The organism is Sphingopyxis lindanitolerans, assembly GCF_002993885.1.
Classification (GTDB): Bacteria; Pseudomonadota; Alphaproteobacteria; order Sphingomonadales; family Sphingomonadaceae; genus Sphingopyxis; species Sphingopyxis lindanitolerans.
The window spans coordinates 3990934-4048217 of the sequence record NZ_CM009578.1 but is presented as its reverse complement, the minus strand read 5'-3'; the positions used below and the strand labels follow the sequence as shown (position 1 = coordinate 4048217).

Sequence of the window (57284 nt, the reverse complement as noted above, 5' to 3'; positions counted from 1 at the left end):
GCCATGGCGGAGGGGACGGCCAGACCGATCGTCGCCGTCGCCGCAATCGCGGCCATCGCCCATCCGGCGGGTTTCCACTGTTTCATCATCATCATTCCTATCTCGTCAGAATATGCCACTATTCTGCTCAATGAGCTTCTTGGCATCCCCATCCAGCTTGTAAACGATTTCCTGCTTGATGTTGATGTTCAGGTTGATCTCGATCGGCTTGTCGGGGGTCGCGATCTGGACGCAGCCGCCAAGCATTGCCGCTCCGGCCATCACCGCCATGCACCGACCGCCGATACCCGGTCTCCTTGCTTCCTTCTTCCTGTTCTTCATCGCACGGGCTCGCTTTCTGGGGGCTGAACGGTTGCGGAGGTGCCTGATGTCGCCGCTTCCTGCTCTTCTATCAGTTTCGACAAATTCTGCTCGACCCAGACCGTCGGGTCGTAAAAGCCCTTGGCCGACGTCACCAATTGCCGAAAGGGTCCGGTGACCTTCACGTTGAACACCAGCGGGATCTTGGCGATCTGGCTGGTCAGGAAATTGCGCGTCGCGCCTTCGCCCTGCCCCACGCCGCCAAAACGGATATCGGTCACCATTTCGCCGTCGAGGTCGCCGTTCAGCAGGATCGCCAGATCGTCATATTTCAGCGACCGCAGCGCGCCAAAGGCAAAATTGGCGATCGTGCCGAGATTGTGGTTCGACAATTCGCCGACATAGGCGATCGTGCCGCCGCCCGATCGGGCATCGATGCGCCCGCCGACGATGCGGCCGCCTAGCCCGTCGAACTCGACCGGCAGCGTCCCGTCGAACTTGCCGGTGGCATTGATATTGTCGAAGCCGAACTGCTGAAGAAAGGCGGCGGCGTCGATCCCGACGACATCGAAGCTGAGCCGGCGCGGCTGGTCGGCAGCGAAGTCGAGCGTCGCCGGGTGCAGCCGCAATTCGCCGCCCGCAAAGGGCCAGCGCCCGCCCTCGATGCGAACGCGGTTGCCGCCGATCAGCCGATATTCGATCTCGCCATCGGTAACGGGAATGCCGGGATTTATCTCTTTTATCGACGCTTTCTGTCCCGGCGCAGAATGAAGGCCGATCAGATCGTCGAAGCTCAGCGTCGCGGTCAGCCCCGTGACCGGGCCGAAAGCGGCCGCAAGGTCGGTGTTCGCGGTCGCAAAGGTTCCGCGGCTGGTGACCCCGTCGGCTGTCCACTCGATCCGCCCGTCGCCGACGACCGATCCCTGGACATTGGCGACGACGCCGAGCGCCAGCGGGGTCAGCATGGCGGGCTGGAATTGATCGTCGAAGCGGATTTCCTTGACGGTCAGGTCGGCGCTGCCCGTGCCGTCGCCGAGCCGGTGGCGGATCACCGTGTCGAGAATATGGACGCCCTGCTCGCGCTCGCTGAACCCCGCGTTTGCTTCGATCACGCCGTTCGCGAAGCGCAGGCTAGCCTCCTTGCTGACCAGCGGCGCAAAGCGGGCGGGCGCGGCGGCATCGGTCAGCAGCACACCACCGTCGAGCGATAGCGCGCCGCCCGCATAGCGCCACCGGCCCGCAATCTCGCTGAGGTTGAGCGGCACCGCGCCGATCTTGCCGCTGGCGCCGATCAGATCGCCCGCCAGGCCGTCTGCCGCGGGCCGGCCCGTGATCCGACCGGCGGCGAAGCGGGTGACACTGTCGCCTTCGCCGAGCCGGACGTCGGCAAGCGCCACCGCCCAGCGCAGCGACGCCAGGTCGATCTCGGCGCCGCGCGCGTCGAAAGCGAAGGGCGACGATCCGCTGGCGCCGCGCAGCGCGAGCGAGGGAATGCGGATCGTTCCGCGCAAGCCGCCCGCCCCGGCGCTCAGCAGCGGCGCCCCGGGGCGGCTGCACAGGTCGATGCCGGTCCGGCCAAGCCGGAAGCCCGATACAGCAATGCGCTCGGCGCCGATGCGCGTGCAGCCGCCATCGAGCGCCAGGGCTCCGGTCGCCGACAGCGCGCCGCTCAGCGGCACGGTCAGCCGCTCGACCCGCCCGCCCGCCAGCGGTCCCGACAGTTCGGCGCGGGTCGAAAAGCGCAGCAGGCCACCGTTGCCCGAAAAGCGGACGGGGGTGAGCGCGAGCCGCGACCCTTCCGCGCCATAGGGCTCGAAGCGCGCGAGGCCGCTGATCGCTCCATCGGCCCGGCGGTCAAGCGACAGCGAGCCCGCGGGCAGATCGCCGCCGCCGAACGTCCAGCTTCCCAGCATTGTTACCGCTGGCGTCGGCGTTCCAAAGATATAGGTGATGCGGCTATCCGGGCTGCCTGTGAAACGCGCGCCGCTGGCGCTCGCCATTTCGGGTGCGATCAGTTCGATTCGTGCATTCTGCCCCTCGCCCGCCAGCGCGAAGCGCGTGCTGCCACCGGCGTCGGCGAGCATATGGGCGAGCGCCGCGGCGGCGCGCTTCGCCGACGGACCGAGCGGTGTGCCGTCGAGGGCTTTTGCGCCCTCGACGATCGATCGCCGCAACGCCTCACTGCCGCTCGCGCGGGCGAAGGCGAGACGGCCTGTGAGTGCCGGTGCCTGGCGTCCGACCGTGCCCTTGGCATCGAGGTTGACGCTTTGCGCGGCAAAGCCGTTCCCGCGCAGCCGCGCCATGTCGGCGTCGATTTCGATCGCCGTTCGGTCGGCCGTGCCGGAAAAACCGGCTTTGACGCCCAGCCGATCGGCGATCACCGATCCCGCCGCCAGCCGGGAGAGGGCGGCATCGGCGCTGCCCTTCCAGCTTCGCAGATTCTCCGACAGCGACAGGTCGAGCGCGATCTGCGGCGACACCGCCGTGACGTCGCCGTCGGCGCAAGCCAGCGTCTTCGCGCGCAAGGGCCCCGACAGGCTGGGGCGCACGTCGCGCACGCGCACGGCGCCATAGAAGGTCGCGCCGTCGATGGCGCATCCCGCCGCGGCGAGGTCGGGCGCGACGAGCGCGAGTTGCCCGGTGAAATCGCGGCGAAGATTGCCGCGCCCATTGAGCGCCGCGCCGACATCGCCCCACGGCGTTTCGATGCGTGCGCGCGCGTCGGTCAACTGCGCGAACAGGTCGGGCAAGGCGAAGGGTGTCGTGTCGGTCGGATCGCGAAACTTGTCGAGCGAGCCCAGCGAAATCTGGCCATCGACGAAACGGCCATAGAGCCGCACGCCGTCGGCACGGACGCCCGCGACATAAGGCCCCGAAAAACCATAGCCGAGCGAAACTTCGACCGTCTTTGCGGTCAGGTCGGGGCGCGCGGGGTCACCGATGACGAGGTTCGACAATCGTTCGTTTCGGAATCCGATCGCGTCGATCGTATAGCGGGCGGGGATACCGCGGTCGTCGAACTGTTCGCGGATGACCCGGTCGGCGATCGGCTCGCGCGCCAGCCACAGCACGCCCGCGAGCGCGACCACCGCGCCCGCGGTCAGCCAGCGCTTCTTGAACAGGATCGTCCGCCTGCGCAGCCTGAGCGGCGGGTTCTCGTCCGCGTCAGTCATGCGCAAGCCGCAGCGATCGGTGGGAAAAGAATAGGCCCGATGACGTCATGACGCTGATATTCGATCCTCATGCGCCCCGGCGGGCTGGCCCCGTTTCGACAAATAACGCCGAAATGGCGCATTTGGCTGCAGGAATAGGGACGGTGTCATCAGCGACAAACCTTATGGCCGTTGAGTGCGCCCCACAAGCTGGTTATGCCCGCATCGATGGGGGACACACCGGCGCCAGATCATGCGGGACATCGCGCGCGGCTGCGAGCGCGACTGCTCGGCGAGTCCGAGGGGATGGCGGACTATGAACTGGTCGAATATCTGCTCGCGCTCGCGATCCCGCGCCGCGACACCAAACCGCTTGCCAAGGCGCTGCTCCGCGAATTCGGCTCGCTCGCGCAATTGATCAGCGCCGACCCCGATGCGCTGCGCCGCGTCGACGGCATGGGCGACACCGCGGTCGCAGCCCTGAAAATCGTCCAGGCGACCAGCCTGCGCATGCTGAAGGGCGCGCTTCACGAAAAGCCCCTCCTGTCGAGTTGGGACGCGCTGCTCGACTGGCTGCGCGCCGACATGGCGCCGACCGGCATCGAGCGCGTGCGCGTCCTCTATCTCAATTCGCGCAACATGCTGATCCGCGACGAAGTGGCGAGCGAAGGATCGATCGACCAATCGGCGATCTATGTCCGCGAGGTGGTCAAGCGCGCGCTCGAACTCGGCGCCGCGGCGATCATCCTCGTCCATAATCATCCGAGCGGAAGCGCCGAACCGAGTCGGCAGGACATCGCGATCACCCGCGACATCGCCGAGGCGGCGGGAAGGCTCGGCATCGTCCTGCACGACCATATCATCGTCGGCGGATCGGACTATCGCAGCCTGCGCGCAATGGGCCTCATCTGATCCGGCTTTACTTACCGGGGCGGGTGCGACATCATCGGCAGATGCAGAATCAGCACCGCCATCTTCGATTCCGTTTCCACGGGGGTCAGCTTCTCGCGGGCATCTAGCCCCGGGTTCCGGTGCGTCGCGCCCCGAGACCCGGGGCGAAATTCCGATCTTATCGGGTGTAGCAGCGCGCCGCGCTTCCACCCCTCCCCCCTTCCCCCTGTGCGGAAAGCTTACACCATGACGACCCCACGCAAGCCGCGCCGGCGGCCATCCATTCATATGATCGATTCGGAAGCCGACGCCCTGGCGGATCTGGCCGTCAGCGTCGAAAAGCGCATGCCGCAGGTCAGCGCGCTGCTGACCGATGAAATCTCGCGCGCGACGGTCCACAGCGCGAAGGACATGCCGCGCGACGTCGTGACCATGTCGAGCCAGGTCGAATTCATCGACGAAGCCAATGGCGAAGCCCGGACGATCCAGCTCGTCTATCCGCACGAAGCGGACATTGCGGCGGGGCGGGTTTCGATCCTGACCCCCGTCGGCGCCGGGCTGATCGGATTGCGGCAGGGGCAATCGATCCGCTGGCCCGACCGCGACGGCCATGAACGCGCCTTGTCGGTCGTCGGCGTCATCCAGCCGGCGGCGGCGACGAACTGATGCGAACCGAACGGAAACGGCCGCCGGATCGCTCCGGCGGCCGCTTCGTTCGCTGGACCCGCGGTATCAGGAACCGCGCGTCAAAAAGCCGGTAAGCTCTTCCTTGCTCACCGCGCCCGACTTGTCGGCATCGGCGGCCGTCCAGGCCTGTCCGATCCAGGTCTTCACCTGTTCCGATTCGGGATCGACCGACGGTTCGGTCGCCGTGCGCAGCTTCTTCATCCAAGCGGAAAATTCGGCCTGATTGAGATCGTTGCTCTTGTCCGCATCATAGGATGCAAACTCGCTGTTCACGATCTGCGCGACCTGCGCCGACGTCGCGGGGGTGCCCGAAGCTTCGGGCTGTGCCGTGGCTTCCCCGGCGGGTGGCGCGCTTTCGGGCATCGGTGTCGGGGCCGTCGTGGACGGATCCGACTGCTCGGTCGGCGGGGGCGCCGTCGGATCGGCGGGCGGGGTTTCCTGCGCGAAGGCGGGCATGCTTACGGCGGCGACGCCGATGATAAGCAGATGCTTCAACATGATGGTCTCCTGTTACTGCGGCGACGAATCGGGTTCGGGCGCGGGTTCGTCCTGCTTGTCCGAATCCGGATCCTGCGTCGGCGTGGTGGTGCTGTCGGGGGCGGGCTGCGCCTTCTCGGTATCCGCTTTCTGGTCGGGCTCCGGAGCCGGATCGCTCGTCGCGGGTTCCGACTGGGTCGGCGCCGGCTGATCGCTGGCGGGTTCCGTTGTCTGCGCGAGTGCGGGGAAGCTGACGGCCGCGGCACCGATTAAAAGCACGTATTTAAGCATCTAACTACTCCTGTTGCGGCGAGGGCGTTCCGACCTGCCGACTTGTGGAAGGGGCATGAGGGCAACCCGTCCGATTTGCCGAAAGTTGCGAAAGGCTGGCGATTGGCGAAACCGCCCGTCCCTGCTAGGGGGCGCCCCATCGCGTTTCCGAACGGATTCTGCGGTGCCGCCCGAAAATTGAAAAGGAAATCCGATGGTTCCCCGTTATGCCCGACCGGAAATGACCGCGATCTGGTCGCCGGAGAATCGGTTCCGCATCTGGTTCGAGATCGAGGCGCATGCCACCGACGCGCTCGCCGAGCTTGGAACGGTGCCGTCATCCGCCGCGAAAGCGCTGTGGGACTGGTGGGCCACCAGCCCCGTGATCGATGTCGCCGCGATCGACGCGATCGAGGCGGTGACCAAGCATGACGTCATCGCTTTTCTGACCTGGGTTGCGGAAAATGTCGGCGACGAAGCGCGTTTCATGCACCAGGGCATGACCAGTTCGGACGTGCTCGACACCTGCCTTGCGGTTCAGCTCAGCCAGGCGGCCGACATATTGCTCGCCGACCTCGACGCGCTGCTCGCCGCGATCAAGCGCCGTGCGCTTGAGCATAAGCACACCCCGACGATCGGCCGCAGTCACGGCATTCACGCCGAACCCGTCACCTTCGGATTGAAGCTGGCCGAGGCCTATGCCGAATTTTCGCGCTGCAAGCTCCGCCTCCAGGCCGCGCGCGCCGAGATCGCGACCTGCGCCATTTCGGGCGCGGTCGGCACCTTCGCCAATATCGACCCGCGCGTCGAAGCGCATGTCGCCGCAAAGCTCGGCCTCGCGATCGAACCCGTGTCGACGCAGGTCATCCCGCGCGATCGCCACGCGATGTTCTTCGCCGTTCTCGGCGTCGTCGCCTCGTCGATCGAACGGCTTTCGGTCGAAGTCCGTCACCTCCAGCGCACCGAAGTGCTCGAGGCCGAGGAATATTTCTCGCCGGGCCAGAAAGGCTCGTCGGCGATGCCGCACAAGCGCAACCCGGTGCTGACCGAAAATCTGACCGGCCTGGCGCGCATGGTGCGCAGCGCGGTGACTCCGGCGCTCGAGAATGTGGCGCTCTGGCACGAGCGCGACATCAGCCATTCGTCGGTCGAACGCTTCATCGGCCCCGACGCGACGATCACGCTCGACTTCGCGCTCGCGCGGCTGACCGGCGTCGTCGACAAGCTGCTCGTCTATCCCGAACGGATGCAGAAGAATCTCGATCGTATGGGCGGCCTCGTCCATTCGCAGCGCGTGCTGCTCGCGCTGACCCAGGCGGGCGCCAGCCGCGAGGACAGCTATGCGCTCGTTCAGCGCAACGCGATGAAGGTCTGGGAAAGCGACGGACAGCTGTCGCTGCTCGATCTGCTCAAGGGCGACGCCGACATCATGGCCAAGCTGTCGCTCGACGAACTGACCGCGCTGTTCGACCTTGGCTATCATATGAAGCATGTCGACACGATCTTCGACCGGGTGTTCGGCTGACGCCGTTCATCGGGGCGAAGGGCTGGAAACCCGCAACATTCTGGCATAGGGTCGTCTGGAGGCCAACCGAGGAGCAAGCCAAGTGGGAATCCTGCGGACGATCATCTGGGTCTTGCTGACCACCGTGCTGGTAATTTTCGCGATGGCGAACTGGCGCGTCGTGACCGTGACCATCTGGCCCGGCTGGGAAGCCGAAACCAAATTACCGCTCGTCATCCTCGCTTCCTTCCTGATCGGCGCGGTGCCGATGTGGGTGGCGCTGCGCACGACGCGCTGGTCGCTGAAGCGGCGGCTCGACAGCAACGAGCGGCAGCTTTCCGATCTGCGCGCGCTCGCCAACCGCCCCGTCGAACCTGCCCCCGCCGCGACACCGGTGAGCGCCGTTTCTTCCGCCCCCGCCGACCTTTTTCCGACGGACAAACCATGACATCGCCCATCTACCTCGCCATCGACACGCCCCACCTCGACGCCGCGCTGACGCTGGCGCAGAAGGTGCGGCACCATGTCGGCGGATTGAAGCTTGGCCTCGAATTCTTCTGCGCCAACGGCCATCATGGCGTCCATGAAATGGCGAAGTTCGGCCTGCCGATCTTCCTCGACCTCAAACTGCACGACATTCCCAACACCGTCGCCAAAGCGATCCAGGCGCTGCGCCCGCTCGAACCCGCGATCCTGACCATCCACGCCGCGGGCGGCCGCGCGATGATGGAGGAAGCAAAGGCGGCGGCGGGAACGGCCACCAAGGTCATCGGCGTCACCGTGCTGACCAGCCTCGACGCCCCCGATTTGGACGATATCGGCGTCGGCGGCGGTCCGCACGAGCAGGTCGTCCGGCTCGCCGCGCTCGCGCGCCAATCGGGGCTCGACGGCATCGTCTGCTCGGGCCACGAAGTGAAAGCGGCGCGCAAGGCCTGGCCCGGCGGTTTCTTCGTCGTCCCCGGCGTCCGCCCGGCGAACGGCAAGGCGGGCGACCAGAAACGCGTCGTCACCCCGGCGCAGGCGATGACCGACGGCGCCTCGATCCTGGTCGTCGGCCGCCCGATCAGCCAGTCGACCGACCCCGATCTCGCCGCGCGCGAGATCGAGGCGACGCTTTAGAAACCTGTCGCAATTCCCGTTCGTGTCGAGCGAAGTCGAGACACCCATCGAAACAGCGCAAGGTTGAGGGGCATCTCGACTTCGCTCGATGCGAACGGAGCAATGAAATTCGGAAACTATGCCCCCATTCGTCAAAATCTGCGGCCTCTCGACCCCCGAAACGCTCGACGCCGCGATCCGCCTCGGCGCGACGCATATCGGCCTCGTCCATTATGCGCCGAGCCCGCGCCACGTCGACCTCAAGACCGCGACCGACCTCCGTCAGCGCGCAGAGGGGAAGGTCAAGGTCGCGCTGCTGCTCGTGAACGCTTCGCAGCAACTCACCGGCGAAGCCCTGAGCCAGGTTCGTCCCGACATCGTCCAGTTCCACGGCAACGAAACCCCCGAATGGCTCGCGGCGGTCAAGCGGCTCGTCCCCGCGGAGGTGTGGAAGGCCGTCGGGCTCGCCGACGCCGGCACGCTCGATCGCGTCCGCAAATATGACGGCGCCGCCGACCGCATCCTGTTCGACGCGCCCGCCGCGGCGCTTCCCGGCGGCACCGGCACGCGTTTCGACTGGTCGCTGCTCAAGAATCACCGCCACAGCATCGACTGGGGTGTCGCGGGCGGGCTGACTCCCGCTAATGTCGCGCAGGCGATCGCCGAAACCGGCGCGCCGCTCGTCGATGTCTCGTCGGGTGTCGAAAGCGCGCCGGGCGTCAAGGATGTGGACAAGATCGCCGCTTTCCTTAAAGCGACGGGCCGATGACACACGCACCCAACAGCCTTCGCACCGGCCCCGACGAACGCGGCCACTTTGGCCAGTTCGGCGGCCGCTATGTCGCCGAAACGCTGATGCCGCTGATCCTCGATCTCGAGCGTCACTATCGCGCCGCGCAGGCCGACCCGGCGTTCAAGGCCGAGTTCGACTATCTGCTCAAACATTATGTCGGGCGCCCCAGCCCGCTGTGGCTCGCCGAGCGGCTGACCGCGAATCTTGGTGGCGCGAAAATCTACCTCAAGCGCGAGGATCTCAACCACACCGGCGCGCACAAGATCAACAATTGCATCGGCCAGATTCTGCTCGCCAAGCGGATGGGCAAGCAAAAGATCATCGCCGAAACCGGCGCCGGGCAACATGGTGTCGCGACCGCGACCGTCGCCGCGCTGTTCGGTCTGCCCTGCACCATCTTCATGGGCGCGGTCGATGTCGCGCGGCAACAGCCCAATGTGTTCCGCATGAAATTGCTCGGCGCCGAAGTCGTCGCGGTGGAGTCGGGCGCGAAAACCCTCAAGGACGCGATGAACGAAGCGCTGCGCCACTGGGTCGCCAACGTCCACGACACCTTCTACATCATCGGCACCGTCGCCGGCCCGCACCCCTATCCCGAGCTCGTCCGCGACTTCCAGTCGGTGATCGGCGACGAAGCGCGCGCGCAGATATTGGAGGCCGAAGGGCGCCTTCCCGACATGCTGATCGCCCCCGTGGGCGGCGGGTCGAACGCCATCGGCCTGTTCCACCCCTTCCTCGACGATGAAGGTGTCGAGATCGTCGGCGTCGAGGCCGCGGGCGAAGGCCTCGATGGCAAACACGCCGCCAGCCTCGCGGGCGGGCGCCCCGGCATCCTTCACGGCAACAAGACCTATCTGCTCCAGGACGAGGATGGCCAGATCACCGAGGCGCACAGCATTTCGGCCGGCCTCGACTATCCGGGCATCGGGCCGGAGCATAGCTGGCTCCACGACATCGGCCGCGTTCGCTACGAGCCGGTCACCGATGACGAAGCGCTGGCGAGTTTTCAGAAGCTCACCAAGCTCGAAGGCATCATCCCGGCTCTCGAAAGCGCCCACGCGATCGCCGCCGCCGAACGCATCGCGCCGACGCTCGGCAAGGACAAGGTGATCATCGTCAACTGTTCGGGCCGCGGCGACAAGGACATCTTCACGGTGGCGGATGCGCTGGGGGTGGAGCTTTAAAAGCATGAAGCTTTGGAATGCCCAGCCGTGTTCCCTCGCGAAGGCGGGGGTCCATCACCTGCCCTGGCAACATCCAGCGAGCGGCGCCGCGCCTTCCCAACATGGGAGATGGACCCCCGCCTTCGCGGGGGAACACGGCAGCTATGATATCGGCAATCTCATAATGTCGGCTCCGCTCCTCACGCCGCGATTCGAGAGAAAAGTCCTATGACCCGCTTCGCCACCACCTTCGCCAAACCGCGCCCCGCGCTCGTCACTTTCATCACCGCGGGCGACGGCGACACCGGCGCGATCCTCGATGCACTCGTCGCGGGGGGAGCCGATGTGATCGAACTCGGCATGCCCTTCACCGATCCGATGGCGGACGGTCCCGCGATCCAGGCCGCGAACCTGCGCGCGCTCGCCAAGGGGACGACGACCGCCACGATCTTCGCGATCGCCGCTGCCTTCCGCCAGCGGCACCCCAACGTTCCGCTCGTCCTGATGGGCTATGCCAATCCGATGACGATCCGCGGCGCCGACTGGTTCGCCGCCGAATGCGCCAAGGCGGGCGTCGATGGCGTGATTTGTGTCGATATTCCGTCGGAAGAGGATGCCGAACTCGGCCCGAGCCTCCGCGCTGCGGGCGTCGACCTCATCCGCCTCGCCACCCCGACCACCGATGCGGCGCGCCTGCCCGACGTGCTGAACGGCGCGGGCGGTTTCCTTTATTATGTCTCGGTCGCCGGAATCACCGGGCTTCAGCAGGCCGCGCAGGCGAGCATCGAGGATGCGGTGGCGCGCCTGAAAGCCGCCACCGACCTGCCCGTCGCGGTCGGCTTCGGTATCCGCACGCCCGAGCAGGCGGCGCAAATCGCTAAGGTCGCCGATGGCGTCGTCGTCGGGTCGGCCTTCATCGACATCATCGCCGAGCATGGCGACGCCGCCGCGCCTTATGTCGAGGCTTTCACCCGCACCCTCGCCGATGCTATCCACGGCGCAAAGGAGATCGCCGCATGAGCTGGCTCGACCGCGTCCGCAACGCCCTGCCCTTCACCGCCAAGCGCGATACCGCCGACAATCTCTGGCACAAATGCCGCCAGTGCCAGCAGATGGTGTTCGTCAAGGAATGGGAAGATAATCTCAACGTCTGCCCGCGCTGCGACCATCACGACCGCATCGGCGCCAAGGAACGTTTCGCGCAGTTGTTCGATGGCGGCCTGCACGACCTCATCGCCTCGCCGCCCGCGCCCGAAGACCCGCTGAAGTTCCGTGATACCAAGAAATATGTCGACCGTATCAAGGCGGCGCGCGCACAGACCGGCGACCGCGACGCCTATCAGAATGCGTTCGGCCGCATCTCGGGCCAGGGCGCCGTCATCGGCGTTCAGGATTTCGCCTTCATGGGTGGATCGATGGGCGTCGCGGTGGGCGAGGCCTTCGTCACCGGCGTCGAACAGGCGATCCAGCGCGGCGTCCCTTACATTGCGATCACCGCGGCGGGCGGCGCACGGATGCAGGAAGGCACGCTGTCGCTGATGCAGATGCCGCGTGCCACGGTGGCGCTTGCGCGCCTGCGCCGCGCCGGTCTTCCCTACGTGGTGCTGCTCACCGACCCGACGACCGGCGGCGTTACCGCCAGCTATGCGATGCTCGGCGATGTCCAGATCAGCGAGCCCAAGGCGCTCATCGGTTTCGCCGGCCAGCGCGTGATCGAGAATACGATCCGCGAGAAATTGCCCGAAGGGTTCCAGCGCGCCGAATATCTGCTCGACCATGGGATGATCGACATGGTCGTCCACCGCAAGCAGTTGCCCGAAACCCTCGGTCGCCTGATTGGCTATCTGGCGCCCGAAAAGGCGGCCTGATCCTTCCCGACACGTCATTGCGAGGAGCGAAGCGACGCGGCAATCCCCAGCCCTCGGCATAGTGCCATGCCGAAGGCTGGAGATTGCTTCGCTCCGCTCGCAACGACGAATATCTGTTAAGCGGTATCCGACCATGCCCGACCACGCCCACAGCTCCGATCCCGCCGTTCAGGCGCAGCTCGATCGTCTTGCGATGCTGTCGCCAGGGCGCGATATCCTTGGGCTCGACCGCATCACCGAACTCTGCGCGCGGCTCGGCAATCCACAGGACAAGCTGCCGCCGGTGCTCCATGTCGCGGGCACCAACGGCAAGGGTTCGACCTGCGCGTTCCTGCGCGCCGCGATCGAGGCGGCGGGGCTGACGGCGCACGTCTATTCGAGCCCGCATCTCGTCCGCTTCAACGAGCGCATCCGGCTCTCGGGTTCGCTGATCGACGACGCGCTGCTCGCCGCGTTGCTCGGCGAGGTGCTCGACGTCGCCGAGGGGCTTGAGGCGAGCTTTTTCGAAGTCACGACCGCCGCCGCCTTCCTCGCCTTCGCGCGAACCCCCGCCGACGCCTGCATCGTCGAGGTTGGGCTTGGCGGGCGGCTCGACGCGACGAATATCATTGCGCACCCGGCGGTCTGCGGCATCGCCTCGCTCGGCATCGACCATGAGGCCTTTCTGCTCGCGCCAGAGGACAATGTGCCGACGGCCCCGCTCGACCGCATCGCCTTTGAAAAGGCGGGCATTGCGAAGGCGGGCGCACCGCTGGTGACGCAGGCCTATCCGTCCTCGGTGCGTGCCGAAGTCGCGAAGCAGGCGGCAAAGGCAGGTGCGATGGTGATCGATCGGGGCGACGCATGGGATGCAACGACCGACGACAGCGACGTCCATTACCGCGATGCACGCGGCACGCTCCGCCTGCCGCTTCCCGCGATGACGGGTTCGCACCAGGCGGACAATGCCGCGCTCGCCGTCGCGATGCTTCGTCATCAGGCGATGCTCGCCATTCCCGAAAGCGCCTTGGCCGAGGCGATGACGCGCGCGCACTGGCCGGCGCGACTGCCGCGCCTCGACGCGGGGCCGCTGGCCGCGATGCTGCCGCCGGGCGCGGCGCTCTGGCTCGACGGCGGCCATAATCCCGATGCGGGTGCGGCGCTGGCGAAGGCGCTCGCCGGTCGCCCGTCGCTGCACGTCATCTGCGGCCTGCTCGCGAACAAGGATGCGACCGGCTTCCTGCGCCCGTTCGCCGACAAGATCGCCTCGTTTCAGGCGGTGCCGATTCCGGGACACGAGCATCATGATCCGCTCGACCTCTGCCGCCGGGTCCAAAGCGAACTGGCGATCGCCGACGTGCAGCCTTGCGATAATGTCGTGGCTGCCCTGTCCTTCGTCCGCGGCCATCGCGGCCCCGCCGATGGGCTGATCTGCGGCTCGCTCTATCTGGCGGGCGAGGTGTTGCGGGCCAATGGGCAATCGCCCGACTGACGATCAGCCGGGCGTCGCTTTTTCGTCTACCCCTTCGACCTTGCCCGCCGAACCGACCGACAGATCGACCAGTCCGGTGCGCATCATCCACCAGAAAAGCAGGATACCCGGCACCGCCGCCGCGGTGGTAAGCAGGTAGAATTGGACATAGCCGAAGCTTTCGATCAGCCCCCCCGCAGTCGTGCCGGTGACGAAGCGCCCCACGATGCTGGCCGCCGAGGAAATCAGCGCATAATGCGCCGCGGTAAAGCGCAGATCGCAAAGCGCGGAGAAATAGGCGACGACGACGACGCCGCCGATCCCGCTCGCGAAATTCTCGAACCCGATCGCGCCCGCCATGCCCCAATTGCTGTGCCCGACCGCGGCGAGCGCGGCGAAGCTGAAATTCGACACCGCCATCAGGATCAGGCTGACCAGCACCGACCGCTTCATCCCCATGCGCGAATAGAGGATGCCGCCGACGAAGATGCCGATCAGATACGCCCAGAAACCGATGCCGACGTCATAGAGGGCGATCTCGTCGTTCGTGTAGCCGAGGTCGTCGAACAGCAGGCGGAACGTCAGGTTGGCGAGCGTGTCGCCGATCTTGTGGACGAGCACGAACAGCAGCACCAGCAGCGCGCCCTCTCGCTGAAAAAATTCGACGAAGGGCCCGATGATCGATTGGATGATCGCGCTTCCGCCCTTGCGCCGCGCGGGGTCGCGGTGCCGATCGGGCTCGCCAAGCCACAGCGCGGCGACCACCGCCGGAAGCGCGAAGAGCGCGCAGGCGAGATAGGCGGCCCCCCACCCGTGCCGTGCCGCGAGGTAAAGCGCGAGCGCGCCAGCGCCCGCGGACCCGATGCGCCAGCCATATTGGCTCATCCCCGATCCGATCCCGAGTTGCGCGGGCTTCAGCGTTTCGATGCGATAGGCATCGATCACGATGTCGAAGGTCGCGCCAGCGAAACCGACGAGGATCGCCGCAATTGCGGTCTGATAGATATCGGCCTTGGGATCCTGCAGCGCAAGGTTGGCGACAGCGGCCATCACGAGCACGGCAGCGAGGATGATCCACGATACGCGCTGACCGGCCCGGCCCAGAACGGGCAAGCGAACGCCATCGACCACCCACGACCAGAGTGGCTTGAGGTTGTAGACGAGGAAGGCGAGCGTGAAGGCGGTCACCGTTTTCTTGTCGATGCCGTCCTGCGCGAGGCGCGTCGTCAGCGTCGCGCCGATCATCGCGTAGGGAAAGCCCGAGGACACGCCGAGCAGGAAAGCCGCGACGGGCGCACGCTCCAGATAGGGCCGGATGCTGTCCAGCCAGCCCCGTGGCGCCGGCGTCACGCTGTCAGCTTGCAAATTCCGCTCTCCCCTTGGCATCCGATACGCAATGCCCGACCTGATCGATCATGGCCTAAAGCGTCGGGGACAAATTGGAAGCGGCTAATTCGAAAAGCACGCCGAAGCGCCGCGGCATTACGCCGCCTCGGGTCGCCAGAAGGTGACGAGGCCGTTGACCTTGCGCGGCGCCTTTTTCTTGCAGGTTATCGTCTCGACCGCTTTCACCGCAGAAAGTAGCGCCGAGGCGCTGTGCGGCTTGCCGAGGCAGGCGACCGCGATGTCTTCGGCATCGGCGGGGCACGTGCCGGTCACCAGCAGCACCGCGATGCCGCGGTCGCGGGCAAGCCGGGCGACTTCGCGCCCCGTCATATGGCCCGCAAGACCCAGGTCGAGGACGATCGCGTCGATCTGGGTCGAGGCGATCACCGCGACCGCGGCTTCACCCGAATCGACCGTCGCGACGATGTCATAGCCGCCGTGCTTCAGCGTCCGCTCGCTATCGAACGCGACCAGCGGGTCATCCTCGATGACCAGCAAGCGCTTGATGCACGACGGGCGAGACGCGAAGAGCATATGAACTCCCTTTAAGCTCGCCATGACTCGCTCCGGCCCATCCTGCAACATCGCTTGTGCTTGCCATCGACGAAGCGACATATTTCGGGCTATGAGCGTGATCACAAAGTCACACTCTGTGTCCAAAAACGACAAGAAAGCCGCACCCGTTCCCATGACCATCCGCCGTCCACCCCGCAGCGCGCCCCGTTCGGCGCCCTCCGATGCCCCCCGCGGACGCCGTGCCGCGCGCGGAGCCGCCGCGCCGCGCAAGCCCCAGGCCGAACCCGAACACGAGGATGGCCCGCAGCGCATCGCGAAACTGCTCGCCCGCGCCGGGGTCGGATCGCGCCGCGACGTCGAGCGGATGATCGAGGAAGGCCGCATCGCGCTGAACGGCGAAGTGATCGCGCAGCCCGCGCCGCTGCTTTCCTCGCTCGACGGGCTGACCGTCGATGGCAACCCGGTCGAAAAACCCGTCTCGACCCGCCTCTATCGTTTCTACAAGCCCGTCGGCTGCCTGACCGCGGCGCGCGACCCAAAGGGCCGCAAGACGATTTATGACGTGATGCCCAAGGGCCTGCCGCGCCTGATGCCGGTCGGGCGGCTCGATTATAATACCGAAGGCCTGCTGCTCCTCACCAACGACGGCGAATTCAAACGCCAGCTCGAACTGCCCGCGAGCGGGGTCGAGCGCACCTATCGCGCGCGCGCCTTTGGCGACATCAGCCAGGCGCAGCTCGAAGAACTCGTCCTCGGCATCGAGATCGACGGCATTCGCTATGGCAAGATCGACGCCAATCTCGAACGCCGCACCGGCCGCAACCAGTGGATCGAGATGACGCTGACCGAGGGCAAGAACCGCGAAGTTCGCCGCGTCCTCGAACATCTCGGCCTCCAGGTCAGCCGCCTCATCCGCACCCGCTACGGGCAGTTTACCGTCGAGGAACTCGATGTGGGGCAGGTCGAGGTCGTCGCACGCGACGCGCTGTTCCAGTTCCGGCGTCGGCTCGGCTGATGCGCGTCATCGCCGGCGAATGGCGCGGCCGCAAACTGGTCGCACCGCGGAATGACGCGACGCGCCCCACCGCCGACCGCACGCGCGAGACGCTCTTCTCGATGCTGACGAGCCGCGTGGGCAGTTTCGAGGGACTCTATGTCGCCGACCTTTTCGCGGGGTCGGGGGCGCTCGGCATCGAAGCGCTGTCGCGCGGTGCCGCGCATTGCCTGTTCGGCGAGCAGGACCGCGACGCGCTCGACGCACTGCGGAGCAATCTCGCGGCGCTCGGTGCGGCGCCGCGCGCCGATGTTCGCGCCGGATCGGTTCTCGCGCTCGGCCCCGCGCGGCGCAGCTTCGATCTGCTGCTGATCGACGCGCCGTATGAGACTGGCGCGGGCAGCGTTGCGCTCGACAAGCTGAACCGGCTCGGCTGGATCGGCCCCGAAAGCTGGGTTTCGATCGAGACCGGCGGCAAGGAAGCCGTCGAAGTCGCGGGGTTCGCGATCGACGCCGAGCGCCGCGTCGGCAAGGCGAAGCTGACGATATTGCGCCCCGAATAGCGGTGTTTCGCTATTCGGCGGCTTTGCCCCGCACCATCCGCAACCCGATCCAGCTCACGACCCCGGCGAGCGCGAGATACAGCCCCACCACGTCGGTTCCGCGCCAATCGCTCAAGGCCTGCGCGATGATCGGCGCGAGCGCGCCGCCCAATATGCCGCCGGCGTTGAAGGTCACCGATGCGCCGGTATAGCGCACGCGCACCGGGAACAGCGCGGTCAGCCAGCTTCCGAGCGGACCATAGACCAGGCCCATCACGAACAGCGCCGACGCGAGCCCGGCGAAGATGATCGGCCAGCTTCCCGACGCAAGCGACGGCCCGAACAGCAAGCCGATGAGGATCGTCGCGCCGCATCCCCAGGTCAGCACGCGCTGCGGGCTCGACGCATCGCTCGCATAGCCCGCGAATATGATACCGCCCGCCATGAACAGGATCGCGCCGAGCTGGACGAGCAGGAAGGTCTCCTTCGGATAACCGAGCGTCGTCGTCCCGTGCGCGAGCGCGAAACTGGTCGCGAGATAGAAGATCGCGAAACAGGCGACGACCGCGAAGGTGCCCGCGAACGTCGTGACGAGATGATGGCGAAACAGCTCGCCGAGCGGAATGGCGACCGGCGCCTCCTTCTCCAGCGCCGCGGCAAAATCCGGCGTCTCGCCGATCTTCAGCCGCACCCACAGCCCCAGGGCGACAAGCACCGCCGAAAAGAGAAAGGGGATTCGCCAGCCCCAGCGGGCGAAATCGGCGTCGCTCAAAAACACTCCGAGCAGCAGGAACAGTCCGTTTGCGGCGATAAAGCCGACCGGCGCGCCCAATTGCGGGAACATGCCGAAGCGCGACTTCCATCCGGGCGGCGCATTTTCGACCGCGAGCAGCGCCGCGCCGCCCCATTCACCGCCGAGCCCCAGCCCTTGCCCGAACCGCAGGATGCAGAGCAGCAGCGGCGCGACCCAGCCGACCATCGCATAGGTGGGCAGGAAGGCGATCAGCAGCGTCGACGCGCCCATCAGCATCAGCGAGGCGACCAGCGTTGACTTGCGCCCGATGCGGTCGCCATAATGACCAAAGACGATCGCGCCCACCGGCCGCGCCAGAAAGGCGAGCCCGAAACTCATGAAGCTGAACATCAGCTGCGCCGACGGCGATTCGGCGGGAAAGAAGAGCGGCCCGATCACCAGCGCCGCGGCGGTGGCATAGATATAGAAATCATAAAATTCGACCGCGGTGCCGACAAGGCTCGCGGTCAGGATGCGCCGGTTCGCGCGATAGGGTGCCAAATCCACGGGCAACGTCCCTTCCCTTGTTTCGTCGGCTTTTCGTCGGCGCCGCTTTGGACGGATTGGACGGGGTTGCGCAAGGCGGAATAGCGGCGGGGAGAATGCCTGCGGAATAATATGCAAAGATCCGTCGCCCCCGCCTTCGCGGGGGTGACGGTCATTTTGCGCGTTCAGATGGTTGGCGAAACGGTTTCAGCCACGGTAGAGGCAATCCCATGACCGCATATAATCAGATCGGCATCGTTGGCGCGGGCCGCGTCGCGCAGGCGCTGGCGCTTGCTCTCACGCAGCATTCGGTCCGGCGGCCGCTGCTGTGGACGCGATCGCCTGACAAGGCCCGCGCCGTCGCCCACGCGGTTGCAGCGCCGCGGCTGAACGATCTCGCAAGCGGCTGCGATGTCATCGCTATCGCGGTCTCCGACGACGCACTCGAAGCCGTAGCTGCCGACCTCGCGGCCGCCTTGCCCGCGCGTGCCGCGCCCTTCGTTTTTCACGTCAGCGGCGCCAGCGGCGCCGCGATCCTCGATCCGCTGCGCGACGTTGGAGCGCTGACCGCGGCGATCCATCCAGCGATGACCTTTACCGGCGATGCGCGAAGCGAGGTCGAGCGCATGGCGCGGGCGCGCTTCGCGATCACGGGTTCCTCGCCGCAGGCCAGCGACGCCGCGCGGCAGATCGTCGGTCTGCTCGGCGGCATCGCGGTCGACATAAAGGAGGAACGCCGCCCGCTCTATCATGCCGCGCTCTGCCACGCCTCCAACCATCTGGTGACGGTGATGACGGGCGCGTCGCACGCGCTGACCGCGGCGGGGGTCGACGACCCCGCGGCGCTGCTTGCGCCCCTTGTTCGCGCGGCGCTCGAAAACAGCCTGGAACGCGGCTTCGCGGCCTTGTCGGGGCCGCTGCTGCGCGGGGACGACCAGACCGTCGCGGGGCATCTGGCCGCGCTCACCGCCCATTGCCCCGACCTGCTTCCCGCCTATCGCGCGATGGCGCTTGCGACGCTCGACGAATTGGGGCGGCGCGAGCCGTCGAGGCTTCGCCGCGCACTGGACAGCACCGCCGCTGTTCCCTAATCGTTCGCGCGTGAACACGCCCATTGCTCCTTTACCCGACGCATCGGATCCGCCCTACCTGCGCGGTCTCAACGGTCCGCAGCGGCAAGCGGTGCTGACGACCGAGGGGCCGGTGCTGATGCTCGCGGGCGCGGGCACCGGCAAGACCGCGGCGCTGACCGCCCGCCTCGCTCACATCATCGCGACGCGCCGCGCCTGGCCGTCCGAGATTCTCGCCGTCACCTTCACCAACAAGGCGGCGCGCGAGATGCGCGAGCGGATCGGGCGGATGATCGGCGACGCGGTCGAGGGGATGCCGTGGCTCGGCACCTTTCACAGCATCGCGGCGAAGATGCTCCGCCGTCACGCCGAACTGGTCGGGCTGCAAAGCAATTTCACCATCCTCGACACCGACGACCAGCTTCGCGTGCTCAAACAGCTCATCCAGGCCGAGGGGCTCGACGAAAAACGCTGGCCGGCGCGCCAGCTTGCCGGGCTGATCGACAAATGGAAGAACCGCGGCCTCGTGCCGGGCGACCTCGATGCCGCCGACCGCGAAGCCTATGCCGATGGCAAGGGCCAGCATTTCTACGCCCTCTACCAGGCCCGGCTGAAAACGCTGAATGCCTGCGATTTCGGCGACCTGCTGCTCCACATGCTGGTGATCCTGAAAACCCACCGCGACGTGCTCGAACATTTTCAGAACCGCTTCAAATATATCCTCGTCGACGAATATCAGGACACCAACGCCAGCCAATATCTCTGGCTCCGCCTGCTGGCGCAGACCCGGAAGAATATCTGCTGCGTCGGCGACGACGACCAGTCGATCTATTCATGGCGCGGCGCCGAGGTGGCGAACATCCTGCGCTTTGAAAAGGATTTCCCCGGCGCGACGGTGATCCGCCTCGAACAAAATTATCGCTCGACCCCGCAAATCCTTGCCGCCGCTTCGGCGCTGATCGCGCAGAATTCGGACCGGCTCGGCAAGACGCTGTGGACCGACCTTGAACCCGGCGACAAGCTGCGCGTCGTCGGCGTATGGGACGGGCCGGAGGAAGCGCGGCGGATCGGCGAGGAGCTGGAAACGCTCCAGCACCGCAAGATCAGCCTCGACCGCACCGCCATCCTCGTCCGCGCCCAGTTCCAGACGCGCGAGTTCGAGGATCGCTTTATCGCGATCGGCATGCCCTATCGTATCGTCGGCGGCTATCGCTTCTACGAACGCGCCGAAATCCGCGACGCGCTCGCCTATCTGCGCCTTGTCCAGTCGCCCGCCGACGATCTGGCGTTCGAGCGCATCGTCAACGTCCCCAAGCGCGGGCTCGGCGACAAGGCGCTCGCGCGTATCCATCAATATGCACGGCATGAGCGCGCGCCGCTGTTCCACGCCGCGGCCCGGATTACCGAGACCGACGAGCTGACCCCGCAGGCGCGGCGCCAGCTCGCGAACTTCGTTGCACTGATGCGCGGTTGGCAGGGCAAGGCGAACGCGCTGTCGCACCCCGAACTGACTCAGCTCATCCTCGACGAATCGGGCTATACCGCGATGCTCCAGGCCGATCGCAGCGTCGAGGCGGCGGGGCGGCTCGAGAATCTCTCCGAACTCGTCCGGGCGATGGAGGAGTATGAAACGCTCGAAGAATTCCTCGAGCATGTCAGCCTCGTCATGGATCGCGATCAGAATGACGACACCGAAACCGTCACGATCATGACGATCCACGCGGCGAAGGGCCTCGAATTCGATCATGTCTTCCTTGCCGGCTGGGAAGATGGCGTCTTCCCCTCGCAGCGTTCGATGGACGAAGGCGGCACCGCGAGCCTCGAGGAGGAACGCCGCCTCGCCTATGTCGCCATCACCCGCGCCCGCCAGCGCGCGACCATCTATCACGCCGCCAACCGCCGCATCTACGGCCAGTGGATGAGCAGCATCCCCAGCCGCTTCATCGGCGAAATCCCGCCCGAGCATGTCGACAGCGAAAACAGCTTCGGCGGCGGGGCCAGCCTGTGGCGCGCCAATTGGTCGGCGCAGGGCGACCCCTTCGCGCATGTCGCGGAGCGCAACCCCGCGCGCACGATGACGCGCGGCCCGGCGTGGCAGCGCGCGGTCGCCTCTTCATCGACCGTCACGCGCGCCCCCGTCCCCAGCGAGCGCGCGCCTGCCGCTTCGGTCGGTGCGAAACCGCGCTCCGATCTCGCGATCGGGATGCGCGTGTTTCATGAGAAATTCGGTTACGGCGAAATCATGGATGTCGACGGCAACAAGCTGGAGGTCGAATTCGATCAGGCAGGCAGCAAACGGGTTCTGGACAGCTTTGTGCAAGCCGCCTGAATTTTATTGTCAACTACATTACTTATGATATGTCACCCCACGCGGCCAACGAGTCGCGTTTTGGGAGAGTATCTATGCAAAATAAGCTCTTAGCGGGCGCGATGGCGCTCGCCCTTGTCGGCTGCTCCGAACAATCAGCCGACGATGCCGCATCGAATGACATCCCTTCCGCCGCAGCAACGAGCGAAGCCGACAGCGCGGCCGATGCCGCCCGCACGCCCCGGATCGGCATGGAGGCCGCGCCCGGCGTCGCTTTCGATTATTCCTATATATTTCGCCTTGCCGACGATCGCATCTCGAAGGTTCAGGAGCAGCATGCCGCCGCCTGCGAAACGCTTGGCGTCCAGCGTTGCCGCATTGTCGATGTCCGCTATCAACTCACCGACGAAAAGCTCGTCGAGGCGCAGACCCAGTTCAAGCTCGACCCCGGCATCGCGCGCAAATTCGGTGCGGGCGCCATAGCGAGCGTTGAAAAAGCCGAAGGCGTTTTGGCCGATGCCAGCATCGCGGGCGAAGATGTCGGCACACAAATCCTCGCCTCGCAGCAACGAAGCGCGGGTTCGGAGGCCGAAATTGCGCGGCTCGAACAACGGTTGAAATCGGGCGGGCTCGACAAGCGCGAGCGCGCTGAAATTCTTGCGCAGATCGGCCAGCTACGCGGACAAGTCGGCGACGAACGCCAAAACCGTCGCAGCGGCGAAGCGCGGATCGCATGGACGAGCGTCGCCTTCAATTATGTCAGCGACGGCGGGCTGCCCGGCATCGGCCGCGAAAACCCCTTCGCCAATGCGGGCGAGACCCTGATGCGCAGCGGCGGCACCGCGTTGACCTTCGTTCTGACGCTGGGTGCGGCCATCTTGCCATGGGGCATAGTCGCCGCGCTGATCATCGCCTTCTGGCGCAGCCGCTTCCTTGTCGCCGTCCGCCGCCAGCTTCGGGGCGAAACCTCCGAGGCGCGCGATCCTGTCGTCCCGCCCGCAAGCTGACACCGACAGGGCGTCGCTTGCAAAGGGCCGGTGCGACGTTATGGCTTTGGTCATGACGGGGCAGACGACATGGCTGGACCAGGCACGCGACGCCCATCGCCGTGACGATGTCGCGGCGGAAACGGCCATACTCGACACCGCGATCCGCGCCGACCGCGGGAATATTGCGGCACAGCTGGCAATGGCGGAGCTTAAACGCCGCCTGGGGGACGAGCGCGCGGCGGGCAGTTTCTATCGCCTCGCGCTCGGCACGGCGACGCAAGCCCAGAATGTGCCCCCCGCCCTGCATCCCGGCCTTCAGCGCGCCGAACAATTTCTTGCCGCGACCGAACGCACCTTCGCCGATCATCTGCTCGGCCAGTTGCGCGAGGCGGGGATCGACACGCGGTCGGCCAGCCCGCGCGTGGCCGAAGCCTTGCGCATGCTGGCCGGCGAACAACCGCTCTATCTGCAACAGCCGAGCATGTTCTATTTCCCCGGTCTGGCGCAGCGCCCCTTCTTCGACCGCGCCGATTTCGAATGGGTTCCGGCGGTCGAGGCAGCGACCGATGCGATCCGCGCCGAATTACTGGTGCTGATCGACCAATCCGCCGACCGGTTCGCGCCCTATGTCACCGCCAGCGCCGACCGGCCGCCGCCGAACAACCCACTGCTCGACAAGCCCGACTGGGGGGCGGCGTGGCTATGGAAGGACGGCGTCGTCGCCGAAGGCATGGCGGACCTTTGCCCACAGACGCTCGCGGCGCTGGCCCATGCGCCGCAGCCGGTGATTCCGGGCCGTGCGCCCCTCGCCCTTTTTTCGCGACTGACCCCCGGCACGCACATCCAGCCGCATCATGGCATGCTCAATACGCGGTTGATCTGTCACCTGCCGTTGGTCATTCCCGATGGCTGCGGCCTGCGGGTCGGCGCCAAGACCCGCGAATGGCATATGGGCGAGTTGACGATATTCGACGACAGCTTCGAGCATGAAGCCTGGAATCGCGGCGCCAGCGACCGCAGCGTGCTGCTGTTCGAAATCTGGCGCCCCGATATCGACGCCGACGAGCGCGGCCAGTTGGCGCGCATCTTCGCGGCGATCGACACTTATGGCGAAGCATAAGGTTTTTCGAGAAAGAGACGAACCCGATTGATTTCGGGTCTAGCCGCCGCGCGCCTCGATCCGCGCCAGCGCGCGCTGGGCATAGGATTTCAGACGATTGTTTTGCGGATAGAGGCGCGGCGCCGCTGGGTTCAGCCCGCGCGCGCGCAACCGGCGGTTGAACCGGCAGGCATCGGCATGGTGAAAGCTCCACTCGCTGCGCCACGTCAGCGACAGCGATACCGAAACATCGTCGTGCGTCTGGACCCAGTGCGGCGCGAGTATGGGGACATAGATCGCCTCGCCCGGCGAAATGTCGATGGCCCGCCCCCGCGCCGCCCATTCGTCGCGCCAGGGCAGGTTACGCGGCCCCCCGGCAAAATATTGCTCGAAGAAGGGCTGGCCGATGATGTCCGGATCGGCGGGCGGAAACAGCGTCATCGTCTTCGACCCGCGCGCCTGGAACAATATATTATATTCGGGGTCGAAATGCAGCGGGGTCACCGCCCGCGGAGAGGAGATGAAGATAAAGCCTTCCAGACGCATCATCGCCCCCGTGCGGGGTTCGACCACCGGCTCGATCTCGGCCAGCACCTCGCGCATCAGGGCGGCGTAGGCCGCGTCCTGATCGACGGTCTTGAGCAAGACCCACGATCCGCATTCATCGATCCGCGCAATCGTATCCGCCACCGAAAGGCCGTTGGCGGGAATATCGGCATTGCGGATACCCAGCGGCAGATCGACCGCCGCATTATGCTCCAGGCTTTCGGGACGCAGCCGACCGGCAAGCTCCAGCAAGGCGCCGAGTTCCAGCAACGGATGACCGGCAATCTGGTGCGTCAGATGCGTCGGCACGCCAGGGTAGGCCGCGTTGAAGGCCGCATGCGCATCGCTGGAAAAGATCGGACCCACCATGCGTCTCGCCTACGGCATCCAGGTAAAACAATGGTTAGGGCCAAAAGGTCGCTGGTGGAGCCGAGGGGAATCGAACCCCTGACCTCTGCAGTGCGATTGCAGCGCTCTCCCATCTGAGCTACGGCCCCGCGACCGGGCGGCTCTTAGCGATACTGGTTGACAGTGGCAACGGCTTTTCTGACGATTGTCGCCGCGACCGGAAAAATTGGGGAGTGGGGACTATGAGCAAGGCCTGGCATTTGATCCGCCGTCCGCAAGGACTGCCGTCGCGGGACGATTTCGCGCTGCGCGAGCTTCCCGACGAACCGCTCGAAGCCGACCAGCTTCGCATCCGCAACCTCTGGCTCTCGGTCGATCCCTATATGCGCGGGCGAATGAACGACGCGAAAAGCTATGCGGCGGGATTCCAGCTCGACCAGCCGATGACCGGCGGCGCGATCGGCGAGGTGCTTGAAAGCCGGATGGAGGGTTTCGCCCCCGGCGACCTGATCCTCCATATGGGCGGCTGGCGCGACGGCGGGATCATCGGGCTCGACATGATGCCGAACAGGCTGCCCGCCGACCTGCTGGCGACGGGCCTTTCGCCGCAGACCTTTCTCCACAATATGGGTCTGACCGGCGGAACGGCCTGGATCGGCCTGCTCCGCATCGCGGCGGCCAGGCCCGGCGACACGGTCTTCGTTTCAGCGGCGGCGGGCGCGGTCGGTTCGGCCGTGGTCCAGATCGCCAAGGCGCGCGAGATGACGGTCATCGGCTCGGCGGGCGGCGCGGAAAAAGGCCGGTGGGTCGATGACCTCGGCGCCGATGCGGTGATCGACTACAAGGCCGGCCCCGTCTTGCCACAGCTTGCCGCGGCGCTCGAACGGCTCGGCAAGCCGGGGATCGACGTCTATTTCGACAATGTCGGTGGCGAGCATCTCGACGCCGCTTTCGCGACCGCCAATGATTTCGCGCGCTTCGCGATCTGCGGAATGATCGATGTCTACAACGACGGCAAGGCGCAGGAGATGAGCTATCTGGTCCGCACCATCCCGGCGCGCATCCGCATGGAAGGCTTTATCTACACCGACCAGTTCATCGATTGCGCCGAGGAATTCTACGCCGATATGGGTGGGCTGATCGCAAGCGGCGCCGTCCTGATGCGCGAGACGGTGCGCGACGGGCTGGACGCGGCGCCGGACGCATTCCTCGGCCTGTTTTCCGGCGAGAATATCGGCAAGATGCTCGTCCGGTTGTAAAGCAAGGCGCGTCCATTGACAGCCGTCGCCCCCGCGAAGGCGGGGGCCGCTGTCAGTTTCCGCAGCGATGGAGAGCAAGGCCGATTGCGGCCCCCGCCTTCGCGGGGGCGACGGCCATGTCAGTTCCCGAAACCGACCGACAGGAATCCCGGCATCGGACCGTTCCAGCCATCGTCGGGACCGTCATCGTCCTGCCGCGACGCCGGCGCGGGCTTGCGGCTTTCGGCCTTCTTCGGCGCCGATGCGGGTGCCGGCGCAGGCTTCGCCGGCTTCGCCGGCTTCTCGGCGCGCTTAGGCTCCTTGTCGCCCTTCGGTTCCGAACGACGTCCGCGTTCGGAGCGGGCACCGCGTCGCGGTTCGCGCTGCTCGTCGTTTTCGCGCTCGGGCCGCGCATCCGCAGCCTTGCCCGTGCCGTGAACCGGGATTTGGTAGCCGGTCAGCTTCTGGATATTGTCGATCGCTTCGTCGTCCGACGGTGTCACCAGCGTGAAGGCCCTGCCCTGAGCGCCCGCGCGGCCCGTGCGGCCGATGCGGTGGACATAGTCGTCGGGGTGCCAGGGCGCATCGAAATTGAAGACGTGGCTGACGCCCTTTACGTCGAGCCCGCGCGCGGCGACGTCCGATGCGACCAATATGTTGATCGTCCCCGCCTTGAAGCGGTCGAGTTCGGCGATGCGGCTCGACTGGTCCATGTCGCCGTGGATTTCACCGGCCTTGTAGCCGTAACGCTGAAGCGATTTCGCGAGGTCGCGCACCGTCGTCTTGCGGTTGCAAAAGATGATCGCGGTGCCGACGTTCTCGGATTCGATCAGGGCGCGAACCGTGTCGCGCTTGCCGCGCTCCGACGTCTTGACCACGAATTGCTCGATATTCTCGTTGCGGCTTGCCGGACGCGCGACCTCGATCGTTTTCGGATTCGAGAGGAACTTGTCCGCCAGCTTCTTGATCGGCGGCGGCATCGTCGCCGAAAAAAGCAGCGTCTGGCGATTCGCCGGCAGCTTGGTGCAGATATTTTCGATATCGGGGATGAAGCCCATGTCGAGCATGCGGTCGGCTTCGTCGATCACGAGCAGATTGCAACCGGTGAGCAGGATCTTGCCGCGCTCGAACAGATCCATCAGGCGGCCCGGTGTCGCGATGAGAACGTCGACGCCCTTTTCGAGCGCCTTGACCTGATCGCCCATCTGCACGCCGCCGATCAGCAGCGCCATCGACAGCTTGTGATACTTGCCGTAATTTTCAAAATTCTCCGCGACTTGCGCCGCCAATTCGCGCGTCGGCTCGAGGATGAGCGAGCGCGGCATCCGCGCGCGAGCACGGCCGTGGGCGAGAATGTCGATCATCGGCAGCACGAAGGACGCGGTCTTGCCCGTCCCTGTCTGCGCGATGCCGATCATGTCGCGCATCATCAGCACCGAAGGGATCGCGCCAGCCTGGATCGGCGTCGGCTCGTCATAGCCCGACTCGGTCACGGCACGCAAAAGTTCATCGGAAAGGCCGAGGTCGGCAAATTTCATAAGGGCAAAGTGTCCGGAAAAAGGGTTCAGCACGGCGACCCGCGAGCGCCATCGCTGCGGCGCCCTTGCGGAAGTGGGGACGAAAAGTCAAGGAAAGGCGTTGATTGCCGCGATCAATCGTCGTCGCGCACGACGGGAACCAGCAGGCGGAATTTCTTGATCTGGCATTTGGCGCCAGTTCGGGCGTGAATCTCGTCCCGATCCTCGCAAAGCTGCCCATCCTTGGTGCCTTGCATATAGAAGCCCGCGTAGAAATCGAGCCCGCGGCACCCGCGGTTAAGCTCGGCGCGCAGGCGCTGCCTCTGGCGCGTGATCAGGTCGATGCTGTCATGCTCGGTCGCCTGCATCCCCATGATATTCCGCATGGCGACGCATTTCGGGGCCTTTTTTTCCTTCCACTCGACCGGAATCTGCCGAGTCCGCGCCTGAGGCGCAGGAGCGGCGGAAAAATTGTTCAGCGGCGAGCGCTGCGCCGGAACACGGATGATCAGCCGCTGCTCGATCACCATCTGCCAAAAGCCCGCGGTCGACTCCCCCGGCGCCGGAATCGACAGGGTGACGAGGGGTTCGGGCGGAGTCGACGACATCGCCGTGTCCGCGGCGGGCGCCCAGATCATCGCCAGCAGGGCGGCGAGGGTCAGCACGGCTGCGCTGCCGTCCTTCCGGCGCCCTGACAGAAGATGATGTCCACCCGCAACTCCCGCTTCGATGCTGGACGAAAAGCCGTCAATCGTCCATCGCCCCCTTTAACGCCCCTGATTGAACATCAAATGAATTGCTGTCGAGACCCCTATGGTCGGCCGATATCGATTTTCCGGAGTTCCGCCATGCCGCATCCCCCTTCTCCCGCGCTGCTCGCGAAGCTCGCCGAGCTTTTGGGACCAAAGGGTTTCAGCACCGAGCCCGACGTCCTGGCGCCGTGGCTTACCGACTGGCGCGGCAAATATCACGGGCAAGCAGCCGCCATGCTGTCGCCCGCGACCACTGCGGAGGTCGCCGCGGTGGTCGGCCTCTGCGCAGCCGAAGGCGTCGCGCTCGTCCCGCAGGGGGGCAACAGCGGCATGGTCGGCGGCGCGACGCCCGATGCGTCGGGGCAGCAATTGCTGCTGAGCCTGCGGCGCATGAACCGGATCCGGACGCTCGACACGACGGCCCGGATCGTCGTCGCCGAAGCGGGCGTCATCCTCGAAAATCTTCACCACACCGTACTCGACAAAGGGCTGCGTTTCCCGCTGACGCTGGGCGGCAAGGGGTCGGCGACGGTCGGCGGGCTCGTCTCGACCAACGCGGGCGGAACCCAGGTGCTGCGCCACGGCACGATGCGCGCACTCGTCGCGGGGATCGAGGCGGTGCTGCCTGACGGCCGCATCTTCGAGGGACTCGCGCCGCTCAAGAAGGATAATCGCGGCTATGATCTGCGCCATCTGTTCTGCGGTGCCGAAGGCACGCTGGGGGTGGTGACCGCGGCGAGCCTGCACCTCGTTCCCGCCAGCGCGGCGCGCCAGACGGCCTGGATCGGTCTCGATTCGCCCGACGCCGCGCTGTTGCTGCTCCGCCGCCTCGACGCGGCGCTCGGCGACGCGCTCGAAGGGTTCGAGATCGTGTCGAACCCGGTCCTCGACGCGGTGCTGCGCCACATTCCCCAGACCCGCCGTCCGCTCGCCCAACCCAGCCCATGGTATGCGCTTGTCGAGCTGGCGGGGGACGATTCCTCCGCGCTCGGCGAACAGCTGGAACGCGAACTGGCGGCGGCGCTGGACGCCGACCTGATCCACGATGTCGCACTGGCAAAGAACGACCGGGAAAGCGAGGATTTCTGGCGCCTTCGCGATTCCATCTCGGAGGCCGAGCGCGCCGAAGGCCCGGCGTTGCAGCATGATATCAGCGTTCCGGTCGACCTGATGCCGCGCTTCATCGCCGATAACCCTGCCCGGCTCGCCGCCGTCTTTCCGGGCATCCGTACCGCTTCGTTCGGACATCTGGGCGACGGCAACATCCATTATCATGTCCAGCCGCCCGAACGCGCCGACGGCGCCGCGTGGCTCGCCGAACATGGCGCGGCGGCGAGCCGGCTCGTCTACGCCCATGTCGTCGAACTCGGCGGTTCGATTTCGGCCGAGCATGGCATCGGGCAGTTGAAGCGCGACATATTGGCCGAACTCGACAGTCCGGCGCGGCTGGCTGCGCTCCACGGAATCAAGACGGGACTCGACCCCGCCGGATTGTTCAATCCGGGGAAACTGATCGGCTGATTGCGACGCCGCCCCGCACCATCGCCCCTTGCGCCGCGCTGCACCTGCCAATATGGCGCGCCATCAGTCCTTTTGCCTCGACACCCTCGGGGCGCACGATCCGGAGTTTCGCCATGGCCACCGCGCCCGCCAACAATCTGCCGATTTTCTATAATGATCTGGTTCCGCTTTCGAGCGTCGATCATGCCGATTTCCGTGCCCGCCCGCTCGACAATGCGGGATTTCTCGTCAACCAGCATGCGGTGCCGCTGACCTCGGACGAGTTCGTGTCGGCATGCCGTTTCTATCCAATCGTCTTTTCGGCGGGCGAGAATCCGGTGCCGCTGGCGCTGATGGGCCTCAACGAAGGCGTGAACACCTTCGTCGACAGCGACGGCAAGCTGCTCAACCCGGTCTATGTCCCGGCCTATATCCGCCGCTATCCCTTCCTCCTCGCGCGGCTCACCCCCGACAGCGAGGATCTGTCGCTGTGCTTCGACCCGACGTCGGCCGCGATCGGCAAATATGAGGACGGCGACGTCTTGTTCGAAGATGGCAAGCCGACCGAGCCGGTCAACGCCATCCTCGAATTCTGCAAGAATTTCGAGGAAGCGGGCCAGCGCACCGGGTTTTTCATGGAAGAGCTCAAGAAGGCCGACCTGCTGATGGACGGCGAAGTCGCGATCCAGCCCGAGGGCAGCGACAAGCCCTATGTCTATCGCGGTTTCCAGATGGTCGACGAGAACAAGCTGCGCGACCTGCGCGGCGATGTGCTCCGCAAGATGATGCAGAACGGTATTCTCGGCCTGGTCTTCGCCCACCTCTTTTCGCTTCAACTGATGCGCGAAGTCTTCGCCGAGCAGGTGAAGGCGGGTAAGGTGCCCGAACTGATCCAGGTTCCGGCGGTCTGATAGGAATAGATATGGCCACCATCGTCGCCGCCGGAACCACCGCCGATCCGCGCTATACGAAGGTGGCCATATGGCTGCACTGGCTGATCGGCCTCGCGGTGATCACCAATATCGGCCTCGCCATGCTGACTGAAGGTCTGCCGCGCGAGACGCACCACGCGGCGATGGGGATTCACAAGGCGATTGGCATAACAATTCTCATGCTGACGCTTCTGCGTATCCTGTGGCGCCTCGGCCACCGGGCGCCGCCGCTCCCCGCGAACACGCCTTCATGGGAAAAATGGACGAGCCGGGTCGTGCATTTCCTATTCTACGCGCTGCTGATCCTGCTGCCTTTGTCGGGATGGGTCTGGATGTCGGCGGCGGGCAGCCCGGTCGATATTTTCGGCCTGTTCACGATTCCGCCGATCGCCGCACCCGACAAGGCGTTCGCCGATGTGATGCACGAACGGCACGAGGTGATGGGCCTGACCATGCTCGCGCTCGTCGTCATCCATCTGCTGGCGGTGGTGAAGCATCAGTTCATCGACCGGAACCGGCAGTTGTCGCGGATGAACCCCTTTTGACGCCTCGCGCCAAAAGTTCAGAAATCGATCGCGAGGCCTTTAAGCTCCCAGTCGCCATAGCGCACCGGGTCGCGCCCTCCGGGCTGATCCTCGGCCCGGTCTTCGCGCATCGGCTCGGGCTGCGGCAGCGGACTGTTCGTCCAATGGACGGGCGGCCTGATATGCGCCGGGCGCTGGGTCGCTCGGCGAGTCCCGCCCATATCGTTCGATGTGCTGCTTCCGGTCATGATCGAACCGCCATAGGATATCCCTTGCCTTTCGCCAACCACCTCCATGGCTGATCGTCGCCCTCGCCGGGGGCGCGGACCCGCTGAAGCCGATCCGCCGGGCACGGCATCGCGGCGCGCCGCGCTTCGCCTGCTCGACGCCGTTCTGCGCCGCGGCGACCCGCTCGACATCGCCGCGCACGCCGCAACGCAGGGCTTGCCGCCCGCCGACCGGGCGTTCGCGATCGCCATCGCATCCGAAACCTTGCGCTGGATGGGGGACATCGACGCGCTGATCGATGGCGCGACGTCGCAGGTGTTGGCCGATGATGTGAAGTCGCGCACGGTGCTGCGGCTGGCGCTGGCGCAATTGCTCATCCTCAAGACTTCGCCGCACGCCGTGGTGTCCACCGCCCTTCCGCTCGTCGCGGGCGGCCCGCGCCGCCTCGTTCACGCGCTCCTGTCGCGCGCCCAGCAGGAGGAGTGGAGCCTGCCCGAAAGCGCCAACCTGCCCGAAGCGGTCGCCGAGCGCTGGGCCGATCAATGGGGCGATGCCATCGTCGCCGCCGCGGCCGCGGCATGGAGCGGGCCGCCGCCGATCGACCTCAGCTTTGCGGCCGAACCAGGCGACGAGGAATGGGCCGATGCGGCCGTGCTCGCCCCGCTGCATCGCCGCCTGCCGCGCGGCCAGGCGATCGAGGCGATGCCCGGATTCCGCGAGGGCGGATGGTGGGTGCAGGATCTCGCGGCCAGCCTCCCCGCGCGGCTGCTCGGTGCGGGGAACGGGCGTCGGCTGCTCGACCTCTGCGCCGCACCGGGCGGCAAGACGATGCAATTGGCAGCGGCGGGCTGGGACGTCGTCGCCGTCGATTCGAGCGCGAAGCGGCTGGAGCGCCTTTCGGACAATCTGGCGCGCACCGCCCTCTCCGCCGACGTCGTGCAGGGCGATATCCGTACATGGGAGCCCGACGCATCGGCCGAAGCCGTCCTGCTCGACGCGCCCTGCTCGGCAACCGGCATTTTCCGCCGCCACCCCGATGTGCTGCACCGGATCGAGCCGCGCCAGATTGACGAGTTGGCGGAATTGCAGGGCGAATTGCTCGCCCGCGCCGCACAATGGGTCACGCCCGGCGGCACTTTGCTCTATGCGACCTGCTCGCTCGAGCGCGCCGAGGGAGAGGACCAGGTCGCCGCCTTTCTCGACTGGCATCGCGATTGGACCATCGATCCGGTAACGCCCGAGGAACTGCCCGCCGGCATCATCCCCGACGACAGCGGTTTCGTCCGCACGCTTCCCGGAATGCTCGCCGACGCGGGCGGGCTCGACGGCTTCTTCATCGCGCGGCTGCGCGCGCCATCAGCCGCCTGAACGACGCGACAGGCGATAGAGCGCCAGTTCGCCATAATCCTTGGCGAGTCCGACCTTGCCGACATAATCGCAGTCGAAATCGCGCGCATTTTCGAGCGCGAGCATCGCGGCGAGCGGCTGGGTGCAATACACCTGTCCGACCAGGGTCACCGGCTCGATCCGCGCGGTGCGCGTGACCTCGGTGCCGTACCACAGCTCGTTACCGACCACCGGATCGACCCCGCGATAGATCGGGCCGAAGTGGATGCCTGTGCGCATCCCCGCCTTTTGCCCCTCGAGCCCGAGCCCGGCGGGCAGGACATTCAGCCTTTCCTGCATCGCGAGCGCGATCCGCGCCGCCGTCGCCGGATTGTCGATCACCGCATAGACCGCGTCGCCCCAGGTGTTGCGGAACAGCACGGCGTCGCCGAATTGATCGAGGATGCGCCCGATGCCGCCCATCACCTCGCTCGCGAACACCGGAAGTTCGGCCTCGCCGAGTTTCGAGAAACCCGCGAAGTCGGCGAACAGGATCGCATAAAGGCCGCGCTGCGTGCCTTCGGGCGGTTTCGGCGCGGGCGGAAAGTCGAGATTGCGGTCAAGGCCGCCGACAGCAATCGTCCGCGTTTCCCCGCCCCCGTCTTGCCAGAGCGCAATATCGGCATTGGTCCCGGCGATCTGCGCGCCTGAGCGCGCAGCCACCGCCGGGTCGACCACCGCAAGCTGGATCGCCACGGTTTCGAGCTCGCGCGCGCGCAGCTTGGCGAGCCCCATCGCGGTGTGCGAGCCGAGGATGAACTGGCAATCGTCGCTGACATAACCCGCTTGGCTCGCGAAATGGACCATCGCGGCGCCGTCGCGGCAGCGGCGATAACGCGGGAGCCACTCGGCGCCGCCCGACTGGACCGACTGGGCGATGAAATCATCCTCGGCAAAGGGCAGGACGATGGTCAGGTCGATGCCGCGGTCGAGCGCGGCTTCGGCGAACAAGATGTCGGCGCCGCACGCCAGCGGCCCGATCAAGGCCGACAGCGGCTGCGCATCGAGCGCTTCGGTGATCGCGTTCGCCGCATTCGCCTCGCCCGCGCCGCCAGCGCGGAACATGCGGCCGCAATAGACGCCGACGGGCGCGGGGCGGAGCAGCGCGGCGATGGCGGTCGCATGAGCCCCATCGATCGCGCCGCTGGCCGCCAGCCGCGCGATCTGGCGGCAGGTCGAGGCCCGGTCGCCCGCGCGCGTCCCCGCCTGCGCATCGGCGCCGCGCGCCTGGGCCAGCGCCTCCTCGCCGCGACCGAGCAGCAACAGCGCCTCGACAAGCGTCGCCTGGTCCCAATAATTGCCGGCGGCGGCGTTCGCGGCGATCGGTTCCGCCAGTGCCGCCGCGCGCTCGCGCTCGCCGAGCATCGCATACAGGCTGGCCGCGTTGATGGCCGGGAAATCCGCGCCTGACACCTGAAACGCATGGTCATAGGCGGCAGCGGCCTTCCTTAGAAAAGCCGCCCGCCGCGCGTCGTCATGATCGAAGGCTTCGTCCTTCCAGATACGCCCTGCAAGCGCCAGGCTGTCGACATCGCCGGTCGCGGCCAGGCCGAGTTGCTCGTAAAAGTGCATCGCACCAAGGCTGTCGCCCGACGCCGCGAGCGCGCGCACCATCAGATAGCGCAGCCGCGGACTCTCGGTCCCGTCGCGTCGCGCCGCCGCCGCGCAGTCGAAGGCGCTCAGCGCATCGCCCTGCCCGAGCCGGTGCGCGACCTCTGCCTCGACGGCGGCCGCCGATGCGGTCATTGCGCCCCGGCTTCAGCCGATTGGAGCAGCGCGACATTCGCCTTTTCAACCGCCGAAAGCTCGACGCTGTCGCTGGTCGGCTGATACCAGGAAAATTGGCCGAAATAGGCCTGCAGGCTTGGATCCTTGAAGCGCAGGCCATGCCGCGCGAAAATTTCATTCCGCGCCAACCGCGCCTGCTGTCGGCTCAGCCCCGCGACGTCGGCGGCGTTCAGCGCGCGCATCGCGGAATCGTCGATGATCGCCCCCTCGCCGCTCACGGCCGCCGCAGCCTTTGGCGCAGCCGCCGCGTCGTTTTCGACGAGGCGGATATATTTGCGGAACATGAAGCCCGTCGTGCCGTCGGCCTTGCGCACGCGCCACCATGGGCCGGACTGCCGGTAAGTCAGGAACGTCTCGCCTTTCAGCACCTTGCCGACGATCGCCGCCTTGCTGGTCTGGCTGGCGCGGATGTTGGTGAAGCCGTCGGGATCGTCGATCACCGCCGCCAGCGTGAAGGCTTCGACTGGCACCGCGGCCACGGGGACCGAACCATCCCCCTTGCTCTCCGGCGCGCTCGCCGTTTCCGTGGACGCTGCGGCGGTCGCCGGTTCAACCGGCGGCTGAAGGAGTTTCCACGCGAGGAGGGCAACCGCGACCACCGCAAGGCCCAGCAGAGCCCATGGCAGGAAAGATGATCTTTGCGCCGGGGACGGATCGGGCCGCTCGACCGGCGCCGGGCGCGGTGGCTCGGTTGGACGCGGCGGCTCCGCCGCCTGTCCGCACAATTCCTCCAGGCTCATCATTACCTTGCGCCAGCCGCGATGGTCGGGTTCGCCGTTCCAATCGGCCAACTCGGCGAACTGAATCTGATTGAACGGCAGCGGCGGCATCACGTCGTCGATCGACGTCTGCACCAGCTTCTTCTGGTTGCGCGCGACATCGGCCTCGGCGCGCACCCATTCGGACCCGGCCGAGGTGTGCGACCAGACGACGATCGCCGCCTTGGCGCTGCCGATCTTTTCGGTGATGACATCGCCGTAGGAGCGATGCGGCGGCAGTTCGGCATCCCACCACACATCGTAACCCGCCGCCGCGACCGCCTCGGCGATCTGGGCGACGCGCGCCTTGTTGTCGCGCGAATAGGAAATGAAGACATCGACCATCGGCTAGCCCCTTTGGATGAGAGGCTAGCCGGGGGTCATTCGATTCGCCAGCCTCAGAAGACCGCCTTCGGCGTATCCTCCTTCATCATCGCGGCGCGCACCATCGGGATCGGCGGGCCGCCATAGGACAGGAATTCGTCGTGGAACGCCTTCCACTTCGTCCGGTCGCCCTTGGTCCAGTCGTCGCGGAGCTTGCGGATCATCAGCTTGCCCATCGTATAGTTGAGATAGAGCGGATCATAGGTGCCGCGCGCCGCCTGCTGGCGGGCGTTGCCTTCGTCCTGATAGCATTGCTCCTTGAACAGTTTTTCGCTGTCCGCGACGGTCATTCCCTGGGTGTGGAGCCCGATCGCCGAGATAAAGCGGCAGTCGCGGAGCAGCGCGTTCGAAAGCTGGCCGATATGCGTTTCGGGGTCGCCATTGCCGAGCCCCGCGTCCCACATCATCTCCTCGGTATAATGCGCCCACCCCTCGGCGAAGGCATAGCCGACGAACAGCTTGCCGAAGATGCTCTCCGCGCGGTTCGCGTGGAGGAAGTTGAGGAAGTGACCCGGCCACACCTCGTGGACCGAGGTGAAGAGCAGGTCCTTCTTGCCCGGAACGAACGCCTCCTGCGTCGCCTTGTCCCAGCTCGGATCGGGCGGCGAGATGTAATAGACCGACGGCAGGCCTTTCTCATACGGCCCCGGAATGTCGATATAGGCGCTGTTCTGGCGGTTATAGGGCGGCGATTCCTCGACCTTGGCCTGTTCGGTGCCGGGGATCGAGACGAGATCCTTTTCGACGATGAAGGCCCGAAGCGCCGGAAGCTGGCGCCGCGCTTCGGCGACCGGGCCGTCGGCGGGCTTGTCCGAATTCATCTTTTTCATGCAGTCGGTGATCGTCATGCCGGCGGCATAAGTGGCGCAGGCCGCCTTCAAGGCGTCCTGGTTGCGCTTGAGGTCGGCCTGGCCGATGCGCTCCAGTTCGTCGAGCGGCGTATCGACCGCTTCGTTGGTCAGGATCATCTTGGCGAAATTGTCGGCGCCGATCGCATAGCCGTCGGCGGTGCCTGGCTTCGACCCGATATAGGCGGCGAGATCCTTCATCGCCGTCGCGGCCTTGGCCGCCGCGTCGTCGAACTGTTTCTGAAGCTCGGGATCCTTGACCTCGGCAAAGGCCTTCTTGGCGTCGCCGGTATAATAATCGGCGAAACCGCCAAAGCCCGCGGTGCCATATTTCACGAACGTCGCGGGCAGCGGCAGCTTGATGTTCGCCTTGATCTGCGCGGCCGCCGCCGGGACCTTCTGCGCATAGGCGATGAACGCCTTCATCCGCGTCGGCGCATCGGCATAGGGGCGCGAGATATAGACGTTGGGGTCGAGCTGACCGACATAATAGGCCGGGTTCTTGTGCGGGAAATCGGCGTCCTGCAGGAAGAAGAGTTGGCCCTGCGCGACATGCACCAGATAGTCGCGCTCGAACTTCTCGGCGTCGGTCATCTTGCCGTCGAACGCCTTGGCGTCGGCGATCGTCTTTTCGAGGAAAGCGATCTGCTTTTGCAGGCCTTCGGCCGACCAGTCGGGAAGCTGGCCGTCGAACTCATGCTTGCCCTGATAGACCGCGAAATTGGGATTGAGCGGGAAATAGCCCGCCAGGAAATTGTCGCGGAATTCGGTCCAGTTCTTTGCGTCCGATCCCGACGCGGGCTTGTCGCCCGATGCGTTGCAGGCGGTCAGAACAAGCAGCGCCGCGGCCATCGCGGCGCCGCCAAAGCGGGCAAATTGACGTGTCATTCGATCATCTCCCTCAATCGATGGCGGGTTTCTGCCACCCCGCCCGACGAATGACACCCGTTAATCGACGAACGGCATGGCCATGGCTCTGGACAGAGGCGGAATCGGCTCTAGGGCGGGGAACGATGGCAACCATATTCCCTCCCGATGGTGAAGAGCCCGAGCTGCCGGGCCCAGCGATCCTCGATCCTTCCCCGCTCAGCATCCCCGACTATCGCTATTATTGGGTCGCACGCTTCACCGCGGTGATGGCGACGATCGCGGTGGTCGTGGTAATCGGCTACCAGCTCTACGACACCGCGCGCACCGACTATGGCATGACAATCAAGGAAGCGTCGTTCCAGCTCGGGCTGCTCGGTCTCGTCCAGTTCGTGCCGATCGCCCTGCTGACCCCCGTCGCCGGCTGGGCCGCCGACCGATTCGAGCGGCGCAGCGTCGCGATCTTTTCCAATATGATCGACTTCGCGATCGCGATCCTGCTCGGCTGGTTCACCTGGACCGACGCGCTGACGTTGAACCTGCTGTTCGGCCTGGCCGCGCTGCACGGCGTCGCCCGCGTCTTTTCGGGCCCGGCGATGAGCGCGATCGCGCCGAACATCGTGCCGCCCGCGATCCTGCCCCGCGCGATCGCGATGAGCAGCATCGCCTGGCAATCGGCTTCGGTGATCGGCCCGGCGGCGGGCGGCCTGCTCTATGCCGCGCATCCGACCTCGGTCTATATCTTCGCCGCCGCCCTTCTCGTCATCTCGGCCTGGACGATCAGCCGGGTGCGCCCCGTGCTGCCGCCGCCCGCCGAAGTCCGCCGCCATCCGCTGCGCGAGATGGTCGACGGCCTGCAATTCGTCTGGAGCAAGCGCTTCCTGCTCGGCACGATCACGCTCGACCTGTTTGCCGTCATCCTGTCGGGGGCGACCGCGATGCTGCCCGTTTATGCCCGCGACATATTGCATGTCGGCTCCGAAGGGCTCGGCCTGCTTCGCGCCGCACCGGCAGTCGGGGCGGCCGTTGTCGCCCTGGGGCTCGCGATCCGCCCGATCGAGCGCAATGTCGGGGTCAAGATGCTGTGGGCGGTCGCCGCCTTCGGCGCCGGGACGGTCGCCTTCGGCTTGTCGACCAACCTCCTGTTGTCGCTGGCGCTGCTCGTCCTGATGGGCGCGGCCGACATGTTCTCGGTCTTCGTGCGCGGCACGCTGATCCAGCTCAACACCCCCGACCATATGCGCGGGCGCGTCAGCGCCGCGTCGGGCCTCGCGATTTCAGCGTCGAACGAGCTCGGCGAGATGCGCGCGGGCGCGATGGCCGCGGCGATCGGCCCGGTCAGCGCCGTCGTCGTCGGCGGCGCCGCGGCGATCGGCGTCACCGCGCTCTGGTCGTGGCTCTTCCCGGAACTGCGGCGCGCCCGAACCTTCGAGGCCCGCTTCGACAGCGACGACTGAGGCGTTTCGGCGACGCGCCGACGCGCCCCATCAACTCGTCGCAAGCCGCCGTCTTTTCATCACAAACTCATTGTCAATTTATTTAGTTGAGTTATTCAGATCACACCCGTCTCCGCGGTCCCCCTCCTCCCATCGATGGAGAATCCGCCATGCACAACGCCACCATTCGCCATAAGATCCTGACGATTCCCGGGTTTCACAACAGCGGCCCGACCCATTGGCAAAGCCTTTGGGAGCATAAGTTCGCGAACGCCGAGCGAGTCGAGCTTGGCCGCTGGGCCGAACCCGATCGCGATGCGTGGGTTCGCCGGATCGCCGAGGCGATCGAGGCCGAGAGCGCGCCCGTGCTGATCGCCGCGCACAGCCTCGGCTGCCACGCCTTTGCCCATTGGTTCGCCGCCGCGAGCACGCCGACGCGCAGCCGCATCGCAGGGGCGCTGCTCGTCGCGCCGCCCGACCTCTCGCGCCTGCGGCACGAACCGCGCATCACCGGCTTTGCCGACACGCCGGGATTCACCTCGCGGACGCCGATCATCGTCGTGGCGAGCGACGATGATCCCTATGCCAAGACCGCTTATATCTGGCGCCTTGCCCGGCAATGGGACGCACGCTTCGTCAATGCGGGGCCGTTCGGCCACATCAACGCCGACTCGGGCGTGGGGGACTGGCCTTATGGACAGTATCTGCTCGCCTCGTTACAACCCGCGCCGACGCCGGCGCTGGCGGACGAAAGCCAGTGGCTGCGCGCCGGAGACTGGCCGAATCGCGTCCGCCGCGACCCGCAGTTCGAATTCAAAGAAAGAGCGCACCGATCATGAAAGCCAATTCGATCCTCGATACCATCGGGAACACGCCGCATATCCGCATGGCCAAGCTGTTTCCGGACGCCGAAGTCTGGATCAAGTCCGAACGCAGCAATCCCGGTGGTTCGATCAAGGATCGCATCGGCCTGGCGATGATCGAGGCCGCCGAACGCGACGGCAGCCTGAAGACCGGCGGCACCATCGTCGAGCCGACGTCGGGGAACACCGGCATCGGCCTGGCGATGGCGGCCGCGGTCAAGGGCTATAAGCTGATCCTCGTCATGCCCGAAAGCATGTCGCTCGAACGCCGCCGGTTGATGCTCGCCTATGGCGCGACCTTCGACCTGACCCCGCGCGAGATGGGCATGAAGGGCGCGATCGAGCGGGCGATCGAGCTGGTCGAAACGACCCCCGGCGCCTGGATGCCCCAGCAGTTCGAGAATGAGGCGAATATCGACATTCACGTCCGCACCACCGGCCCCGAAATCCTTGCCGATTTCAAGGACACGCCGATCGACGTGCTGATCACCGGGGTCGGCACCGGCGGTCATATCACGGGCGTCGCGCAGTTCCTCAAGCCGCATTGGCCGAACCTGAAAGTCTTCGCGGTCGAACCCACCCAATCGCCGGTCATTTCGGGCGGCCAGCCGGGCCCGCACCCGATCCAGGGCCTTGGCGCCGGTTTCATCCCGCGCAATCTCCACACCGATCTTCTCGACGGAGTGATCAAGGTCGAAGCCGCCGACTCCAAGCAATGGGCGCTGCGCGCCGCGACCGAAGAAGGCATGCTCGTCGGCATCTCGTCGGGCGCCACCCTCGCCGCGATCGACCAGAAGCTGGCCGAGTTGCCGCCCGGCACCCGCGTGCTCGGTTTCAACTACGACACCGGCGAGCGCTATCTTTCGGTTCCCGACTTCCTGCCGGAAATCTGACCTCGCGCGATGCGCCTTGATGGGGATCCATCGGCGACGCCGCTGCGGCGCGACTGCCCAGCGGCGACGCCGCGTCTCGACTGGACGGGCTGGCTGTTCGTCCTGATCGCCGCCGCGGCGATCGTCGCGGTGCTCTATGCCAGCGGGCTGGCGAGCGTCGGCAGGCAGGACGCGCGGCCGCACCCGGTCGCGCCGCCCGCCGACGTCGTTCCCGACGTCCAGCCGATGGAACTCGCGCCGGTTACCGAAGCCGACGCACGCGCGCAGAACGCCGATATTCCGCTCGTCACCCGGGGTTTCGTCGCCGCGCGGCCCTTTCTCTATGCGGGCAGCGGCGACGGCCGGGCTCGCGCGCGCGACTGCCTTGCCGCCGCGATGCTTTACGAAGCAGGCGACGATTCCAAAGGGCAGCTCGCGGTCGGCCAGGTCGTGATCAATCGCGCCCGCCACCCCGCCTTTCCCAAGTCGATCTGCGGCGTCGTGTTCCAGGGATCGGAACGCACGACCGGATGCCAGTTCACCTTCACCTGCGACGGCGCCCTGAACCGCCGCTATTCGGACGCCGCCTGGGCGCGCGCGCAGGCGAATGCCGACAGCATGTTGTCGGGAACCACCTATCCCAAGGTCGGCCTCGCGACCCATTATCACACCGACTGGGTGCGCCCTTATTGGAGCGATAGCCTCGAAAAGATCGCGATCGTCGACACCCACCTCTTCTTCCGCTGGCCGGGCTATTGGGGAACGCCGGGAGCGTTTCGCGGCGCGGTGTCGGGGAACGACGCGGGAATCGCCAAGATGGCGGCGATCTCCCCCGCCCACGCGCTCGCGGTCGGCGCTCCATCAGCCGATCTCGCCGGGGTCGACGCCAATGCCGCGGTCGGCGAGGCGAAAGTGGTTGTCGGAGCCGGCGACGCTGCGGGCCGCGACACCATCTATGTCGCGCTCGACCGCCGCGCCGCGCCCGCAAGCTTCGTAACGACCGCGCTGCGCCTGTGCGGCGACAAGCCCTATTGCAAGTTCATGGGCTGGACCAACCCGGTGCTGAAGCCCGACAGCGACACGATGAGCGACCTGCAGCGCGCGGCGATGACCTTCTCTTACCTTCGCGACGACAAGGCGGGGTTCGAAAAGGCGCTGTGGAATTGCAGCGAATATAAGCGCGACGACGTCCGCCAGTGCATGAAGCGGTAAGATCAGACCGAGCAGGAATGTCGGCTTAGGGGTGGGAAGTTGACATTCCTGCTGATGACCTCATCCTATAGAAATCGGGGACGCGACCATGAACATTTCCAACTCTGACTTCATCCAGCTTGTGAAGCGTACACGCGAGAAGTTCGGTGTGAGCATTGACGAAGCTCATGGGCTGATTTTTGCGGACGAGGAGATGAGGCGCCTTGTCGCATGGCGTATCAATCACGACGAGGCCTGCAAGCGACAAGCTATGTGGGATCTTCGCGAAAAAGGCGATCACTCTCGCTTCGAGTTGGTTGGCGGTCGTATCCGATTTCGCGGTCAGGGTTCAGATCACTGACGTCCGCTATTGGTCGCAAGCGGACTCCCTACCTACCTTCGTCATTCCCGCGAAAGCGGGAACCCAGTGTGGGATCAGCCGATGCCCGCTCTGGGTTCCCGCTTTCGCGGGAATGACGAAGTGGAGAGAGGCGGAGCGTCGCTTTCCGGCCGTGAGCCCCCTACCCCTTCGCCATCAGCTTCATCGCCATCGACGTCAGCGCCTCGGTCGCGGTCGAGATCACCGTCGGGGCGTCAGGCGCCCAGAAGGGCGAGTGGAGGCTGGGCAGAGTCCGCCCTTCCTTCTTGGCCGCGTCAAATTCGGCCTGCGGGACGCCGCCGACCCAGATAATCAGGCTCTTGATGTCCTTATTCTCGTCGCGCGAAAAGCGGCCGAAATCCTCGCCGCCCATCACCGGCGGCAGTTGGACAACGCGCTGATCGCCGAAGCGCGCCTTGAGACCCGCCGCCATTTCCTGCGTGAAGTCGGGGGTGTTGAAGGTCGCGGGGGTATATTCGTTCTTCTCGACGCTCACCACCGGCATGCGATCGTCGGGGATCCCCGCGGCGATCGCTTCGCCTTTCGCGATGCGCGCGATTCCGTCGAGCAGCTTCGTGCGCACCTCGTCGGTATAGCTGCGCACCGTCAGTTGCAGCTTCGCCTCGTCGGGAATGATATTATGCTTGGCGCCGCCGTGGAAACTGCCGACCGTGACCACCGCGCTGTCGAGCGGGCTGATCTCACGCGACACCAACGTCTGGAGCGAGGTCACGATGCGGCTCGCGAGCACGATCGGGTCCTTCGTCGCCTGCGGATAGGCGCCATGGCCGCCGAGCCCCTTTACGAGGATATCGACGCTGTCGACGTTGGCGAGCGCATAGCCCGGCGTATAGCCGATCATCCCCGCCGGAAACTGCGCCGCGTCGTGAAAGGCGATTGCATATTGCGGGCGCGGAAAGCGGGTATAAAGCCCGTCCGCCAGCATCATCCGCGCACCCGCGCCGCGTTCCTCGGCGGGCTGGCCGATCATCACCAGCGTGCCCGACCATTTATCCTTGTTCGCCGCCATCAGCCGCGCCGTCCCGATCCACGCGGTCATATGGGTGTCGTGGCCGCAGGCGTGCATCACGCCGGTCTCGACGCCCTCCTTCGTCGTCACCCGCACTTTCGATGCGCCGGGCCATCCCGTCTGCTCGGTCACCGGCAGCCCGTCCATGTCGGCGCGGATCAGCACCACCGGGCCGGGACCATTCTTCATCACCGCGACGACGCCGGTGCCGCCGACCTTTTCGGTCACCTGGAAGCCGAGCTTGCGTGCCTCGGTCGCGAGGATACCCGCCGAGCGGACCTCCATGAAGCTGAGTTCGGGATTGGCGTGCAAATCCTTGTAGATCGTCATCAGCGACGGCATCTGCCCCTGCACCTCAGCGCTCAGATCCTGCGCCGCGGCCGGCGTTCCCAGCATCAGGGCGGCCACACCCATCCACAAATTCCGCATGATATTTCCCCTGTTTGTCAGCCGGCTGGAACAAGCTCGATCACGTCGAGCAAGGATTCATAAGCGGGCGTCGGCAGCACGAGCCGCCAGCGATTGTCGCCGATCCGTTCGACCAGCCCCGCCATGTCGCGCATCCGGTCGCTGCCATAGCTGACCGCGCTCGACTCGTCGCCGAGCACCAGCGTGCCCAGAAAGACCTGCCGCGTCAGGTCGTCGGGAAAGATCAGCCCGACCGGCCGCTGCGATCCGGTCAGCTTGGTCAGGCTCATCAGTCCCTGCTCGGGCGCGACGCGGCAGCGGAACCAGTCATAGGCGATATAGCCGAGCGTGCCGCGACCCCGCGTCCCGATCTTGATCGTGCGGCAGCGATAATCGCCCGGCGGCAGATGCGGGTTGGGCAGCGCCGCGTCGGGCCGCAGCAACACGCCTTCGCGGTCGATATTCGCGCCATAGCCCTTGGCGCGCGCGTCGGCGAGCGCGGCGGTCCAGCTCGAATACCAGTTCCGGATGCGCTGCTTGTCCTGCGTGGTCGCGGTGGCGCGCCACGTCCCTGCGGGATCGGCGACCGGCGCGTCGGCCGCCGATGGCGGCATCGACGGCACCGTCCGGCAGGCGCCGAGGGCGAGCCCCAGCGCCACGATGGATATCTTTCGGATGCGACCCCGCATATCGTCCTCCCGGCCCCTGTTCGGTTAACCTTAAGAGCCGGAAGGATAATGCTCAAGACCGCGTGATCGCTTTGCGGATTTCAATACGAACCCGGTCGTCTCCCATTTTCGTCATGCTGAACTTGTTTCAGGGAGACGAGAAATCAAAAGCCAGCTCCGTCAGGTCACGGAGGGTCAGGCGGCGGTCCACCCGCCATCGACGCTGAGGTTCGCGCCGGTGATGTTCGCTGCCTCGTCGCGCGTCAGGAAGGCGGCGAGCGCCGCAACCTGATCGACGGTGACGAATTGCTTCGTCGGCTGCCCGGCGAGCAGCACGTCGTTGATCACCTGCTCGCGCGTCATGTGCCGCGCCTTCATCGTGTCGGGAATCTGGTTTTCGACCAGCGGCGTCCAGACATAGCCGGGGCTGATGCAGTTGACGGTGATCCCCGCTTCGGCGACTTCGAGCGCGACGGTCTTGGTCAGGCCCGCCAGACCGTGCTTCGCGGCGACATAGGCCGATTTGAACGGCGAGGCGACGAGCGAATGCGCCGAGGCGGTGCCGATGATCCGTCCCCATTTCTTCTTGCGCATCCCCGGCACCGCGTGACGGATCGTGTGAAACGCCGCGGTCAGGTTGAGCGCGATGATCATGTCCCATTTTTCGACAGGGAAATCCTCGACCGGCGCCACGAACTGCATCCCGGCATTGTTGACGAGGATATCGACCCCGCCCAGATCCTTGTCGGCGCGCCGGAACATCGCCTCGATCTGATCGGGCTTGGTGAGATCGGCGGCGTCATAGGCCGCCTTGCCGTCGTTCAGCACCGCAAGCGCCGCGCGCTCGGCCTCGATCGCGTCGGCGTCACCGAAGCCGTTGATGACGATATTCGCGCCCGCGGCGGCGAACGCCTTGGCGATGCCGAGCCCGATGCCCGAGGTCGATCCGGTGATGAGCGCGGTTTTGCCTTTAAGATGCACGGCGTTTGTCCTTTCTGGTGGGGGAGAGTATCAGCCGGCCTTGGGGCGAAGGTCGCCCGACTGGACGGCAAAGCTGTCGGAGCGCCCCTCTGCGATGCTGTCGGCGAGCAGGTGGCCGTCCTTCATCGCGGCCTCGACCGCGGCGCGGCCCAGCGCCCAATTGGCTTCCATCGTCGCGCGCGAAAATTCGAAGTCGCGCACGCCGGTCTGCCACGCGGGGGGCTGGTGAACGAGTTGGACGACGTTGAGCGCCTTGGCGTCGATCATCTTCTCGATCGCCTTCACCTCGGGCAGGTCGCGGGCTTCGGGAGGCAGCTTGGCGAGCATCCGGTCGATCAGCCGATGTTCCTTGCGCCGTCGCACCAGCCCATCGGAAATGCGGCGCGTGCGGCTGGAGAAACGAATGTCCTTCTCGCGCGACCAGGCTTCCTCCAGGTCGTGCGGGCGGTCGCCGCGCGCCGGGAACAGGTCGACCTGGAACACGAGCATATCCTCATGCCCCGCCTCGACGACATGTTCGAGCGGGGTGTTCGAGACCAGGCCGCCGTCCCAATACCAATGGCCGTCGATCTCGATCGGTGGCAGGCCCGGCGGCAGCGCGCCCGACGCCATGATGTGCCGCGCATCGATCGTATCGGTCGTCGTGTCGAAATAGCGGAAATTGCCGGTCTCGACCGCGACCGCGCCGACCGACAGCCGAACCTTGCCATGATTCAGCCGGTCCCAGTCGACCAGCCGGTCGAGCGTCGCCGCGAGCGGCGCGGTGTCATAGAAGCTGACCGCGGCGGGCGTCTGCCGCTCGGCGAACATCGGCGGTGGGATGCGGGGCACGAAAAAGCCGGGCACGCCGAAGGTCGCGACGCGCGCCGCAGCGCCAAGATGCGTCCATTCGCGGGCCAGATCATTGTCGAACGTCGGGAATGACGGCAGCGCCGACGACACCCCGTCCCAGAAGCTGCGCATCCGGCCGACCGCTTCGTCGCGCGGATTACCGGCGATGATCGCCGCGTTGACCGCGCCGATCGAGATACCCGCGACCCAGTCGAGTTCGATCCCGAGTTCGATCAGCGCTTCATAGATTCCCGCCTGAAACGCCCCGAGCGCGCCCCCGCCCTGAAGGACGAGGACGACCAGATCGGGAAGCGGCAAAGCGGCGCGGGCGGCACGGCGGGGCATGGACTCGGACGATCCTTTTCTCTGCGTTCGGCACCCCGTTCTTTTGTGCACCGCAACAGACGCAATTGCAAGTCGCCCGCGGTTCAGGACGCTCGCCATGAGGATTCCTTTGGGAACAGATTGCGGTCCTCCCATCGACGCGAAGCCCCTTTCCATTGCCCCCCGCTGCTGTCACTATCCGCCCCGGACAGACACTTAGCGGCGGGAGGAACCCATGCGCCTCGACGATTATGATCCCGGCGACGATATTCAGGACCTCGGGCGTGGCGGCGGCGGGTTCGGCGGCGGTGGGGGTGGCGGCATGGGCGGCCTGCTTTTCGGGCTGCTGCCGATGCTGCTTGGCCGCAAGATGGGCTGCGGAACGATCCTGCTGCTCGGCGTGCTGGCGTTCGTCTTTTTCGGTGGCGGGCTTCAGAGCCTGACCGGCGGCAGCACCGCCGATCCGGCCGCCGACAGCCGCAGCGCGCAAGCGGAGGGCGCCGCCTGCGACACCCAGGCCGAACGCTTCGCCTGTCAGGTGTTCAGTTCGACCAACCGATTCTGGGGCAGCCAGTTCAATGGCTATCAGGAACCGGGCCTGCGCTTCTTCACCGAACAGAACAGCTCTGGCTGCGGCGCCGCGCAATCGGCGATGGGGCCTTTCTATTGCCCCGCCGATCACGGCATCTATCTCGACACCGAATTCTTCGGCGAGCTCGCGAACCGCTTCGGCGCGGCCGGCGACGCCGCGCAGGCCTATGTCGTCGCGCACGAGGTCGGCCACCATATTCAGACGATCACCGGCATTTCGGACAAGGTCCGCCAGGCGCAGCAGCGCGCCTCGCAGGCCGAGGGCAATGCGCTGCAGGTCCGCATGGAGTTGCAGGCCGATTGCTATGCCGGCGTCTGGGCGAACCGCGCGCGCAACAAGGACGGTCAGACCGTGATGGAACCCGGTGACATGGAGGAAGCGATGCGCGCCGCCAACGCGATCGGCGACGATACGCTGATGCGCTCGGCGGGCCAGCGTCCGGTGCCCGAAAGCTTTACGCACGGAACGAGCGAGCAGCGCATGACCTGGCTGCGCCGCGGCCTCGAAACGGGGGACCCGAAGCAGTGCGACACCTTCAACGCATCGCTCTGATCGCGGCGGCGGCGCTCGTCGCCGCCCCCGCTGCCGCCGAAACGCTTTATGTCCAAACCGGGCGGCTGATCGACGGCGTCTCGAACGATGTGCGCACCGGCCAGTGCGTGACGATCGCGGACGAGCATATCGAGGCGGTCGGCCCTTGCGGCACGGCCCCTGCGGGGGCAACGATCATCGACTGGTCGGCCTATACGATATTGCCGGGGCTCATCGACCTCCACACCCACCTCGCCGACGTCGGGCAGAGCGCCGACGTCGCGGCGCCGATCAAGGCCTCGCCCGCCGAGACCGCGCTTGTCGGCGCGCGCAAAGCGCGCCTGACGCTGAACGCCGGCTTCACCAGCGTGCGCGACGTCGGCACCTATCGCGGGTTGACCGACGTCGCACTCCGCAATGCCATCGATCGCGGCGACGTGCCCGGACCGCGCATGTGGGTCGCGGGCGCCTATATCACCATTCCCGGCGGCGGCGGCGAAGTGAATGGCGTCGTCCCGAACGACCAGCTTCCGCCCGACATGCGCCTCGGCGTCGCCGCGACGCCCGAGGAAGCGGCGCAGAAGACGGCGTATCTGCTCGACCATGGCGCCGATTTCATCAAGACGATCGCGACCGGCGCGGTGCTCGCGATCGGCACCGAACCCGGCGCGCCCGAACTCAGCGAAGACCAGCTTCGCGCGGTCGTGAAGGTCGCGCACGCCCGCGGCAAGCGCGTCACCGCGCACGCCCATGGCGCGGTTGGGATCAAGAATGCGATCCGCGCCGGGGTCGACAGCATCGAACACGCCAGCCTTGCCGACAAGGAAGCGCTGCAAATGGCGAAGGCGCACGGCACCTGGCTGGTCATGGACATCTACAACGGCACCTATATCGACGAGATCGGGACCAAGGAGGGCTGGCCCGAGGAATATCTCCGCAAGAACCGCGAGACCACCGACGCCCAGCGCGCCGCCTTCCGCCGCGCGGTAGAGATGGGCGTCAAGCTCGGCTACGGCACCGACGCGGGCGTCTATCCGCACGGCCTCAACGCCCGGCAATTCGCCAATATGGTCAAATATGGTATGACGGAGATGCAGGCGATCCAGTCCGCCACCGGCCGCGCGTCGGAGGAAATGGGCCGCACCGACATCGGCGCGATCGTTTCCGGCCGCTATGCCGACATGATCGCGGTAAAGGCCGACCCGCTCGCCGATATCACGGTGCTCGAAAAGATCGACCATGTGATGAAGGGCGGCGTCATTGTCCGCTAACGACTGGAAGCCGACATCTCCATTCTCGTCACCCTGAACTTGTTTCAGGGTCCATGGCCTGTCGTTTCCTTCGGCGCAGCGGTAGACGAGACCTCAGGCCGTGGATGCTGAAACAAGTTCAGCATGACGAGCTTTGGAGGGCAGCTTCCCACCCCAAAGCAGGCGTCGCCTTCAAAAACGCCTTTCCTACATTATCCGGCTGTGCCAGCTTTGATCCGGCTCTTTCATTTTGATAGACAAAAAGGATCGCTGCCCGGCTTTCTGAGGCGGCCACGGTCAAGGGTGCCGGGCGCGTCGAATACATCGCAAGGTCCAAATCGCGGGACGCATAAGGCTGAACTTTCCTGAACTTTGGAATAAAATTGCGCGGGCATTCGCTACCGATCCCACGAACAGGCTTGAACAAGCACATCGCAGCGCTAAACCGCTTTCATGCGAAACCATATCCTCACCAGCGCGATCGCGCTGACCGCCGCCCTTTCCTCCGCCCCCGCTCTCGCCCGCCCGATGACCGAGGTCGACTTGGCGACGCTGAAACGCGTCGGCGCGCCGGCGGCATCGTCCGACGGGCGCTGGGTCGTCTTTCAGATGACCGAGACCGCGCCCGACACCTACAAACGCTCGACCGGCCTGTGGCTCGTCGATCGCAAGGCGAAGGACGCCAAGCCCGCCCAGATCGCCGACACGCCGGGCAAGAATGAAACCTCACCCGCCTTCGCCCCCGACGGCAGCCTCTATTTCCTCTCGAACGCTTCGGGCGGCGATCAGGTCTGGCGGATCGATGTCAAGGCCGGAACCGCCGCAACGCAGGTCACCGACACCAAGGCCGAGGTCGCGGGCTTCAAGATTTCGCCGAATGGCGAACGCCTGCTCGCCTGGGGCGACATTCCGATGGAATGCACCGATTTCGGCTGCGACGCGAAAGACAAGGGCGCGCTTGTCGGCCCCGGCAGCGGCCGTCTCTACAAGGATGGCGCCGGTTTCGTGCGCCATTGGGATCAATGGGAAACGCCCGGAACCCACAGCCGTCCCTTCGTCTTCAACCTCGCGGACGGCAAGGCAAGCGTCGCGCGCCCGATCGCCGCCGGGCTGGTCGGCGATACGCCGTCGAAGCCCTTTGGCGGCGGCGAAGAACTTGCATGGGGGCCTGACAGCCGCACCGTCTATTTCACGATGCGCAAGGCCGATCGCGACGAACCGCGTTCGACCAACCTCGATGTCTATAGCTGGCTGGTCGACAGCCGGATGATGCCGCAGAATCTGACCGAGGATAATCAGGCGACCGACACGCTTCCGGCGCCCTCACCCGATGGCAAATGGCTCGCCTACGCCGCGATGGCGCGGCCGGGCTATGAAGCCGACCGGCAGGTGCTGATGCTCCGCAACCTCGAGAATGGCGAGACGAAGAAGCTCACCGATGCGTGGGACCGCTCGGTCGCCTCGATCGCGTGGGCCGAGGACGGCAAGTCGCTCTTCGTCACGGCTGACGATGTGCTCGACCATCCGGTGTTCCGCGTCGATGCCGCCAGCGGCAAGGTCGAGAGGCTGAAGGCCTCGAGCGAAGCGTTCGACGGCACCATCGGCGACGTCACCCCTCTCCCCGGCGGCGCGCTGCTCTATACGCGCAATACCGCGCTGCTGCCGACCGACGTTTATGTCCGCGACGCGAAGGGCAGGGTGCAACAGATCACCGCGGTCAACGCCGCAACGCTCGCCAGCTTCGATCCGGTCAAGATCGACCGCATGCAGTTCGCCGGGGCGAACGGCGACAAGGTGTGGGGGATGATCCTGAAGCCCGCGAACGCTGCTGCACAGCTGCCGGTCGCCTTCATCGTCCATGGCGGCCCGCAGGGCAGCTTCGGCAACGGCTGGTCGACGCGCTGGAACCCCCGCCTCTTCGCCGAACAGGGCTATGGCGTCGTCACCGTCGATTTCCATGGCTCAACGGGTTACGGCCAGGCGTTCACCGACAGCATCAACAAGGATTGGGGCGGCAAGCCGCTTCAGGATCTTAAACTCGGCCTCGCGGCGGCGGGCAAGCAGGATGCGCAGCTCGACATTGCCAACGCCTGCGCGCTCGGCGCCTCCTATGGCGGCTATATGATGAACTGGATCGCCGGCCAGTGGACCGACGGCTTCAAATGCCTGGTCCAGCACGACGGCGTCTTCGACGCGCGCGCCATGGCCTATGAAACCGAGGAATTATGGTTCGACGAATGGGAACATGGCGGCGCCTATTTCGAGGTTCCCGAAGAATTCGAGAAATGGAACCCGGTGAATCACGTCGCCGAGTGGAAAACGCCGATGCTGGTGATCACCAGCGAAAAGGACTTCCGCATTCCCTATACGCAGGGCCTCGCGGCCTTCACCGCGCTCCAGCGCCGCGGCGTGCCGTCCGAGCTTCTGGTGTTTCCCGACGAAAATCATTGGGTGCTGAAGGGCGCGAACAGCGTCCAGTGGCACCAGACGGTGTTCAACTGGCTGGGAAGCTATTTGAAGAAATAACAATCCCCCAACTCCGCTCGTGTCGAGCGAAGTCGAGACACCCCGAAGGCGCGTGCCGCGGATGGGCATCTCGACTTCGCTCGATGCGAACGGGCGAAGGGGGCGCATAGGGGGCAATCACCCCCTTGCCGCATCGCACCATGGCTGGCAAAGCGCGCCGCTATGCCGATGGAAAAAACCTTCGATCCCGCCGCCATCGAGGCGAAATGGGCTCAGTCATGGGAAAGCCGCGGGCTGTTTCGCCCGGCGCGCCCGAATGCGCAGCCGTTCACGATCGTTAACCCGCCGCCGAACGTCACCGGCGCGCTGCACATCGGCCATGCGCTCGACAATACGTTGCAGGACGTGCTCGTCCGCTACGAACGGCTGCGCGGCAAGGATGCGCTGTGGGTCGTCGGCATGGACCATGCCGGCATCGCGACCCAGATGGTGGTCGAGCGCCAGCTTGAGGCCAGGCAGGACAAGCGCACCAACTACAGCCGCGAAGAGTTCGTCGACAAGATATGGCAGTGGAAAGCGGAGAGCGGCGGCCAGATTACCGGCCAGCTTCGCCGCCTCGGCTGTTCGATGGACTGGTCGCGCGAGCAATTCACGATGGACCCGCATTTCACCCGCGCGGTGGTCAAGGTGTTCGTCGACCTCCACAAAAAGGGGCTGATCTACCGCGACAAGCGCCTCGTGAACTGGGACCCCAAGCTCAAAACCGCGATTTCGGACCTCGAAGTCGAAACGCGCGAGGTTCAGGGCGGCTTCTGGCATTTCAAATATCCGATCGCCGACGGCGTGACCCTTGACGATGGCCGCAACTATATCGAGGTCGCGACGACGCGCCCCGAAACGATGCTCGCCGACATGGCGGTCGCGGTGCACCCCGACGATGCGCGCTACAAAAGCGTGATCGGCAAGGACATCCTCCAGCCGATCACCGGCCGCCGTTTCAAGGTGGTCGCCGACGAACATGCGGATCCCGAACTGGGCAGCGGCGCGGTGAAGATCACCCCCGGACATGATTTCAACGACTTCGAGGTCGGCAAGCGCGCGGGGTTCAAGCCCGGCGAGATGCTCAACATGTTCGATGGCGACGCGAATGTCATCCAGACGAGCGACGGGCTGATCCCCGCGGAATATTTGGGCCTCCACCGCTTCCGCCGCGACGGCAAGGATGGCGCGCGCGAACTCGTCGTGCAGCGGATGAAGGAAGCGGGTTTCCTCGTCCCCCATGTCGACAAGGATGGCGCCGAACATGACGCCGAGCCGCGCACGATCCAGACCCCGTTCGGCGACCGCGGCGGCGTGGTGATCGAGCCCTGGCTCACCGACCAATGGTATGTCGACGCCGAAACCCTCGCCCAGCCGCCGATGCAGGCGGTCCGCGACGGCCGGATCAACATTGTCCCCAAGACGTGGGAAAAGACCTTCTTCAACTGGATGGAGAATATCCAGCCATGGTGCGTCTCGCGCCAGCTTTGGTGGGGTCACCGGATTCCGGCTTGGTATGGTCCGGGACTAGATGATGACGGAACTCCGAACAGCGGAATGACCGTTGAACTTACAAAAGATGCCAGCCACACCCTCCTGAAGGCATACCCTACCCGCCAGCAGATATTCGTTGCTGAAACGGAAGAGGAAGCTTTGAGACAGGCGGAAGCCTATTATCCCGCTGGCACCAAGGTTCACTTCGGTGAGGGCACGTCTGGTTCACCGAGCCATGTCATTCTTGCGCGCGACCCCGACGTTCTCGACACCTGGTTCTCCTCCGCACTCTGGCCCTTCGCAACGCTCGGCTGGCCTGAGAACACCGACCTGCTGAAACGCCATTATCCCAACGACGTCCTCGTCTCCGGCTTCGACATCCTCTTCTTCTGGGATGCGCGCATGGCGATGCAGGGGATGGAGTTCATGGGCGACGTCCCTTGGAAGACGCTCTATCTCCACGGCCTCGTCCGCGCACCCGACGGCGCGAAGATGTCGAAGTCGAAGGGCAATGTCATCGACCCGCTCGGCCTGATCGACCAATATGGCGCCGACGCGCTACGCTTTTTCATGGCGGCGATGGAAAGCCAGGGCCGCGACATCAAGATGGATGACGCGCGCCTCGCCGGCTATCGCAACTTCGCGACCAAGCTGTGGAACGCCGCGCGCTTTTGCGAAGCCAATGGCATTTCGGCGTCCGCCAGCCTCGCAGCGCCGTTCGCGACGCTGCCGGTCAACCGCTGGATCATCGGTGAAGTCGCGGGCACCGTTGAAGCGATGGAGACGGCCTTCGCCGCCTATCGCTTCGACGAAGCCGCGAACGCGATCTACAGCTTTGCATGGGACCGTTTCTGCGACTGGTATCTCGAACTGATCAAAGGTGCGATCGACAACGAGACGAAGGCCGTCGCCGGCTGGGTGCTCGACCAGATACTCGTCATGCTCCACCCCTTCATGCCCTTCATCACCGAAGAGCTGTGGACCGGGCTCGGCGACCGCGCGGATTATCCGCTGATCACCGCGAAATGGCCTGAACCTTGTGCGACCCGCGATGCCGACGCCAGCGCCGATATCGACTGGCTGATCAAGCTCGTCAGCGAACTGCGCGGCGCGAAGGCCGAGCTGGGCCTACCGCCGGGCGCGCGCCTGACTGCCCATTTCCCGACCTCGCTCAAGGGCCGCACCGAGAAACTCTCGGCGCAGCTCGACCGCCTCGCGCGTCTCGAAGCCATCAGCTTCGACCCCGCACCGGCGGGCGCATCGGCACAGCTCGTCGTCGAAGGCGAGACGATCACCGTCCCGCTCGAAGGCGTCATCGACATCGCCGCCGAACGCGACCGCCTGACCAAGGCGCTCGCCGCCGCGACGAAGGAGCGCGATGGCCTAGCGGGCCGCCTGAACAATCCCTCCTTCGTCGAACGCGCCAAGCCCGAAGCGGTGGAAAAGGCCCGCGCCGACCACGCCGCCAAGGAGGCCGAAGCCGAGCGCCTGACCGCCGCATTGGCGCGGCTGGGGTGACCGACGGCCAAACGCCCGTCACGCCGATGCCCGTCGCGGCGGCGGCCGATCCGGCCGCGGGACCGATTCCGCCGCGCCAGACCGCGCGCGGCGGCGGGCGGATGGACCTGATCAGCGGGCCGATCACCAAGACGCTGATCCTCTTCGCGCTGCCGACGCTCGCGTCGAATATCTTGCAGACGCTGTCGAGTTCGGTGAATTCGATCTGGGTCGGCCAATTCCTCGGCGAAAGCGCGCTCGCCGCGACCGCCAACGCCAACATCATCATGTTCCTGATGTTCGGCGCCTTCTTCGGCTTCGGCATGGCGGCGACGGTGTTGATCGGCCAGTCGATGGGGCGCGGCGACGTCGACGCGGCGCGGCGCGCGGCGGGCGGGGTCGTCGGGCTCGCACTGATCTTCTCGGTCGTGATCGCGGTCGTCGGCTGGTTCGCGTCGGACAGGATCTTGCACTGGCTGGTGACGCCGCCCGAAGCGTTCGGGCTGGCACACGACTATCTGCGCGTCACCTTCCTCGCGGTGCCGGCCAGCATGTTGTCGGTGACCTTGATGATGGCGTCGCGCGGCGCGGGCGACGCGGTCACGCCGCTGCGTTTCATGATCCTCACGGTCGTACTCGATATCGTCTTCAACCCGGTGCTGATCCTCGGCCTCGGCCCGTTCCCGCGTCTTGGCATCGCGGGCAGCGCGCTCGCCACCGCGACCGCCGGGACGATCAGCCTCGCGGGGATGATCACCTGGTTCTATGCCCGAAACCATGTGCTGCGCCTGCGCGGCCACGAGCTGATCTATCTGCTGCCCAAATGGAGCGAGCTTCGCTTCATCGTCGGGCGCGGCATGCCAATGGGCGCGCAGATGCTCGTCATCTCGGGCGCCGGGCTCATCATGATCGGGCTCGTCAACCGCGAGGGACTGGTCACCTCCGCCGCTTATGGCGCGACGTTGCAGCTCTGGAACTATGTCCAGATGCCCGCGCTCGCGATCGGCGCGGCGGTCAGCGCGATGGTGGCGCAGAATATCGGCGCGGCGCGCTGGGACCGCGTGGCGTCGGTGACGAACAGCGGCATGGCGATCAACCTCGTCATGACGGGTGTCCTGATCGCGCTGCTCCTGACCTTCGACCGGGCCGCGCTCGCGCTGTTCCTCGGCAGCGAAAGCCCCGCGATCGAGGTATCGCGCCATATTCAACTGATCGCGACCTGGACCTTCCTGCCCTTTGGCACCACGATCGTGCTGATCGGTACGCTGCGCGCCAACGGCTCGGTCGTCCCGCCGCTGATCATCCTTTTCCTGTCGATGTTCCCGATCCGCCTCGGCATCTATTATTTCGGCTATTCGACAATCGGCAGCGACATTTTGTGGTGGAGCTTTCCGCTGTCCTCGCTCGCCTCGCTGGCGATGGCCTGGATCGTCTACAAGCGCGGCGGCTGGCGCCGCACGATGCCGCAGCCTGACGTCGAATAGCGCGCTTTCGACCAAGGCCCGGACCCCTTCGACTGGCGGCCCGGTGGCTGCTGGCGTTGCGGCGATGTTTGACGCTAAGACAGCCTCGATGAACATGACTATCCGCAAAGAGACGCTGCGCGATCAACGGGCGAAGATGCTGGCCGCGGCGCCCGACTGGCGCGCCTCCGACGCGCGCGTCAATCCCCGGGTCGCGATCGGCTCGATCGTCGCGATGTGGCTGCTCTATTTCCTGATCACCACCGGCCTCGGCATCCTCGCGGGCGCCGAGCAATGGGAATATGCCGGGCGCCGCGGCATCGTCGTCGTCGCGGGCATATTGTGCACCTTCGTCCTCTATCAATTGATCCAGCGCGTCCAGCCGCGCGGCTTCGGCGCCCGCCTCGCCGTCGCGATGGGCGCGGCGATCCCGCTCGTCATCGTCTATGCGTGCATCAACCTGCTCGTCTTCTATTACTGGCTGCCGCTTCCCGACTCGGCAAAGATCATCGCCGATATCCATACCAAATTCCCGGTCGCGTGGGAGATCGTGCTGATCCTCGACAGCTCGATCCGCTGGTATTTCTTCTTCGCGGTCTGGGCGGCGCTCTATGTCGCCTTCGGCTATGCGAACGAGATGCGCGCGGTCGAGCGGCGCGCCAACCATTTCCGCATCGAGGCGCAGACCGCGCAGCTCCGCGCCCTTCACTATCAGGTCAATCCGCACTTTCTGTTCAACACGCTCAATTCGCTATCGACGCTCGTCCTGCGCGGGTCGAAGAGCGAAGCCGAGACGATGATCATGAACCTGTCGTCCTTCCTGCGATCGAGCCTCGCGATCGACCCCGAACAGCTTGTCAGCCTCGACGAGGAAATCGCGCTCCAGCGGCTCTATCTCGATATCGAGCAAGTCCGCTTCCCCGACCGGCTCCAGGTCGAGGTGCTGGTGCCAAAGGCGCTCGAAAACGCCTGCGTCCCGGTGCTGATCCTGCAGCCGATCATCGAAAATGCGCTCAAATATGGCGTCGCGCCAAGCAAGGGCCGGATCGCGATCCGGCTGACCGCGAGCAGCGAACATGGCCTGCTCGTCGTGCGCACCGAAAACGACATCGACCCAAAGGCGGCGGTTCCCGCGTCCGGAACCGGCCTCGGTCTCGGCAATGTCCGCGAACGGCTGCTGACCCGCTATGGCCCGGCGGCGGGCTGCGAATGGGGGCCGTCGGATGGCGGAGGGTTCTTCGTTTCGCTATGGCTGCCGCTGGCACGGGAGGGATGCTGACATGATGCGGATGCTACGCACGCTGATCGTCGACGACGAACCGCTGGCGATCGAGCGGCTCCAGATCCTCGCCGGGCAGCAGGATGGTATTTCGCTCGTCGGCACCGCCAGCGACGGGGCCTCGGCGCTGCGCATGGTCGATGCGCTCGCGCCCGACCTCGTCCTGTGCGACATCGCGATGCCCGATCTCGACGGGCTGGCGGTCGCCGCGGCGCTCGACAAGCTCGACAATCCGCCC

Annotated in this window: 52 protein-coding genes and 1 tRNA gene (2 of these 53 only partly in view); 33 read left to right on the top strand and 20 right to left on the bottom strand. The window is 65.8% G+C overall.

From position 1 onward, the window contains the following. The 3 genes in view from CVO77_RS19130 to CVO77_RS19120 are tightly spaced (at most 10 nt apart) and all read right to left on the bottom strand, a layout consistent with a single transcriptional unit that may run on beyond the window. Window positions 1–95 carry the 5' portion of a YdbL family probable chaperone protein gene (locus tag CVO77_RS19130; protein WP_106000437.1) on the bottom strand. Its footprint begins 307 nt before the window's first position, so the window shows 95 of its 402 coding nt (coding positions 1–95); it begins with the start codon at window positions 93–95; its stop codon lies beyond the left edge, outside the window. A gap of 10 nt (window positions 96–105) precedes the next feature. After that, the gene (locus CVO77_RS19125; protein WP_242446023.1) at window positions 106–321 is read right to left on the bottom strand and encodes a YnbE family lipoprotein; all 216 of its coding nucleotides are present in this window, start codon (window positions 319–321) and stop codon (window positions 106–108) included. Next, on the bottom strand, window positions 318–3473 hold the full coding sequence (locus CVO77_RS19120) for an intermembrane phospholipid transport YdbH family protein (RefSeq protein ID WP_242446022.1): 3156 nt from the start codon (window positions 3471–3473) through the stop codon (window positions 318–320). Before CVO77_RS19120 ends, CVO77_RS19125 begins: the two co-directional genes overlap by 4 nt. 207 nt (window positions 3474–3680) lie before the next feature. On the opposite strand from CVO77_RS19120, the gene radC reads away from it, so the two are divergent. After that, window positions 3681–4364 carry a RadC family protein gene (gene radC, locus CVO77_RS19115; RefSeq protein ID WP_106000953.1) on the top strand — a complete coding sequence of 228 codons (684 nt, stop codon included), beginning with the start codon at window positions 3681–3683 and terminating at the stop codon, window positions 4362–4364. A gap of 225 nt (window positions 4365–4589) precedes the next feature. Continuing rightward, on the top strand, window positions 4590–5009 hold the full coding sequence (gene rnk / locus CVO77_RS19110) for a nucleoside diphosphate kinase regulator (protein ID WP_106000436.1): 420 nt from the start codon (window positions 4590–4592) through the stop codon (window positions 5007–5009). 66 nt (window positions 5010–5075) lie between these two features. Here the strand turns inward: rnk and CVO77_RS19105 are convergent, their stop codons facing one another. Together CVO77_RS19105 and CVO77_RS21445 are read right to left on the bottom strand one after the other, a co-directional pair. Continuing rightward, on the bottom strand, window positions 5076–5528 hold the full coding sequence (locus CVO77_RS19105; RefSeq protein WP_106000435.1) for an EF-hand domain-containing protein: 453 nt from the start codon (window positions 5526–5528) through the stop codon (window positions 5076–5078). A gap of 12 nt (window positions 5529–5540) precedes the next feature. Next, window positions 5541–5798, bottom strand: a complete 258-nt coding sequence (locus tag CVO77_RS21445; RefSeq protein WP_192878846.1) for a hypothetical protein — start codon at window positions 5796–5798, stop codon at window positions 5541–5543. A gap of 193 nt (window positions 5799–5991) precedes the next feature. On the opposite strand from CVO77_RS21445, the gene purB reads away from it, so the two are divergent. The 8 genes from purB to CVO77_RS19060 all read left to right on the top strand — a co-directional run bounded on the left by purB (window position 5992) and on the right by CVO77_RS19060 (window position 13674). Further along, window positions 5992–7302 carry an adenylosuccinate lyase gene (gene purB, locus CVO77_RS19095; RefSeq protein ID WP_106000434.1) on the top strand — a complete coding sequence of 437 codons (1311 nt, stop codon included), beginning with the start codon at window positions 5992–5994 and terminating at the stop codon, window positions 7300–7302. Between the two features lie 82 nt (window positions 7303–7384). Then, entirely contained in the window at window positions 7385–7729 is a 345-nt protein-coding gene (locus tag CVO77_RS19090) for a lipopolysaccharide assembly protein LapA domain-containing protein (RefSeq protein ID WP_242446021.1), read from the top strand. Continuing rightward, window positions 7726–8400 carry an orotidine-5'-phosphate decarboxylase gene (gene pyrF / locus CVO77_RS19085; protein ID WP_106000433.1) on the top strand — a complete coding sequence of 225 codons (675 nt, stop codon included), beginning with the start codon at window positions 7726–7728 and terminating at the stop codon, window positions 8398–8400. Before CVO77_RS19090 ends, pyrF begins: the two co-directional genes overlap by 4 nt. A gap of 118 nt (window positions 8401–8518) precedes the next feature. Beyond that, a complete protein-coding gene (locus CVO77_RS19080; RefSeq protein ID WP_106000432.1) occupies window positions 8519–9148 on the top strand; it encodes a phosphoribosylanthranilate isomerase in 630 nt (209 codons plus the stop codon). Then, window positions 9145–10356, top strand: coding sequence for a tryptophan synthase subunit beta (gene trpB / locus CVO77_RS19075; protein WP_106000431.1), 1212 nt, complete (start codon window positions 9145–9147; stop codon window positions 10354–10356). The genes CVO77_RS19080 and trpB overlap by 4 nt, the downstream gene beginning before the upstream one ends. 207 nt (window positions 10357–10563) lie before the next feature. Then, window positions 10564–11355: a tryptophan synthase subunit alpha gene (gene trpA, locus CVO77_RS19070; RefSeq protein WP_106000430.1), complete on the top strand. Its 792-nt coding sequence runs from the start codon at window positions 10564–10566 to the stop codon at window positions 11353–11355. Further along, complete coding sequence (accD, locus tag CVO77_RS19065; protein WP_106000429.1) at window positions 11352–12203, top strand: acetyl-CoA carboxylase, carboxyltransferase subunit beta; 852 nt, start codon at window positions 11352–11354, stop codon at window positions 12201–12203. The genes trpA and accD overlap by 4 nt, the downstream gene beginning before the upstream one ends. A 133-nt stretch (window positions 12204–12336) precedes the next feature. Further along, window positions 12337–13674 carry a bifunctional folylpolyglutamate synthase/dihydrofolate synthase gene (locus tag CVO77_RS19060; protein WP_106000428.1) on the top strand — a complete coding sequence of 446 codons (1338 nt, stop codon included), beginning with the start codon at window positions 12337–12339 and terminating at the stop codon, window positions 13672–13674. 3 nt (window positions 13675–13677) lie between these two features. Here CVO77_RS19060 and CVO77_RS19055 read toward each other — a convergent pair whose 3' ends face one another. Next, a complete protein-coding gene (locus CVO77_RS19055; RefSeq protein ID WP_106000427.1) occupies window positions 13678–15039 on the bottom strand; it encodes an AmpG family muropeptide MFS transporter in 1362 nt (453 codons plus the stop codon). 96 nt (window positions 15040–15135) lie between these two features. Beyond that, on the bottom strand, window positions 15136–15573 hold the full coding sequence (locus CVO77_RS19050) for a response regulator (protein WP_106000426.1): 438 nt from the start codon (window positions 15571–15573) through the stop codon (window positions 15136–15138). Between the two features lie 154 nt (window positions 15574–15727). On the opposite strand from CVO77_RS19050, the gene CVO77_RS19045 reads away from it, so the two are divergent. Further along, window positions 15728–16570 (top strand): pseudouridine synthase, encoded by an 843-nt coding sequence (locus tag CVO77_RS19045; protein WP_106000425.1) that lies wholly within the window; start codon window positions 15728–15730, stop codon window positions 16568–16570. Further along, the gene (gene rsmD, locus CVO77_RS19040) at window positions 16570–17112 is read left to right on the top strand and encodes a 16S rRNA (guanine(966)-N(2))-methyltransferase RsmD (RefSeq protein WP_106000424.1); all 543 of its coding nucleotides are present in this window, start codon (window positions 16570–16572) and stop codon (window positions 17110–17112) included. Before CVO77_RS19045 ends, rsmD begins: the two co-directional genes overlap by 1 nt. Window positions 17113–17122: 10 nt before the next feature. Here rsmD and CVO77_RS19035 read toward each other — a convergent pair whose 3' ends face one another. Then, window positions 17123–18385: an MFS transporter gene (locus CVO77_RS19035; protein WP_242446202.1), complete on the bottom strand. Its 1263-nt coding sequence runs from the start codon at window positions 18383–18385 to the stop codon at window positions 17123–17125. Between the two features lie 215 nt (window positions 18386–18600). On the opposite strand from CVO77_RS19035, the gene CVO77_RS19030 reads away from it, so the two are divergent. From CVO77_RS19030 to CVO77_RS19015, 4 genes are read left to right on the top strand one after another with little or no spacing between them, the layout of a single operon-like run. Then, window positions 18601–19461: a Rossmann-like and DUF2520 domain-containing protein gene (locus CVO77_RS19030; protein ID WP_106000423.1), complete on the top strand. Its 861-nt coding sequence runs from the start codon at window positions 18601–18603 to the stop codon at window positions 19459–19461. A 10-nt stretch (window positions 19462–19471) separates the two neighbouring features. Then, window positions 19472–21769, top strand: coding sequence for an ATP-dependent helicase (locus CVO77_RS19025; RefSeq protein ID WP_242446019.1), 2298 nt, complete (start codon window positions 19472–19474; stop codon window positions 21767–21769). A gap of 29 nt (window positions 21770–21798) precedes the next feature. Continuing rightward, window positions 21799–22755: a DUF4349 domain-containing protein gene (locus tag CVO77_RS19020; protein WP_106000422.1), complete on the top strand. Its 957-nt coding sequence runs from the start codon at window positions 21799–21801 to the stop codon at window positions 22753–22755. A gap of 52 nt (window positions 22756–22807) precedes the next feature. Beyond that, window positions 22808–23857: an aspartyl/asparaginyl beta-hydroxylase domain-containing protein gene (locus CVO77_RS19015; RefSeq protein WP_242446018.1), complete on the top strand. Its 1050-nt coding sequence runs from the start codon at window positions 22808–22810 to the stop codon at window positions 23855–23857. 39 nt (window positions 23858–23896) lie between these two features. Here the strand turns inward: CVO77_RS19015 and CVO77_RS19010 are convergent, their stop codons facing one another. Beyond that, complete coding sequence (locus CVO77_RS19010; RefSeq protein ID WP_106000420.1) at window positions 23897–24751, bottom strand: cupin-like domain-containing protein; 855 nt, start codon at window positions 24749–24751, stop codon at window positions 23897–23899. A gap of 52 nt (window positions 24752–24803) precedes the next feature. Next, window positions 24804–24879 (bottom strand) — tRNA-Ala (locus CVO77_RS19005). A gap of 93 nt (window positions 24880–24972) precedes the next feature. Between CVO77_RS19005 and CVO77_RS19000 the strand changes: the two genes are divergently transcribed. Next, on the top strand, window positions 24973–25989 hold the full coding sequence (locus CVO77_RS19000) for an NADP-dependent oxidoreductase (protein WP_106000419.1): 1017 nt from the start codon (window positions 24973–24975) through the stop codon (window positions 25987–25989). 119 nt (window positions 25990–26108) lie between these two features. On the opposite strand, the gene CVO77_RS18995 is transcribed toward CVO77_RS19000, so the two are convergent. Then, window positions 26109–27506 carry a DEAD/DEAH box helicase gene (locus CVO77_RS18995; RefSeq protein ID WP_106000418.1) on the bottom strand — a complete coding sequence of 466 codons (1398 nt, stop codon included), beginning with the start codon at window positions 27504–27506 and terminating at the stop codon, window positions 26109–26111. A 113-nt stretch (window positions 27507–27619) separates the two neighbouring features. Further along, window positions 27620–28150 carry a hypothetical protein gene (locus tag CVO77_RS18990; protein ID WP_106000417.1) on the bottom strand — a complete coding sequence of 177 codons (531 nt, stop codon included), beginning with the start codon at window positions 28148–28150 and terminating at the stop codon, window positions 27620–27622. A 183-nt stretch (window positions 28151–28333) separates the two neighbouring features. Here CVO77_RS18990 and CVO77_RS18985 point away from each other — a divergent pair, with 183 nt between their 5' ends. From CVO77_RS18985 to CVO77_RS18975, 3 genes are all read left to right on the top strand, one after another. After that, entirely contained in the window at window positions 28334–29758 is a 1425-nt protein-coding gene (locus CVO77_RS18985; RefSeq protein WP_106000416.1) for an FAD-binding oxidoreductase, read from the top strand. A 113-nt stretch (window positions 29759–29871) separates the two neighbouring features. Further along, window positions 29872–30648: a SapC family protein gene (locus CVO77_RS18980; protein ID WP_106000415.1), complete on the top strand. Its 777-nt coding sequence runs from the start codon at window positions 29872–29874 to the stop codon at window positions 30646–30648. An 11-nt stretch (window positions 30649–30659) separates the two neighbouring features. Next, window positions 30660–31214: a cytochrome b gene (locus CVO77_RS18975; protein WP_106000414.1), complete on the top strand. Its 555-nt coding sequence runs from the start codon at window positions 30660–30662 to the stop codon at window positions 31212–31214. A gap of 17 nt (window positions 31215–31231) precedes the next feature. Here the strand turns inward: CVO77_RS18975 and CVO77_RS18970 are convergent, their stop codons facing one another. Next, window positions 31232–31441 carry a DUF1674 domain-containing protein gene (locus CVO77_RS18970; protein WP_242446017.1) on the bottom strand — a complete coding sequence of 70 codons (210 nt, stop codon included), beginning with the start codon at window positions 31439–31441 and terminating at the stop codon, window positions 31232–31234. A gap of 46 nt (window positions 31442–31487) precedes the next feature. On the opposite strand from CVO77_RS18970, the gene CVO77_RS18965 reads away from it, so the two are divergent. Next, the gene (locus CVO77_RS18965; RefSeq protein WP_106000413.1) at window positions 31488–32789 is read left to right on the top strand and encodes an RsmB/NOP family class I SAM-dependent RNA methyltransferase; all 1302 of its coding nucleotides are present in this window, start codon (window positions 31488–31490) and stop codon (window positions 32787–32789) included. Here the strand turns inward: CVO77_RS18965 and CVO77_RS18960 are convergent. The 3 genes from CVO77_RS18960 to CVO77_RS18950 are packed head-to-tail and all read right to left on the bottom strand — an operon-like array spanning window position 32778 to window position 37473. Beyond that, on the bottom strand, window positions 32778–34553 hold the full coding sequence (locus tag CVO77_RS18960) for an adenylate/guanylate cyclase domain-containing protein (protein ID WP_106000412.1): 1776 nt from the start codon (window positions 34551–34553) through the stop codon (window positions 32778–32780). The genes CVO77_RS18965 and CVO77_RS18960 overlap by 12 nt on opposite strands. Continuing rightward, window positions 34550–35698, bottom strand: coding sequence for a YARHG domain-containing protein (locus tag CVO77_RS18955; RefSeq protein WP_106000411.1), 1149 nt, complete (start codon window positions 35696–35698; stop codon window positions 34550–34552). The genes CVO77_RS18960 and CVO77_RS18955 overlap by 4 nt, the downstream gene beginning before the upstream one ends. 53 nt (window positions 35699–35751) lie before the next feature. Continuing rightward, window positions 35752–37473, bottom strand: coding sequence for a DUF885 domain-containing protein (locus tag CVO77_RS18950; protein ID WP_106000410.1), 1722 nt, complete (start codon window positions 37471–37473; stop codon window positions 35752–35754). Window positions 37474–37598: 125 nt separating this feature from the next. Here CVO77_RS18950 and CVO77_RS18945 point away from each other — a divergent pair, with 125 nt between their 5' ends. The 5 genes from CVO77_RS18945 (at window position 37599) to CVO77_RS18925 (ending at window position 42175) form a co-directional block, all read left to right on the top strand. Further along, complete coding sequence (locus tag CVO77_RS18945; RefSeq protein ID WP_106000409.1) at window positions 37599–38909, top strand: MFS transporter; 1311 nt, start codon at window positions 37599–37601, stop codon at window positions 38907–38909. 149 nt (window positions 38910–39058) lie between these two features. Continuing rightward, window positions 39059–39727 carry an RBBP9/YdeN family alpha/beta hydrolase gene (locus CVO77_RS18940; protein WP_106000408.1) on the top strand — a complete coding sequence of 223 codons (669 nt, stop codon included), beginning with the start codon at window positions 39059–39061 and terminating at the stop codon, window positions 39725–39727. Further along, entirely contained in the window at window positions 39724–40644 is a 921-nt protein-coding gene (gene cysK / locus CVO77_RS18935) for a cysteine synthase A (RefSeq protein ID WP_106000407.1), read from the top strand. The genes CVO77_RS18940 and cysK overlap by 4 nt, the downstream gene beginning before the upstream one ends. Before the next feature lie 9 nt (window positions 40645–40653). After that, window positions 40654–41835: a cell wall hydrolase gene (locus tag CVO77_RS18930; protein WP_106000406.1), complete on the top strand. Its 1182-nt coding sequence runs from the start codon at window positions 40654–40656 to the stop codon at window positions 41833–41835. A gap of 88 nt (window positions 41836–41923) precedes the next feature. Beyond that, entirely contained in the window at window positions 41924–42175 is a 252-nt protein-coding gene (locus CVO77_RS18925; RefSeq protein ID WP_106000405.1) for a hypothetical protein, read from the top strand. Window positions 42176–42335: 160 nt separating this feature from the next. Here CVO77_RS18925 and CVO77_RS18920 read toward each other — a convergent pair whose 3' ends face one another. The 4 genes from CVO77_RS18920 to CVO77_RS18905 all read right to left on the bottom strand — a co-directional run bounded on the left by CVO77_RS18920 (window position 42336) and on the right by CVO77_RS18905 (window position 46456). Further along, complete coding sequence (locus CVO77_RS18920) at window positions 42336–43637, bottom strand: amidohydrolase (RefSeq protein WP_242446016.1); 1302 nt, start codon at window positions 43635–43637, stop codon at window positions 42336–42338. Window positions 43638–43669: 32 nt separating this feature from the next. Next, entirely contained in the window at window positions 43670–44290 is a 621-nt protein-coding gene (locus tag CVO77_RS18915; RefSeq protein WP_242446015.1) for a DUF4893 domain-containing protein, read from the bottom strand. 204 nt (window positions 44291–44494) lie between these two features. Further along, window positions 44495–45280: a 3-hydroxybutyrate dehydrogenase gene (locus CVO77_RS18910; RefSeq protein ID WP_106000402.1), complete on the bottom strand. Its 786-nt coding sequence runs from the start codon at window positions 45278–45280 to the stop codon at window positions 44495–44497. A gap of 30 nt (window positions 45281–45310) precedes the next feature. Then, on the bottom strand, window positions 45311–46456 hold the full coding sequence (locus tag CVO77_RS18905; RefSeq protein ID WP_106000401.1) for a patatin-like phospholipase family protein: 1146 nt from the start codon (window positions 46454–46456) through the stop codon (window positions 45311–45313). A gap of 214 nt (window positions 46457–46670) precedes the next feature. Between CVO77_RS18905 and ypfJ the strand changes: the two genes are divergently transcribed. From ypfJ to CVO77_RS18870, 7 genes are all read left to right on the top strand, one after another. Then, window positions 46671–47579: a KPN_02809 family neutral zinc metallopeptidase gene (gene ypfJ, locus CVO77_RS18900; RefSeq protein ID WP_106000400.1), complete on the top strand. Its 909-nt coding sequence runs from the start codon at window positions 46671–46673 to the stop codon at window positions 47577–47579. Continuing rightward, window positions 47552–48829, top strand: a complete 1278-nt coding sequence (locus tag CVO77_RS18895; RefSeq protein ID WP_106000399.1) for a metal-dependent hydrolase family protein — start codon at window positions 47552–47554, stop codon at window positions 48827–48829. The genes ypfJ and CVO77_RS18895 overlap by 28 nt, the downstream gene beginning before the upstream one ends. Before the next feature lie 432 nt (window positions 48830–49261). Then, window positions 49262–51334, top strand: a complete 2073-nt coding sequence (locus tag CVO77_RS18890; RefSeq protein WP_106000398.1) for an alpha/beta hydrolase family protein — start codon at window positions 49262–49264, stop codon at window positions 51332–51334. A gap of 162 nt (window positions 51335–51496) precedes the next feature. After that, complete coding sequence (locus tag CVO77_RS18885) at window positions 51497–54325, top strand: valine--tRNA ligase (protein ID WP_106000397.1); 2829 nt, start codon at window positions 51497–51499, stop codon at window positions 54323–54325. Beyond that, window positions 54322–55788 (top strand): MATE family efflux transporter, encoded by a 1467-nt coding sequence (locus CVO77_RS18880; RefSeq protein ID WP_242446014.1) that lies wholly within the window; start codon window positions 54322–54324, stop codon window positions 55786–55788. Before CVO77_RS18885 ends, CVO77_RS18880 begins: the two co-directional genes overlap by 4 nt. A gap of 94 nt (window positions 55789–55882) precedes the next feature. Beyond that, window positions 55883–57046 carry a sensor histidine kinase gene (locus tag CVO77_RS18875; protein WP_242446013.1) on the top strand — a complete coding sequence of 388 codons (1164 nt, stop codon included), beginning with the start codon at window positions 55883–55885 and terminating at the stop codon, window positions 57044–57046. 1 nt (window position 57047) lies between these two features. After that, window positions 57048–57284: the 5' portion of a LytR/AlgR family response regulator transcription factor gene (locus tag CVO77_RS18870; RefSeq protein ID WP_106000395.1), read on the top strand. It continues 498 nt past the right edge of the window; the window shows 237 of its 735 coding nt (coding positions 1–237); its start codon is at window positions 57048–57050; its stop codon lies off the right edge, out of view.

Bases quoted from the DNA above. Each gene is read 5' to 3' on its own strand.
- CVO77_RS18975 (WP_106000414.1), top strand. From the start codon at position 30,660: ATGGCCACCATCGTCGCCGCCGGAACCACCGCCGATCCGCGCTATACG.
- CVO77_RS18965 (WP_106000413.1), top strand. From the start codon at position 31,488: ATGGCTGATCGTCGCCCTCGCCGGGGGCGCGGACCCGCTGAAGCCGAT.
- ypfJ (WP_106000400.1), top strand. From the start codon at position 46,671: ATGCGCCTCGACGATTATGATCCCGGCGACGATATTCAGGACCTCGGG.
- CVO77_RS18985 (WP_106000416.1), top strand. From the start codon at position 28,334: ATGCCGCATCCCCCTTCTCCCGCGCTGCTCGCGAAGCTCGCCGAGCTT.
- radC (WP_106000953.1), top strand. From the start codon at position 3,681: ATGGGGGACACACCGGCGCCAGATCATGCGGGACATCGCGCGCGGCTG.
- CVO77_RS19060 (WP_106000428.1), top strand. From the start codon at position 12,337: ATGCCCGACCACGCCCACAGCTCCGATCCCGCCGTTCAGGCGCAGCTC.
- CVO77_RS18955 (WP_106000411.1), bottom strand. From the start codon at position 35,698: ATGGTCGATGTCTTCATTTCCTATTCGCGCGACAACAAGGCGCGCGTC.
- trpA (WP_106000430.1), top strand. From the start codon at position 10,564: ATGACCCGCTTCGCCACCACCTTCGCCAAACCGCGCCCCGCGCTCGTC.
- rsmD (WP_106000424.1), top strand. From the start codon at position 16,570: ATGCGCGTCATCGCCGGCGAATGGCGCGGCCGCAAACTGGTCGCACCG.
- CVO77_RS18960 (WP_106000412.1), bottom strand. From the start codon at position 34,553: ATGACCGCATCGGCGGCCGCCGTCGAGGCAGAGGTCGCGCACCGGCTC.
- trpB (WP_106000431.1), top strand. From the start codon at position 9,145: ATGACACACGCACCCAACAGCCTTCGCACCGGCCCCGACGAACGCGGC.
- CVO77_RS18995 (WP_106000418.1), bottom strand. From the start codon at position 27,506: ATGAAATTTGCCGACCTCGGCCTTTCCGATGAACTTTTGCGTGCCGTG.
- CVO77_RS19080 (WP_106000432.1), top strand. From the start codon at position 8,519: ATGCCCCCATTCGTCAAAATCTGCGGCCTCTCGACCCCCGAAACGCTC.
- CVO77_RS21445 (WP_192878846.1), bottom strand. From the start codon at position 5,798: ATGCTTAAATACGTGCTTTTAATCGGTGCCGCGGCCGTCAGCTTCCCC.
- CVO77_RS19045 (WP_106000425.1), top strand. From the start codon at position 15,728: ATGACCATCCGCCGTCCACCCCGCAGCGCGCCCCGTTCGGCGCCCTCC.
- CVO77_RS19010 (WP_106000420.1), bottom strand. From the start codon at position 24,751: ATGGTGGGTCCGATCTTTTCCAGCGATGCGCATGCGGCCTTCAACGCG.
- CVO77_RS18930 (WP_106000406.1), top strand. From the start codon at position 40,654: ATGCGCCTTGATGGGGATCCATCGGCGACGCCGCTGCGGCGCGACTGC.
- rnk (WP_106000436.1), top strand. From the start codon at position 4,590: ATGACGACCCCACGCAAGCCGCGCCGGCGGCCATCCATTCATATGATC.
- CVO77_RS19030 (WP_106000423.1), top strand. From the start codon at position 18,601: ATGACCGCATATAATCAGATCGGCATCGTTGGCGCGGGCCGCGTCGCG.
- pyrF (WP_106000433.1), top strand. From the start codon at position 7,726: ATGACATCGCCCATCTACCTCGCCATCGACACGCCCCACCTCGACGCC.
- CVO77_RS18905 (WP_106000401.1), bottom strand. From the start codon at position 46,456: ATGCCCCGCCGTGCCGCCCGCGCCGCTTTGCCGCTTCCCGATCTGGTC.
- CVO77_RS18950 (WP_106000410.1), bottom strand. From the start codon at position 37,473: ATGACACGTCAATTTGCCCGCTTTGGCGGCGCCGCGATGGCCGCGGCG.
- CVO77_RS19050 (WP_106000426.1), bottom strand. From the start codon at position 15,573: ATGCTCTTCGCGTCTCGCCCGTCGTGCATCAAGCGCTTGCTGGTCATC.
- CVO77_RS18940 (WP_106000408.1), top strand. From the start codon at position 39,059: ATGCACAACGCCACCATTCGCCATAAGATCCTGACGATTCCCGGGTTT.
- CVO77_RS19000 (WP_106000419.1), top strand. From the start codon at position 24,973: ATGAGCAAGGCCTGGCATTTGATCCGCCGTCCGCAAGGACTGCCGTCG.
- CVO77_RS18890 (WP_106000398.1), top strand. From the start codon at position 49,262: ATGCGAAACCATATCCTCACCAGCGCGATCGCGCTGACCGCCGCCCTT.
- CVO77_RS19015 (WP_242446018.1), top strand. From the start codon at position 22,808: ATGACGGGGCAGACGACATGGCTGGACCAGGCACGCGACGCCCATCGC.
- CVO77_RS19105 (WP_106000435.1), bottom strand. From the start codon at position 5,528: ATGTTGAAGCATCTGCTTATCATCGGCGTCGCCGCCGTAAGCATGCCC.
- CVO77_RS19125 (WP_242446023.1), bottom strand. From the start codon at position 321: ATGAAGAACAGGAAGAAGGAAGCAAGGAGACCGGGTATCGGCGGTCGG.
- CVO77_RS18875 (WP_242446013.1), top strand. From the start codon at position 55,883: ATGACTATCCGCAAAGAGACGCTGCGCGATCAACGGGCGAAGATGCTG.
- CVO77_RS18885 (WP_106000397.1), top strand. From the start codon at position 51,497: ATGCCGATGGAAAAAACCTTCGATCCCGCCGCCATCGAGGCGAAATGG.
- CVO77_RS19055 (WP_106000427.1), bottom strand. From the start codon at position 15,039: ATGCCAAGGGGAGAGCGGAATTTGCAAGCTGACAGCGTGACGCCGGCG.
- CVO77_RS18980 (WP_106000415.1), top strand. From the start codon at position 29,872: ATGGCCACCGCGCCCGCCAACAATCTGCCGATTTTCTATAATGATCTG.
- cysK (WP_106000407.1), top strand. From the start codon at position 39,724: ATGAAAGCCAATTCGATCCTCGATACCATCGGGAACACGCCGCATATC.
- CVO77_RS18925 (WP_106000405.1), top strand. From the start codon at position 41,924: ATGAACATTTCCAACTCTGACTTCATCCAGCTTGTGAAGCGTACACGC.
- purB (WP_106000434.1), top strand. From the start codon at position 5,992: ATGGTTCCCCGTTATGCCCGACCGGAAATGACCGCGATCTGGTCGCCG.
- CVO77_RS19020 (WP_106000422.1), top strand. From the start codon at position 21,799: ATGTCACCCCACGCGGCCAACGAGTCGCGTTTTGGGAGAGTATCTATG.
- CVO77_RS18970 (WP_242446017.1), bottom strand. From the start codon at position 31,441: ATGACCGGAAGCAGCACATCGAACGATATGGGCGGGACTCGCCGAGCG.
- CVO77_RS18920 (WP_242446016.1), bottom strand. From the start codon at position 43,637: ATGGGTGTGGCCGCCCTGATGCTGGGAACGCCGGCCGCGGCGCAGGAT.
- CVO77_RS18945 (WP_106000409.1), top strand. From the start codon at position 37,599: ATGGCAACCATATTCCCTCCCGATGGTGAAGAGCCCGAGCTGCCGGGC.
- CVO77_RS19120 (WP_242446022.1), bottom strand. From the start codon at position 3,473: ATGACTGACGCGGACGAGAACCCGCCGCTCAGGCTGCGCAGGCGGACG.
- accD (WP_106000429.1), top strand. From the start codon at position 11,352: ATGAGCTGGCTCGACCGCGTCCGCAACGCCCTGCCCTTCACCGCCAAG.